The organism is Haloferax sp. S2CR25, from assembly GCF_031624535.1.
GTDB lineage: Archaea > Halobacteriota > Halobacteria > Halobacteriales > Haloferacaceae > Haloferax > Haloferax massiliensis.
Genome location: NZ_JAMQOO010000002.1, coordinates 273141 through 327763 on the forward strand (window position 1 = coordinate 273141; position 54623 = coordinate 327763).

At 69.5% G+C, this 54623-nt stretch carries 56 protein-coding genes (2 of these 56 cut by a window edge); 36 read left to right on the forward strand and 20 right to left on the reverse strand.

Annotated elements, in window-relative coordinates:
- The 5 genes from NDI65_RS06765 to NDI65_RS06785 all read right to left on the reverse strand — a co-directional run.
- Positions 1-436, reverse strand: partial view of an MFS transporter gene (locus tag NDI65_RS06765; protein WP_089781730.1) — the 5' end (the start) only. The gene continues 758 nt to the left of window position 1, outside the view; 436 of the gene's 1194 nt are visible here — the first part of the coding sequence; it begins with the start codon at positions 434-436; the stop codon falls past the left edge of the window.
- An 84-nt stretch (positions 437-520) separates the two neighbouring features.
- Positions 521-1327: a carboxylating nicotinate-nucleotide diphosphorylase gene (gene nadC / locus NDI65_RS06770; protein ID WP_310893494.1), complete on the reverse strand. Its 807-nt coding sequence runs from the start codon at positions 1325-1327 to the stop codon at positions 521-523.
- Positions 1314-2921: an FAD-dependent oxidoreductase gene (locus tag NDI65_RS06775; RefSeq protein WP_310893495.1), complete on the reverse strand. Its 1608-nt coding sequence runs from the start codon at positions 2919-2921 to the stop codon at positions 1314-1316. The genes nadC and NDI65_RS06775 overlap by 14 nt, the downstream gene beginning before the upstream one ends.
- Positions 2918-4075, reverse strand: a complete 1158-nt coding sequence (gene nadA / locus NDI65_RS06780; RefSeq protein ID WP_089777316.1) for a quinolinate synthase NadA — start codon at positions 4073-4075, stop codon at positions 2918-2920. The genes NDI65_RS06775 and nadA overlap by 4 nt, the downstream gene beginning before the upstream one ends.
- A 210-nt stretch (positions 4076-4285) precedes the next feature.
- The gene (locus tag NDI65_RS06785; protein ID WP_089777317.1) at positions 4286-5950 is read right to left on the reverse strand and encodes an amidohydrolase; all 1665 of its coding nucleotides are present in this window, start codon (positions 5948-5950) and stop codon (positions 4286-4288) included.
- Between the two features lie 152 nt (positions 5951-6102).
- On the opposite strand from NDI65_RS06785, the gene hmgA reads away from it, so the two are divergent.
- A complete protein-coding gene (gene hmgA, locus NDI65_RS06790) occupies positions 6103-7314 on the forward strand; it encodes a hydroxymethylglutaryl-CoA reductase (NADPH) (protein WP_089777318.1) in 1212 nt (403 codons plus the stop codon).
- A gap of 211 nt (positions 7315-7525) precedes the next feature.
- Positions 7526-7675: a hypothetical protein gene (locus tag NDI65_RS06795; protein WP_167344103.1), complete on the forward strand. Its 150-nt coding sequence runs from the start codon at positions 7526-7528 to the stop codon at positions 7673-7675.
- Positions 7676-7703: 28 nt separating this feature from the next.
- Here NDI65_RS06795 and NDI65_RS06800 read toward each other — a convergent pair whose 3' ends face one another.
- Positions 7704-8243: a DUF5817 domain-containing protein gene (locus NDI65_RS06800; RefSeq protein ID WP_089777319.1), complete on the reverse strand. Its 540-nt coding sequence runs from the start codon at positions 8241-8243 to the stop codon at positions 7704-7706.
- Positions 8244-8578: 335 nt separating this feature from the next.
- Between NDI65_RS06800 and NDI65_RS06805 the strand changes: the two genes are divergently transcribed.
- Together NDI65_RS06805 and NDI65_RS06810 are read left to right on the forward strand one after the other, a co-directional pair.
- Positions 8579-9082 carry a hypothetical protein gene (locus tag NDI65_RS06805; protein ID WP_089779817.1) on the forward strand — a complete coding sequence of 168 codons (504 nt, stop codon included), beginning with the start codon at positions 8579-8581 and terminating at the stop codon, positions 9080-9082.
- 189 nt (positions 9083-9271) lie between these two features.
- On the forward strand, positions 9272-9727 hold the full coding sequence (locus tag NDI65_RS06810; RefSeq protein WP_089777320.1) for a hypothetical protein: 456 nt from the start codon (positions 9272-9274) through the stop codon (positions 9725-9727).
- 52 nt (positions 9728-9779) lie between these two features.
- Here NDI65_RS06810 and icd read toward each other — a convergent pair whose 3' ends face one another.
- Positions 9780-11039: an isocitrate dehydrogenase (NADP(+)) gene (gene icd, locus NDI65_RS06815; protein WP_089779818.1), complete on the reverse strand. Its 1260-nt coding sequence runs from the start codon at positions 11037-11039 to the stop codon at positions 9780-9782.
- 119 nt (positions 11040-11158) lie between these two features.
- Between icd and NDI65_RS06820 the strand changes: the two genes are divergently transcribed.
- Positions 11159-12121 (forward strand): isoaspartyl peptidase/L-asparaginase, encoded by a 963-nt coding sequence (locus NDI65_RS06820; protein WP_089777321.1) that lies wholly within the window; start codon positions 11159-11161, stop codon positions 12119-12121.
- Between the two features lie 84 nt (positions 12122-12205).
- Positions 12206-13141, forward strand: coding sequence for an oxidoreductase (locus tag NDI65_RS06825; RefSeq protein ID WP_310893496.1), 936 nt, complete (start codon positions 12206-12208; stop codon positions 13139-13141).
- 75 nt (positions 13142-13216) lie between these two features.
- Here the strand turns inward: NDI65_RS06825 and NDI65_RS06830 are convergent, their stop codons facing one another.
- Complete coding sequence (locus NDI65_RS06830) at positions 13217-14173, reverse strand: hypothetical protein (RefSeq protein WP_310893497.1); 957 nt, start codon at positions 14171-14173, stop codon at positions 13217-13219.
- A 182-nt stretch (positions 14174-14355) separates the two neighbouring features.
- Here NDI65_RS06830 and NDI65_RS06835 point away from each other — a divergent pair, with 182 nt between their 5' ends.
- Together NDI65_RS06835 and NDI65_RS06840 are read left to right on the forward strand one after the other, a co-directional pair.
- Positions 14356-14994 carry a DsbA family oxidoreductase gene (locus NDI65_RS06835; RefSeq protein ID WP_310893498.1) on the forward strand — a complete coding sequence of 213 codons (639 nt, stop codon included), beginning with the start codon at positions 14356-14358 and terminating at the stop codon, positions 14992-14994.
- Positions 14995-15064: 70 nt separating this feature from the next.
- Positions 15065-15220: a hypothetical protein gene (locus NDI65_RS06840; RefSeq protein WP_004969554.1), complete on the forward strand. Its 156-nt coding sequence runs from the start codon at positions 15065-15067 to the stop codon at positions 15218-15220.
- 74 nt (positions 15221-15294) lie between these two features.
- Here NDI65_RS06840 and NDI65_RS06845 read toward each other — a convergent pair whose 3' ends face one another.
- On the reverse strand, positions 15295-15936 hold the full coding sequence (locus NDI65_RS06845) for an alpha/beta hydrolase (RefSeq protein ID WP_310893499.1): 642 nt from the start codon (positions 15934-15936) through the stop codon (positions 15295-15297).
- 166 nt (positions 15937-16102) lie between these two features.
- Between NDI65_RS06845 and NDI65_RS06850 the strand changes: the two genes are divergently transcribed.
- The 3 genes from NDI65_RS06850 to NDI65_RS06860 are packed head-to-tail and all read left to right on the forward strand — an operon-like array spanning position 16103 to position 18481.
- Entirely contained in the window at positions 16103-17137 is a 1035-nt protein-coding gene (locus tag NDI65_RS06850) for a thiamine pyrophosphate-dependent dehydrogenase E1 component subunit alpha (protein WP_310893560.1), read from the forward strand.
- Positions 17137-18177: an alpha-ketoacid dehydrogenase subunit beta gene (locus NDI65_RS06855; protein WP_310893500.1), complete on the forward strand. Its 1041-nt coding sequence runs from the start codon at positions 17137-17139 to the stop codon at positions 18175-18177. The genes NDI65_RS06850 and NDI65_RS06855 overlap by 1 nt, the downstream gene beginning before the upstream one ends.
- A 43-nt stretch (positions 18178-18220) precedes the next feature.
- On the forward strand, positions 18221-18481 hold the full coding sequence (locus tag NDI65_RS06860) for a lipoyl domain-containing protein (RefSeq protein ID WP_089777326.1): 261 nt from the start codon (positions 18221-18223) through the stop codon (positions 18479-18481).
- 14 nt (positions 18482-18495) lie between these two features.
- Here NDI65_RS06860 and ppk1 read toward each other — a convergent pair whose 3' ends face one another.
- The gene (gene ppk1 / locus NDI65_RS06865; RefSeq protein ID WP_310893501.1) at positions 18496-20721 is read right to left on the reverse strand and encodes a polyphosphate kinase 1; all 2226 of its coding nucleotides are present in this window, start codon (positions 20719-20721) and stop codon (positions 18496-18498) included.
- A 78-nt stretch (positions 20722-20799) separates the two neighbouring features.
- Entirely contained in the window at positions 20800-21501 is a 702-nt protein-coding gene (locus tag NDI65_RS06870) for a metallophosphoesterase family protein (protein WP_089777328.1), read from the reverse strand.
- A 183-nt stretch (positions 21502-21684) separates the two neighbouring features.
- On the opposite strand from NDI65_RS06870, the gene map reads away from it, so the two are divergent.
- The 3 genes from map (at position 21685) to NDI65_RS06885 (ending at position 24236) form a co-directional block, all read left to right on the forward strand.
- Positions 21685-22575, forward strand: coding sequence for a type II methionyl aminopeptidase (map, locus tag NDI65_RS06875; protein WP_089777329.1), 891 nt, complete (start codon positions 21685-21687; stop codon positions 22573-22575).
- 83 nt (positions 22576-22658) lie between these two features.
- Complete coding sequence (locus tag NDI65_RS06880; RefSeq protein WP_089777330.1) at positions 22659-23219, forward strand: HIT domain-containing protein; 561 nt, start codon at positions 22659-22661, stop codon at positions 23217-23219.
- Between the two features lie 81 nt (positions 23220-23300).
- Positions 23301-24236 (forward strand): cation diffusion facilitator family transporter, encoded by a 936-nt coding sequence (locus NDI65_RS06885; protein WP_310893502.1) that lies wholly within the window; start codon positions 23301-23303, stop codon positions 24234-24236.
- A gap of 15 nt (positions 24237-24251) precedes the next feature.
- Here NDI65_RS06885 and NDI65_RS06890 read toward each other — a convergent pair whose 3' ends face one another.
- Both NDI65_RS06890 and NDI65_RS06895 read right to left on the reverse strand, forming a co-directional pair.
- Entirely contained in the window at positions 24252-24842 is a 591-nt protein-coding gene (locus NDI65_RS06890) for a S26 family signal peptidase (RefSeq protein ID WP_089777332.1), read from the reverse strand.
- A gap of 96 nt (positions 24843-24938) precedes the next feature.
- A complete protein-coding gene (locus NDI65_RS06895) occupies positions 24939-26228 on the reverse strand; it encodes a tRNA (N(6)-L-threonylcarbamoyladenosine(37)-C(2))-methylthiotransferase (RefSeq protein WP_089777333.1) in 1290 nt (429 codons plus the stop codon).
- 246 nt (positions 26229-26474) lie between these two features.
- On the opposite strand from NDI65_RS06895, the gene NDI65_RS06900 reads away from it, so the two are divergent.
- From NDI65_RS06900 to NDI65_RS06910, 3 genes are all read left to right on the forward strand, one after another.
- On the forward strand, positions 26475-26876 hold the full coding sequence (locus tag NDI65_RS06900) for a DUF5518 domain-containing protein (RefSeq protein WP_089777334.1): 402 nt from the start codon (positions 26475-26477) through the stop codon (positions 26874-26876).
- Between the two features lie 119 nt (positions 26877-26995).
- Positions 26996-28309, forward strand: a complete 1314-nt coding sequence (locus NDI65_RS06905) for a PQQ-binding-like beta-propeller repeat protein (RefSeq protein ID WP_089777335.1) — start codon at positions 26996-26998, stop codon at positions 28307-28309.
- Positions 28306-29532, forward strand: a complete 1227-nt coding sequence (locus NDI65_RS06910) for a PQQ-binding-like beta-propeller repeat protein (RefSeq protein ID WP_089777336.1) — start codon at positions 28306-28308, stop codon at positions 29530-29532. The genes NDI65_RS06905 and NDI65_RS06910 overlap by 4 nt, the downstream gene beginning before the upstream one ends.
- Positions 29533-29581: 49 nt before the next feature.
- Here NDI65_RS06910 and NDI65_RS06915 read toward each other — a convergent pair whose 3' ends face one another.
- Together NDI65_RS06915 and deoC are read right to left on the reverse strand one after the other, a co-directional pair.
- On the reverse strand, positions 29582-30580 hold the full coding sequence (locus tag NDI65_RS06915) for a calcium/sodium antiporter (protein ID WP_089777337.1): 999 nt from the start codon (positions 30578-30580) through the stop codon (positions 29582-29584).
- A 139-nt stretch (positions 30581-30719) separates the two neighbouring features.
- Positions 30720-31358 (reverse strand): deoxyribose-phosphate aldolase, encoded by a 639-nt coding sequence (gene deoC / locus NDI65_RS06920; protein ID WP_310893503.1) that lies wholly within the window; start codon positions 31356-31358, stop codon positions 30720-30722.
- Positions 31359-31424: 66 nt separating this feature from the next.
- Between deoC and NDI65_RS06925 the strand changes: the two genes are divergently transcribed.
- The 5 genes from NDI65_RS06925 to NDI65_RS06945 all read left to right on the forward strand — a co-directional run bounded on the left by NDI65_RS06925 (position 31425) and on the right by NDI65_RS06945 (position 36113).
- Positions 31425-32234 carry a DUF63 family protein gene (locus NDI65_RS06925; RefSeq protein WP_089777339.1) on the forward strand — a complete coding sequence of 270 codons (810 nt, stop codon included), beginning with the start codon at positions 31425-31427 and terminating at the stop codon, positions 32232-32234.
- A gap of 101 nt (positions 32235-32335) precedes the next feature.
- A complete protein-coding gene (locus NDI65_RS06930; RefSeq protein WP_310893504.1) occupies positions 32336-33253 on the forward strand; it encodes a PfkB family carbohydrate kinase in 918 nt (305 codons plus the stop codon).
- A gap of 69 nt (positions 33254-33322) precedes the next feature.
- A complete protein-coding gene (locus NDI65_RS06935) occupies positions 33323-33847 on the forward strand; it encodes a hypothetical protein (RefSeq protein WP_089777341.1) in 525 nt (174 codons plus the stop codon).
- Between the two features lie 103 nt (positions 33848-33950).
- Complete coding sequence (locus NDI65_RS06940; RefSeq protein WP_089777342.1) at positions 33951-34679, forward strand: nucleoside phosphorylase; 729 nt, start codon at positions 33951-33953, stop codon at positions 34677-34679.
- Between the two features lie 9 nt (positions 34680-34688).
- Complete coding sequence (locus NDI65_RS06945) at positions 34689-36113, forward strand: universal stress protein (RefSeq protein ID WP_089777343.1); 1425 nt, start codon at positions 34689-34691, stop codon at positions 36111-36113.
- Positions 36114-36165: 52 nt separating this feature from the next.
- Here NDI65_RS06945 and NDI65_RS06950 read toward each other — a convergent pair whose 3' ends face one another.
- A complete protein-coding gene (locus tag NDI65_RS06950; RefSeq protein ID WP_089777344.1) occupies positions 36166-37386 on the reverse strand; it encodes an NAD-binding protein in 1221 nt (406 codons plus the stop codon).
- Between the two features lie 102 nt (positions 37387-37488).
- Here NDI65_RS06950 and NDI65_RS06955 point away from each other — a divergent pair, with 102 nt between their 5' ends.
- The 3 genes from NDI65_RS06955 to samp1 are packed head-to-tail and all read left to right on the forward strand — an operon-like array spanning position 37489 to position 40483.
- Entirely contained in the window at positions 37489-38700 is a 1212-nt protein-coding gene (locus NDI65_RS06955) for a TrkA C-terminal domain-containing protein (protein WP_089777345.1), read from the forward strand.
- Entirely contained in the window at positions 38700-40193 is a 1494-nt protein-coding gene (locus NDI65_RS06960; RefSeq protein ID WP_089777346.1) for a potassium transporter TrkA, read from the forward strand. The genes NDI65_RS06955 and NDI65_RS06960 overlap by 1 nt, the downstream gene beginning before the upstream one ends.
- 23 nt (positions 40194-40216) lie before the next feature.
- Positions 40217-40483 (forward strand): ubiquitin-like modifier protein SAMP1, encoded by a 267-nt coding sequence (gene samp1, locus NDI65_RS06965; protein ID WP_089777347.1) that lies wholly within the window; start codon positions 40217-40219, stop codon positions 40481-40483.
- A gap of 202 nt (positions 40484-40685) precedes the next feature.
- Here the strand turns inward: samp1 and NDI65_RS06970 are convergent, their stop codons facing one another.
- Positions 40686-41531: a cytochrome B gene (locus NDI65_RS06970; protein WP_089777348.1), complete on the reverse strand. Its 846-nt coding sequence runs from the start codon at positions 41529-41531 to the stop codon at positions 40686-40688.
- 212 nt (positions 41532-41743) lie between these two features.
- Between NDI65_RS06970 and ppc the strand changes: the two genes are divergently transcribed.
- A complete protein-coding gene (gene ppc / locus NDI65_RS06975; RefSeq protein WP_089777349.1) occupies positions 41744-44437 on the forward strand; it encodes a phosphoenolpyruvate carboxylase in 2694 nt (897 codons plus the stop codon).
- A gap of 66 nt (positions 44438-44503) precedes the next feature.
- Here the strand turns inward: ppc and NDI65_RS06980 are convergent, their stop codons facing one another.
- A complete protein-coding gene (locus NDI65_RS06980; RefSeq protein ID WP_167344099.1) occupies positions 44504-44671 on the reverse strand; it encodes a hypothetical protein in 168 nt (55 codons plus the stop codon).
- 173 nt (positions 44672-44844) lie between these two features.
- On the reverse strand, positions 44845-45645 hold the full coding sequence (locus tag NDI65_RS06985; protein ID WP_089777350.1) for an aldo/keto reductase: 801 nt from the start codon (positions 45643-45645) through the stop codon (positions 44845-44847).
- An 88-nt stretch (positions 45646-45733) separates the two neighbouring features.
- Between NDI65_RS06985 and NDI65_RS06990 the strand changes: the two genes are divergently transcribed.
- The 10 genes from NDI65_RS06990 (at position 45734) to NDI65_RS07035 (ending at position 54153) form a co-directional block, all read left to right on the forward strand.
- Entirely contained in the window at positions 45734-46291 is a 558-nt protein-coding gene (locus NDI65_RS06990; RefSeq protein WP_089777351.1) for a sugar O-acetyltransferase, read from the forward strand.
- 135 nt (positions 46292-46426) lie between these two features.
- Positions 46427-48076, forward strand: a complete 1650-nt coding sequence (pyrG, locus tag NDI65_RS06995) for a CTP synthase (glutamine hydrolyzing) (RefSeq protein ID WP_089777352.1) — start codon at positions 46427-46429, stop codon at positions 48074-48076.
- Positions 48076-48993, forward strand: coding sequence for a glutamine-hydrolyzing GMP synthase (gene guaA / locus NDI65_RS07000; RefSeq protein ID WP_058569114.1), 918 nt, complete (start codon positions 48076-48078; stop codon positions 48991-48993). Before pyrG ends, guaA begins: the two co-directional genes overlap by 1 nt.
- On the forward strand, positions 48990-49310 hold the full coding sequence (locus NDI65_RS07005; protein WP_089777353.1) for an NAD-binding protein: 321 nt from the start codon (positions 48990-48992) through the stop codon (positions 49308-49310). Before guaA ends, NDI65_RS07005 begins: the two co-directional genes overlap by 4 nt.
- A gap of 124 nt (positions 49311-49434) precedes the next feature.
- A complete protein-coding gene (locus tag NDI65_RS07010) occupies positions 49435-50163 on the forward strand; it encodes a DUF4397 domain-containing protein (RefSeq protein ID WP_089779821.1) in 729 nt (242 codons plus the stop codon).
- Between the two features lie 111 nt (positions 50164-50274).
- On the forward strand, positions 50275-51237 hold the full coding sequence (locus NDI65_RS07015; protein ID WP_089777354.1) for a beta-ribofuranosylaminobenzene 5'-phosphate synthase family protein: 963 nt from the start codon (positions 50275-50277) through the stop codon (positions 51235-51237).
- Between the two features lie 115 nt (positions 51238-51352).
- Entirely contained in the window at positions 51353-52189 is an 837-nt protein-coding gene (locus NDI65_RS07020) for an HTR-like protein (protein ID WP_089777355.1), read from the forward strand.
- Between the two features lie 81 nt (positions 52190-52270).
- A complete protein-coding gene (locus NDI65_RS07025; RefSeq protein WP_089777356.1) occupies positions 52271-53212 on the forward strand; it encodes a hypothetical protein in 942 nt (313 codons plus the stop codon).
- Positions 53213-53227: 15 nt separating this feature from the next.
- A complete protein-coding gene (locus NDI65_RS07030; protein ID WP_089777357.1) occupies positions 53228-53776 on the forward strand; it encodes a hypothetical protein in 549 nt (182 codons plus the stop codon).
- A 47-nt stretch (positions 53777-53823) separates the two neighbouring features.
- A complete protein-coding gene (locus NDI65_RS07035) occupies positions 53824-54153 on the forward strand; it encodes a transcription factor S (protein ID WP_004042747.1) in 330 nt (109 codons plus the stop codon).
- A gap of 54 nt (positions 54154-54207) precedes the next feature.
- Here the strand turns inward: NDI65_RS07035 and NDI65_RS07040 are convergent, their stop codons facing one another.
- On the reverse strand, positions 54208-54623 hold the 3' end of the coding sequence (locus tag NDI65_RS07040) for a hypothetical protein (protein WP_089779823.1). It continues 670 nt past the right edge of the window; only the last 416 of its 1086 coding nucleotides appear in the window; the start codon falls outside the window, past its right edge; it ends in the stop codon at positions 54208-54210.

Below are 54623 nucleotides of genomic sequence, written 5' to 3' on the forward strand. Positions count from 1 at the left end.
CGACGCCGGTGGCGCGCCCGCGGACGGCGGCGAACTCGTGGGTCTCGTCGGTCTCGGCCAGGAGGTCGTAGAGCCACGCGTCGTCGCTTCCGGACCGGAACGTCTGGCCGACGGCCCACGTCCCGTAGACGACCGCGAGTTGGAGAAACGTCTCCGACAGGCCCATCGCCGCCGTCGAGACGGCGATGACGGCCGTCCCGAGGGCCATCGCGCTCCGGCGACCCAGCCGGTCGCCGAGGTAGCCGGTCGGTATCTCGGCCGCGACGAGCGCGAGCCACCAGACGCTGTTGAGCGCGCCCACCTCGGCGAACGAGAGGTCGCGCGAGCGGACGAACAGAATCCAGATGGCCGTCGTAAAGGAGACGAACTCGGTCGTCTTGTAGGCGTAGTACTTCGCGACCGGGGAGCGCAGGCGGGCGGCGGGCCACGAAGTCATCGTTCCACCGTCTCGACACGGGCCAAAGAACGTGTGGATTCGACCGCCTGCGACGGCATCCGAGTCGGAAAGAACGCCCGCCGCTCACCCGGTCCGGAAGGAGAAGTCGGCACTCGGGGCGCTGTGGGTGAGCCAGCCCATCGACACCACGTCGACGCCGGTGTCGGCGTAGGCGGGGAGCGCCTCCGGGGTGATACCCCCGCTGGCCTCCGAGATGACGCCCTCGGGGAGTCGGGAGACGCCCTCGCGGACCGCCTCGGGCGCGAGGTTGTCGAACAGGACGATGTCGGCCCCGGCGGCCGCGGCGCGCTCGCCCATCTCGGGCGTCTCGACTTCGACTTCGAGCTTCGTCGCGAACGACTTGCGCTCGGCGAAGCGGCGGACCGCCTCCTCCAGACCGAGTTCGGCGACGTGGTTGTCCTTGACCATCACCATCCCCGAGAGCGTGAGGCGGTGGGTGTCGCCGCCGCCGGCGACGACGGCCCGCTTCTCGACGCCGCGGAGGCCGGGCGTGGTCTTGCGAGTCGCGGCGACCCGAACCGAGTCGGAGACCTCGCGGGCGGCGGCGACCGCCTCGCGGGTCGTCGTGGCGACCCCGGAGGCGTGGCCGACGACGTTGGCGGCGACGCGCTCGCCGCGGAGGACGTTCCGGGCGTCGCCCTCGACGCGGAGGACTTCGTCGCCCGCTTCGACCGCGTCGCCGACGTCGACCGCGTTCTCGGCCTCGACGCCGAGGTAGTCGAAGACGGCGACGGCGGCGTCGAGGCCTGCGGCGACCGCCGGCTCCTTGGCAACGAGTCGCCCGGTGGTGTCGCCGGGCACGTCGTTCGTCACGTCGCGGTGGCCCACGTCCTCGGCCAGCCAGCGCTCGACGGTCTCAGTCGTCAGCACTCGGGGTCACTCCCTGTCCGGCGTCGTCGCTTTCCTCGCCTCCTTCGCCTCCCTCGCGTCCGTCCGGGTCGACGAGGGAGTGACAGCCGGCCGACGGCGCGTCGGCGGCCGCGCGGGCGACGAGGAGCGACGAGACGCAGGCGTTCCGGAGTTCGTAGACGGACCGCGAGACGCGGGTGCGGGCGTAGGCGTCGACCTCGCCCTTCAGGCGGCGGAGCCGCGCCCGCGCGGTTTCGAGGCCGTCGGGGGTGCGTTCGATGCCGACGAACTCGTCCATCGTCCGCCCGAGGCGGTCGAACTTCGTCTCTGCGAAGGCGTCGGGGAGCGCCGGGTCGGAGTCGCGCGGCGGCGCGTACTCGACGGTCTCGCCCTCGCCGCGGCCCCGCTCGGCCGCGGTCTCGCCGGCGCGGACGCCCCAGACGAGCCCTTCGAGCAGGCTGGTCGAGGCGAGCCGGTTCGCGCCGTGGACGCCGGTGCGGGCGCACTCGCCGGCGGCGAACAGGCGGGACAGCGAGGTCCTGCCGCGGTCGTCGACGGCGACGCCGCCGCAGAGGAAGTGCTCGCTCGGCGCGACGGGGATGCCGGCGTCGAGGTCGACGCCGCGGTCGTCACAGAGCGCCGCGAGGTCGGGGAACTCCCCGCGGAAGTCGAGGTCGGACACGTCGAGGACGACGCGGCCGGTCCGGTCGCGGGCGCGGGAGACGGCGCGGGCGACCACGTCTCGGGGGGCGAGTTCGGCGTCTTCGTGCACGTCAGGCATGAAGCGGCGGCCGTCGGCGTCGCGCAGGACCGCGCCCTCGCCGCGAACGGCTTCGCTGACGAGGAACGGTCGCGCGTCGTCGTCGGCCCGTGGGTCAGTCCGGGGGTCGTACGCGGTCGGGTGAAACTGCACGTACTGCATGTCCGAGACGGTCGCGCCGGCGAGGGCGGCCATCGCCACGCCGTCGCCGGTCGCGCCCGCCGGGTTGGTCGAGCGGGCGTAGCAGTCGCCGATGCCGCCGGTGGCGAGGATAGTCGCCCCGGCGAACACCGGTTCGACCTCGCCGTCGGCGAGGACGGTCGCGCCGCGGACGGTCCCCTCCTCAGTCAGGAGGTCGAGGGCCATCGCGTCGTCGATTATGCGCACGCCGTCGCGGGCCGAGAGGTGCTTCAGGAACGGCCGGAGGACGTGCGCGCCGGTGCTGGCGTCGACGTGGAGGATGCGGCGGCTGGAGTGGCCCGCCTCGCGGGCGAGGTCGAAGTCGGCGGCGTCGCCGGCGTCGGGGTCGCCGACGCTCGGACTGTCACCCACCGCGTCGAACTCGACTCCGAGCGTGTCCAACAGCACGTCCTCGACGACGGCGCGGGACTCGGAGACGAGCGTGTCGACCGCCTCGGGGTCGGCGGTGCCGTCGCTCGCCCGGCGGATGTCGGCGGCGAACTCCGCGGGCGCGGACTGGGTGACGGCGATGCCGCCCTGCGCCCAGTCGGACGCGGCGTCCTCGGGTTCGGTCGCCTTCGTGACGACGAGCACGTCGGCCCCCTCGCGGGCGGCGGCGAGGGCCGCGGCGCAGCCGGCGATGCCGGAGCCGACGACGAGTACGTCGGCCTTCATAGTTCGAGCATGCGGTCGAGCGCGACCGCGGCGAGTTCCTTCTCCTCGGGCGCGACCTCGACGACGTTGGGTTCGCGGCCCGCGGCGAGTTCTTCGAGCACCCACGTCAGGTAGTTGGGGTCGACCTGCCGCATGGCGTTGCAGTCCATGCAGGCGTCGCCGCAGAGGGGCCGAACGTCGACCTCGGGGTGCCAGCGCGCGAGGTGTCGCGCGAGGTGGACCTCGGTGCCGATGGCCCACGTCTCGCCGGGGTCGGCGTTCTCGACGACGTCGCAGATGTGGCTCGTGGAGCCGACCTCGTCGGCGGCCGCGACGACGCTCGGGCGGCACTCGGGGTGGGCGACGACCTTCGCGCCGTCGGCCTGCGCCTCCTCGACGTGGTCGACGCGGAAGCGCTCGTGAACCTGACAGTAGCCGTCCCAGAGGATGACTTCTGCGTCGCCGAGGTCCGGAATGTCGGGTTCCGCGTCGGCGTCAGCGCCCGCGGCTTCGGCCACGTCGCCGGCCCACGGGTCCCACTCGACCACGCCGTCGATGCCGAGTTCGTCGGCCGTGTTGCGCCCGAGGTGCTTGTCGGGCAGGAACAGCACGGCGTCGCCGCGCTCGAACGCCCACTCGAAGGCGTCGGCGGCGTTCGAGGAGGTGCAGATGAGCCCGCCGTGGGAGGCGCAAAAGGCCTTCAGGTCGGCGTAGGAGTTCATGTACGTCACGGGGACGATGTCCTTGCCGCCGCTCTCTTCGACGAGCGTCTCCCACGCGGAGTCGACCTGCACGGCCTCGGCCATCCCGGCCATCGGACACGACGCCTCCATCGACGGGAGAATCACCGTCTGGTCGTCGTCGGTGATGATGTCCGCGCTCTCGGCCATGAACGTCACGCCGGCGAAGACGACGTAGTCGGCGTCCGACTCGGCGGCGCGCTTCGAGAGTTCGTAGGAGTCGCCGATGAAGTCCGCGTGCTCGACGATTTCGCGTCGCTGGTAGTTGTGTCCGAGGACGACGACGCGGTCGCCGAGCGCGTCGCGGGCGGCGGCGATTCGCCGGGAGCGGGCGGCCTCGTCGAGGTCGCGGTGGCTCTCCGGAAGCTGTTCGAGCGTGTCGTATTTGAACAGGCTGAGCTCCGACTCGAACCCGACCGACTGTAATTCAACCACGATTGGTCACCACGGTGGAAGTCCAATCATCGGGCCTTATTGAAAAATATTTTTCTTCAATACTCGGCACTCACCCGTATATATTCTCTTCACGATTGATTAGCCAGTGGTATCTGCGTTCGATTGGCTGTTAGAAGTCGATAGAAGTCACTACTCGGTTAGAGAATAATCTCATTCAAAAGAGTGGCCTCGTCGGAGACGATAACTCGTTCAGTCGCGTTCGAAGACGACGCGACCGTCCACGACGGTCATCGAGACGGCGATATCGCGAATCGAGTCGGCTTCCCACGGCGACTCGTCGAGGACGACGAGGTCCGCGGCGGTGCCGACCGCCACGGTTCCCAGTCGGTCCTCGTCGAAGCCGGCGTGGGCCGCACCCGACGTGTACGCCCGGAGCGCCTCGGTGACGGTGAGCGACTGGTCGGGGTTCGGGTGGTCGGTGGCGAGGTCGACGCCGAGAAGCGGCCCGAGGGGCATGCAGTCGCTCCCGAACGCGAGGTCGACCCCGGCGTCGAGCAGGTCGCGGTAGCGGTTGGTCCGCAGGCGTCGCTCGCCGAGGCGGGCGTCGTAGAGGCCGCCCTCGTCGGCCCACTTCAGGAAGTTCGGCTGGACCGAGGCGACGACGCCCGACTCGGCGAACCGCTCGATGGCCTCGTCGGAGGCGAGTTCGACGTGTTCGACCCGGTGGCGGGCCGCGCCGGGGTCGTCGGTCTCCTCGTACGCGTCGAGCACCGCGTCGACGGCCGCGTCGCCGATGGCGTGCGCGGTGAACTGATAGCCCGACTCGTCGGCGTCGGCGACGAGGCCGCGGAGTTCCTCGGGGTCGACGACCCACTGGCCCGTCTCGTCGTCGGCCGCGTCGGGGTCCGCCGCGGCGTCGGCGTAGGGTTCTGTGAGTTTCGCGGTCCGCCCGCCGAAGCTCCCGTCGGTGAACGTCTTTATCGCGCCGACGGTGACGAGGCCGCCGCGGCTCCCGCCCCCGTGGTTCGTCCGCAGGCCGACCTCGCGGAGCGCGTCGAGGTGGTCCGACCAGTAGTTGATTCGGACGCGGAGGGCCAGCTCGCCGGCCTCGGCGAGGTCGCGGTAGACCTCGGGCGCGCGGGAGCCGCGGACCATGTCGTGGACGCCGGTGACGCCGCGGGCGGTCGCGTACGACTGCGCCGCGCGGACGAGTTCGGTCATCTCCTCGCGGCCCGGCTCGGTCGCCTCCCGGAGCACGTCGACCGCGCCCTCGACCACGACGCCGGTCGGCTCGACGGCGACGTCGCCATCGCCGTCGCCCTCGGAGGGACCGTCGTCTCCGGCGGTCTGCACGCCCTCGTCGGGCATCTCGTCGGCGTAGCGGTCGAGGACGACCGAGTTGACGCCGGCGGTGTGGAGGTCCTCGCGGAAGGCGACCACGGGGAGCGACTCGGAGACGGCGTCGAGGTCGTCGCGGGTGAGGTATCGAGAGTCGTCCCACGTGCTCTCGTCGTAGCCGTAGCCGAACACCCAGTCGGTCCCGCCGTCGCCGCCGGTCTCGTTGTCGTCGGCCCCGTCGCCATCAGCCCCGTTTTCGCGTTCGACCTCGGCGGCCCGCTCGCGGAGCAGTTCGACCGCCTCCGCCGGGGAGTCGGCGGCAGAGAGGTCTGCGTGGACGAGCGACCGCCCGACCATCGGGAGGTGCGTGTGGGCGTCGATGAAGCCGGGAAGGACGACTCGCCCCTCGCAGTCGACGACCCGCGTCTCGACGCCGGCGAGCAGTTCCACGTCGAACGCGCGGCCGACGCGGACGACCTCGCCGTCGCGGACGGCGACGGCTTCGTGCGTCTCGTCGGGCGAGCCGAGCGTGTGTACCTCCGCGTTCGTCAGTACGAGGTCCGCTGACGCGGTCATACGTTCGACCCCGACGCGGGAGGGCAAAACGGTTCGGGAGGCGGCGGAGCGGTCGGGCGGTGGTCGGACGACGGGGCGGCCTTGAACGGGGACGGACCGCGGTCGTTGGAAGAACCGGAACGCGTTAGGGCCGGCGCGGGAAACGTCGGGGCATGACAGACGCCGCGTCCCTCGCAGACCGCGTTCGGGAGGGCGAACTCCGCCTCCACGAACTCGAAGCGCACGCCGACGCCGACACCGCCGCCGAGGCGCGCCGCTCGCTCGTCGAAGAGCAGTCCGGCGCGTCGCTCGACGCGGTCGGGAACTACGGCTTCCCCGCCGAGGCCGCCGAGTCGGCAATCGAGAACATGGTCGGCGCGATTCAGGTGCCGATGGGCGTCGCCGGCCCCGTCAGCGTCGACGGCGGCTCCGTCTCCGGCGAGAAGTACCTCCCGCTCGCGACCACCGAGGGCGCGCTCCTCGCGTCGGTCAACCGCGGCTGCTCGGTCATCAACAGCGCCGGCGGCGCGACCGCTCGGGTCCTCAAGTCCGGGATGACCCGCGCGCCGGTGTTCCGCGTCGCCGACGTGGCCGAGGCCGAGGCGCTCGTCTCGTGGACCCGCGACAACTTCGCGGCGCTGAAGGAGGCCGCGGAGGAGACGACGAACCACGGCGAACTCCTCGACGTGACGCCGTACGTCGTCGGCAACTCCGTGTACCTGCGGTTCCGCTACGACACCAAGGACGCGATGGGGATGAACATGGCGACCATCGCCACCGAGGCGGCCTGCGGCGTCGTCGAAGAGGAGACGACCGCCTCGCTCGTCGCCCTCTCGGGCAACCTCTGTTCCGACAAGAAGCCCGCCGCCATCAACGCCGTCGAGGGCCGCGGCCGGAGCGTCACCGCCGACGTTCGAATCCCGCGCGAGGTGGTCGAAGAGCGCCTGCACACCACGCCCGAAGCGGTCGCCGAACTCAACACCCGCAAGAACCTCGTCGGCTCCGCGAAGGCCGCGAGCCTCGGCTTCAACGCCCACGTCGCCAACGTCGTCGCCGCGATGTTCCTCGCCACCGGGCAGGACGAGGCGCAGGTCGTCGAGGGGTCGAACGCCATCACGACCGCCGAGGTGCAGGACGGCGACCTCTACGTCTCGGTCTCCATCGCCTCCCTCGAAGTCGGCACCGTCGGCGGCGGCACGAAGCTCCCGACGCAGTCCGAGGGCCTCGACGTCCTCGGCGTCAGCGGCGGCGGCGACCCCGCCGGCTCCAACGCCGACGCCCTCGCCGAGTGCATCGCCGTCGGCTCCCTCGCGGGCGAACTCTCGCTTCTCTCCGCGCTCGCCTCGCGGCACCTCTCCAGCGCCCACGCCGAACTCGGTCGATAACGCGAACCGGGTTTCAGTTTCACCGCCGTCGGGGACGACTCATCGGCTTTTCTTCGCGTCCCTTCGGCTTGTACCTCCGAAATCACCACCACCCGTCCACTTTCACTTTCACTCCGCACCCGTGGCTCGCGTTTATTCCGTTTCCGCGGAAACGATGAAAATGCGTCCGTCGGGGAGCACCCGCGGGCGTGTCCACAACCCATCCCCTCCCATGCCACTCCTCACACGCGGTACCGACCCCGAATCGCCCGACGAGTACGACGACGCGCGGCGGGTGGCGCTCGCGCTCAGGCTGGTGAAGTTAGCCCTCGGCGTCGTCGCCTCCGCGCTGACGGTGGCGAAGTTGCTCGGCGCGCTCTGAACCGCGCCCGCGAGGGCGACCCCGGCGCTCAGACCAGCCGGTGTCGACCCCGGGACTCCGACACCTCGCCGCGCCGCCGGAGCTTATCGAGCAGGTCGCGGGCGCGGTCCTCGGGAACGCCCCGCTCGACCGCCGCCGCGACGATTTCCGCCTCGGTCGGCCGGTCACCGTCCCGAACCGCCTCGCGGACGACCGTCAGGCGGTCGGGCGACCCCGACGACGAGTTCCGACCGCGAGAGGCGGCCTCGCCCGCCTCGAACACCTCGTCGGCGTCGAGCCCCGAGCCTTCGAGGTACTCGCGGTCGTCGACGCCCGACTCCTCGACCCGCCGGTCGAGTTCCGAGACGTGTTCGACCTGCGCGAACGCCTCGCTGTCGCCGTGTTTCTTCGCCAACAGCGCCGAGCGCGCCTGCCGCGCGGCGTCCCTGTCGTCGGACTCGAAGAAGCGCCGGAGCTTCTTCGTCTGGTGTCGCCTGCCGCACCGCGGACACGTCGCCGTCTTCGACCCGTCGGGGTCCGAAAGCAACCACATGTTCGCGCAGTCCGTACACCCCACGACCGCGTACATACGCCGTTGTTCCGCGGCGTCGGATTTGAACGTTCGGGAGCGCGAGCCGCCGCGGGACCGCGGGCCCCCGCAACTCGGCGTGGCTGGACCGCCGTCGGGCGCGAACCGCCGTGCGTTAGAGCCACCGTTACGGCGGTTCCGGCGGGTTGGGGCCCCTCTCGAACGAGGCCGTGATACGTTTCAGTCGAAACATATGAGGAGAAAGCATTTATCAACCCGGTGTCACAATCCGATAGACGGTAGTCCCTAACTATGCCCTCCCCCCGCGTACTTCCTCCATGGACAACGCCCGGCGCGCCGAACACCCCGGTCACCGCGACGAGCGACGGGCGACGATGAGTCACTCGAAGCTCGCGCGCGAGCCGTGGCTGTGGGCGTTCGTCGGCGTCTGGTCGGCGGTCGTCACCGCGCTCCACTTCGGCGGGCTCGCGTACGACGTCTACACGCGCATCTGGTGGTGGGACGTGCTCACCCACTCGCTTTCGGGCTTCGGCGTCGCTGGCGTGCTGTTCCTCGTGTTCCCGCGGACGTTCCGGGGCGCTCGCGCCCCCGTGGTCGTCGCCGGCATCGTCCTCGCCATCGGCGCGGGCTTCGAGGTGTACGAGTACCTGTTCAAGGACTTCTGGTGGGGCTGGTCGATGGCCTACTACGCCGAGGACACCGCGATAGACCTCGTGGTCGACGTGGCGGGTGGCCTCGGCTTTTTCGCCTTCGTCGAGGGTCTCGTCCGGTCTCGGACGCCGACCGACGCGACGTCCGGCGGGTCGTCGCCCCGCGTTGGTCACCTCCGCTCGGACGGCGGCGAGAAAACGGACGACGACCGCCCGGCGGACCGGTAACGTCGACGTCGGTGCGCCCGCGACGAGGGCGATTTCACCCCAAGGGGGAGTTCACCCCAAACGTGTTGTTTCGTCGGAGAAAAGATACATATCGATGATGATCGATCTCTCGTCCATGCTTCCGCTCGCAGGAGATCACACACCGCGCCCCGCCACCCGAGTCGACGCGTTCCGGCCACCGACCCGCGCATGCTGAGACGAACCTGGAACGAGACGGTGTTGGCCGGGTGGGAAGAGCGACCCCGAGAGATGGCCGTCGTCGCCGTGTTCGGGAGCGTCGTCACCGCGACGCACTTCACGAGCATGGCGCTGTTTCTCTACACGCGCATCTGGTGGTGGGACATCCTCGTCCACGCCGCCTCCGGGTTCGGCGTCGCGGCGATTCTCTACGTCCTCAACCCCCGCCTGCTCCACTCGCGGGTCGCGCTCCTCGTCGTCCTCCCGATGGCCGTCGCCGCAATCGGCACGTGGTTCGAGGTGTACGAGCGCCTGTTCACCGGCTTCTGGGTCGAGTGGCCGCGTTCGGTCTACTTGGAAGACACCGGCGTCGACATCGTCGCCGACACCGCCGGCGCGGTCGTCTTCGGCGTCGTCAGACCGCTGTGGAACCGGATTCGGCGCTGGCGAGACCCGAATCGACTGTAGTCGGCGCGAAAGAGATGCGGCGTCGGTGCCGCGAGAGAAGTGGTGTGTTCGCTTACGCGAGTTCCTGAATGTTCTCGACGACCTTGTCGGCGTACTCGCTCGTCGCGAGCTTGTTGCCGCCCTCGATCTGGCGTTCGAGGTCGTAGGTGACGTCGCCGTCCGAGATGGTCTTCTCGACGGCGTCGCGGATGAGCTTACCGGCGTCCTTCCAGCCCATGTACTCGAACATGAGGCGGCCGGAGAGAATCATCGCGGTCGGGTTGACCTTGTCCTCGCCGGCGTACTTGGGCGCGGAGCCGTGGACGGGCTCTGCGAGACAGAGGCCCTCACCGAAGTTCGCGCCGGGGGCGATGCCGAGACCGCCGATCTGCGCGCCGGCGGCGTCGGACATGTAGTCGCCGTTGAGGTTCATCGTGGCGATGACGTCGTAGTCGGCGGTGCGGGTGAGAAGCTGCTGGAGCATGTTGTCGGCGATGCGGTCCTTGACGACGACCTTGTCCTCGGGCTTCTCGCCGTCGTACTCCTCCCAGAGCTCGTCTTCCGTGATGGTGACGTCGCCGAACTCCTCTTCTGCGAGTTCGTAGCCCCAGTCGCGGAACGCGCCCTCGGTGAACTTCATGATGTTACCCTTGTGGACGAGGGTGACGGAGTCGCGGTCGTTTTCGAGGGCGTACTCGATGGCCTCGCGGACGAGGCGCTTCGTCCCGAACTCGGTGATGGGCTTGATGCCGATGCCGACGGGGCCGTCGTGGATGACGCCCGTGGCGCCCATCTCGTCTTCGACGAACTCCTTGACCTTCTGGACCTCGTCGGTGCCGGCTTCCCACTCGATGCCGGCGTACACGTCTTCGGTGTTCTCGCGGAACGTGACCATGTCCATCGCCGAGGGGTTCTTGACGGGCGACGGGACGCCGTCGAGGTGGTAGGTCGGGCGGACGTTCGCGTAGAGGTCGAGCTTCTTGCGGAGCGCGACGTTGAGCGAGCGGAAGCCGGCACCGACGGGCGTTGTGAGCGGGCCCTTGATCGCGACGCGGTGGTTGCGGATGGCGCTTACCGTGTCCTCCGGCAGGTTCTCGTCGTACTTGTCGCGGGCGGACGCGCCGGCGTAGACGCGCATCCAAGAGACAGAGCGGCCGGTCGCCTCGGCGGCGGCGTTGAGGACCTTCTGCGCGGCGGGGCCGACGTCCGTTCCGATTCCGTCGCCGTGGATGATCGGAATAATCGGGTTGTCGGGGACGGAAAGCTCGCCCGTCTCCTCGTCGACCGTGATTTTCTCGCCGTCGTCCGGAACCTCAATCTGGTCGTAACTCATGAACATTCAGAGCTTTCTAGTGCGGTGTAAAAGTCCTGCCGTTATCGACGGAGAGGTGCAAATCCCGCGCCATTCCGCGGTCGATACGTTTACACCCGCGCTCGGAGGACAACCCGCGTATGCGAGTTATCCTCCACGGCGGTGCGGGCGGCATCCCCGGCGAACCGGAGCCCAGACAGGCCGTCATGGACGACGCGGCCGACGCGGGCGCGAGCGAGTCGGACCCGCTTTCGGCGGTCGAGACCGCGGTTCGCGTCCTCGAATCGGACCGGCGGTTCAACGCCGGCGTCGGCGGCGCGGTCCAGTCTGACGGCGTCGTCCGCACCGACGCGGGCGTCATGCTGAGCGACCGACGCGCCGGCGCGGCCTCGGGCATGGCGGGCGTCGAACACGCCGTCTCCGTCGCGCGCGCTGTCCTCGAAGACACCCCGCACGTCCTCCTGACGGGCGAGCCGGCGGTCGAGTTCGCCGCCGACGCGGGCGTCGAGACCGGCGTCGACCTCTTCACCGACGAGACCCGCGAGCGCTGGGCGAACGCGGACGCTCCCGAGGGGTCGCCGACGGAACACCTCGCGTGGCTCGCCGACCGCTTCGGCGAGAGCACGAGCGACCCGACGGCCGAGGCGGGAGACGGCTACCTGCCGGCGAACGACAATTCTGAGGGAACCTCAGCAGGCAGTGACCGCTCGGCTCACGACGTTCGCCTTCCCGGTCACGACACGGTCGGGGCGGTCGCCACCGACGGCGAGACGTTCGCCTCCGCGACATCGACCGGCGGCCGCTGGTTCGCCCTCGCCGGCCGCGTCGGCGACGTGCCGCAGATCGGGTCGGGCTTCTACGCCTCCCCCGCGGGCGGCGCGTCAACCACGGGAGCGGGCGAAGACATCGCCCGCGTGACGCTCGCCCGACGCGCCGTCGGCCACCTCGAACGCGGCTGCGACGCCCAGACCGCGGCCGACCTCGCCATCGAGGAGTTCGGCGAACTCACCGGGTCGTCGGCGGGCATCATCCTCCTCGACGACGACGGCTTCGGCTCGGCGTACAACTCCGACGGGATGCAGACCAGCACCGCATCGAACTGAGGTCGTCGCGGCCGGCGGAGAGCGCGTTTCGGTCGCGCCGACCTCGCCGCCACGGTTTACTCGGTTCGGGCCGTTGAATCCCCCATGAGCGACTGGACCGCGGCCGACGTTCCCGACCTCTCGGGGAAGACTGTCGTCGTCACCGGCGCGAACAGCGGCCTCGGCTTCGAGGCGACGCGCATGTTCGCCGAGAAGGGCGCGCACGTCGTCATGGCCTGCCGGAGCCTCGACCGCGGCGCGGACGCGATGGCCGACGTCCGCGACGCGGTGCCGGCGGCCTCGCTGACGCTCTCGGAGCTCGACCTCGCCGACCTCGACTCGGTTCGGCACTTTGCCGACGAGTTCGCCGCCGAACACGGGTCGCTGCACGTCCTCTGCAACAACGCCGGCGTGATGGCGATTCCCCGGCGGGAGACCGCACAGGGCTTCGAGACGCAGTTCGGCGTGAACCACCTCGGCCACTTCGCCCTGAGCGCCCGCCTGTTCCCGACGCTCCGCGACACGCCCGGCGAGACGCGACTCGTCACGATGTCGAGCGGCCTCCACGAGCGCGGTCGGATGGCGTTCGACGACCTGCAGGGCGAACGCGACTACGACGAGTGGGACGCCTACGCCCAGAGCAAGCTCTCGAACCTGCTTTTCGCGTTCGAACTCGACCGCCGGCTGACCGCCGCGGGCATCGACGACGTGCTGAGCGTTGGCGCACACCCCGGTTACGCCGCCACCAACCTCCAGTTCCGCGGGCCCGAGGCGTCCGGGTCGACGCTCCGGTACTGGATGAGCAAACTCGGCAACGCGCTGTTCGCCCAGTCGGCCGAGATGGGCACGCTCCCGCTCCTGTACGCCGCCACGTCGCCGGCCGTCGAAAGCGGGGAGTACGTCGGCCCGCAGGGGCTGTTCGGCATGCGCGGCACCCCCGGCATCGCGGAGCCGAGCGACCGCGCCAGAGACCCCGAGACCGCCGCACGGCTCTGGGAGGTCTCGGAGGAACTCACCGACACGCGGTTCCGACTGGCCTGAGTCCCGAACCGTCCCGTGCGGGCGGCGACGGCGGCCCGCTGGTCGAACTCGCGGCGACGAATCACCGCGGCCCCGTCACCGATAGCCGAGCGCTTCGAGCCGCCGTTCGACCGACTCGTCTTCGTACTCGCGCCCTTCAGTCTCGCGGTCGCCGCGGGTGATGTCGCGGCGCTCGTCCGCCGGGAGTTCGAGCCACGGGACGTCGACCAGCGCCGGGATGTGCAGGTAGTCGTCGTGGCCGTAGACCCTGGTCGGGAACGGGCCGGACCGCTCGCCGAGGGCGTTCCCGTGGTCCGCCGTGACGACGTGCTTCCCCGGGACGTCTTCGACGAGTTCCCGAACGTTGTCGAGCGCGAGGGCGAGGTTGTCCCTGTACGCGCGCCAGACGTCCGCCTCGTCGACGTCGCCCTCGCGGAGGCGCTCCCAGACGAGTTTCACGTCCGGAACGTCCTCGTCGAGCGACTTGGCGACCGCGCCGAGATACCCCCGGTCGCCGTCGAGGCGGTACTCGCCGACGAACGGGTAGTGCGGTTGCATGAAGTGGACGATGAGGCGTTTGTCGGGGAACCGCTCGTGGGCCTCCTTCGCGTGTTCGACCATCGTCTCCGGTCGGACGGTTTCGAGTTCGTCGTCCCAGTCGTCCATCCAGACGTGGTCGACGTGGTGGAACGGGTCGCCGGGAATCTGGTAGACGAACGGGTTCGCCGTCACGTAGACGGTGTCTTTCAACTCGCGCCCGTGGAAGTTCTCTTCGAGGAACTCGGTCGAGGCGCTCCCCCGCGACGTGACCCGTTCGAGCGTGCCGCCGAGGTCCCCCCGATACGACCCGCGGTACACCTCCTCGAACAGGTCGAACCGACAGCCGTCCAAGATAAACAGGTTGTCCCAGTCCCGTTCGACCACGTGCGCGCCGTCGTTGGACTTCACCTCCTGGTAGTAGTACCGCGGAACGTACCTGTTGAACACGTCCGCGTACCAGTATCGGTCGTCCCAGTTCCGCCTGAGGCCGTCGGCGATTTTTTGTAACTTCATTGTTAGCGTCCCCCGGATGCGACCGCCGGTCGGTTTCGAAGACCGACCACAGTAATATCAAAACTTTGCTACTTGATGGCTGAAAAGAACGATATTCGAGACTGTTCGCGTCGGAGGGCGCTCGCCCCGACCGCACGCGACAGAGCAATCCGCTTTTGTAACCGGAAGGGATACGAGTGCGTATGAGCGAACCCGACGCGGAGCCGGACCACATCACCGTCTACTCGGACTACGTCTGTCCGTTCTGTTATCTCGGCCGCGAGTCGCTGCGGCAGTATCAGGCGACCCGCGACGAGGAACTCGACATCGACTGGCACCCCTTCGACCTGCGAAGCCACAAGCGCCGCCCCGACGGGAGCATCGACTTCTCCGTCGACGACGGGAAAGACGACGACTACTACGAGCAGGCCAAGGAGGGCGTTCGCCGTCTGCAAGACAAGTACGGCGTCGAGATGGACCTCGACATCGCGACCGACATCGACTCCCTGCCGGCGCAGGTCGCCTCGTTCTACGTGAAAGGGCAGTACGACAACGACACGTGGCTCGGATTCGACGTGGCGATCTTCGACGCGCTCTGGCAGGAGGGCAAAGATATCGGCGATGAGGACCTGCTTGTCGAACTCGCCGAGGACGCCGGCGTCGAGGGCGACGAAGTCCGCTCGGCGCTGTCGGACGACGCGCTGTTCGCGGAGGTGCGCGAGCAGTTCGCCGAGGCACAGCGCCACGGCGTGACCGGCGTTCCCACCTTCGCCTACGACGGCTACGCGGCCCGCGGCGCGGTCCCGCCGGAACAGCTCGAACGCCTCGTCGACGGGGTCTGAACCCGCGTCCGCCCGCCGGGCGACACTCCCGCGAGCTACATTCATTTTGTAAGCGGTCGTAGCTATGCGCATGGCCAACAGACACCACCGTTGCAACCTCTGCGGTCGCGATTTCGACAGCGGCGAGCGACTCGACGAACACGTCGAGCGCCGACACCCCAAGGAGGACGTCCGCTGGTGGGTCGTCGTCGAAGACCCCGCGAAGGACCTCAAGTTTTCGCGCTGAGCCACCCGACCCATCCCGGTCGACCCGCACTCGGCTCCGCGGTCGCCCTGCGGTCGGTTCCCCGAGCGACGCCCTCAGCCGAGGTGCGTCTCGAACCAGTCGGCGGCGAGGTCGGCCACGTCGTCCAACTCGCCCGGTCCCTCGAACAAGTGACCCGCGCCGGCGACGACCTCCAGCGACTTCTCGCAGTCGAGTTCCGCGAACGCGTCGCGGTTCAGGCTCAAGACCGGTTCGTCGGCACCGCCGACGACGAACAGCGTCGGTGCCGTCACGTCGCCGAGCCGCGACTCCGCGAGGTCGACGCGCCCGCCCCGAGAGACGACCGCGCCCGCGTCGTCGCCGAGGTCGGCCGCCGCGAGGACCGCCGCCGCCGCGCCGGTGCTCGACCCGAAGTAGCCGTAGTCGAGGCCGGCGGTGTCGTCGCGGCCCCGGAGCCACTCGGTCGCGCCGAGCAGTCGCTCTGTCAGAAGCGGGATGTCGAACCGCGTCTCGTACCGCTCGTCTTCCTCCTCCGTGAGCAGGTCGAAAAGGAGCGTCCCGACCCCGCGGTCGCGGATGACCTCGGCGACGAAGTTGTTTCGCGGGCTCTTTCGACTGCTGCCGCTGCCGTGGGCGAACACCACGAGCCCCGACGCGCCCGCCGGAATCCGGAGGTCGCCCTCCAGCACCGCGTCGCCGACGGGTATCGAGACGAGGTTCGGCGTCGTGTCGTTCATACGAGACGATACGACGGACTGGGGCTTAGGCCTGTCTCGACCCGTCGATTCGCGTGAATTCGCAGTCCGCTCGTTCTGATGGTCATGACTTACACAATTAATGTTAATATACAATCGGGAGTACACCCGTACGCCAACCATGGTGAGTGTTACCGACCTACGGACGATGTACGAGCAGATGGTGACCGCTCGACAGTACGAGGAGCGACTGGTGGACGAGTACCTCGTCGGGAAGCAGCCGGCGTTCGACATCTCGGCGGGACCGATTCCCGGTGAACTCCACCTCGCGGCGGGCCACGAGGCCTCCGGCGCGGGCGTCTGCATCCACCTCCGCGACGACGACACGGTGACCGCGCCGCACCGGCCGCACCACATCGCCATCGCGAAGGGCGTCGACCTCAAGCGCATGACGGCCGAGATTTTCGGCCGGAAGACGGGGCTGTGCCGCGGGAAGGGCGGCCACATGCACCTGTTCGACCCCGACGTGAACTTCGCGTGTTCGGGCATCATCGCGCAGGGCTGCCCGCCGGCGGTCGGCGCGGCGATGGCCGCGAAAAAGCGGAACACCGACGCCGTGGCCGTCGCCTTCCTCGGCGAGGGCGCTATCGACCAGGGCGGCTTCCTCGAATCGCTGAACCTCGCGGCGGTCCACGACCTCCCGGTCGTCTTCGTCGTCGAGGACAACGACTGGGCCATCAGCATGCCGAAGGACCGCGTGACCGACGTACAGAACGGCGCACAGCGCGCCGACGGCTTCGACCTGCCGGGCGTCCGCGTCGACTCCGACGACGCGATGGCGGTGTACGAGGCGGCGGGCGAGGCCGTGATGCGCGCCCGCGACGGCAACGGGCCGACGCTCATCGAGGTGCAGGTCCACCGCCGGATGGGCCACTTCATGGGCGACGCGGAGGGGTATCGCCCCGAGGCCGACATCGACCGCGCGAAACAGCGCGACTCCATCGAGCGCCTCGCCGAGGACCTCCGCTCGCACGGCGTGACCGACGACGACATCGACGAGATTCGAGAGCGCGCCCACGAGCGGGTCGAGGAGGCGATTTCGTGGGCGAAAGAACAGCCCGAGCCCGACCCGGAAGAGGCGTACGAGAACGTGTTCACGAACCCGCCGGCGCAGGCGGCGACGGACGGCGGGGCCGCGGCAGACGCACCGGGCGACGACGGCGAGACGGGAGGTGACAACTGATGGCGACCGAATCGCGAGACTACACCGAAGCGACCGAGACGGACCGCGAACTGACCATGAGCCGGGCGATGGTCGAGGCCATCGCGTGGGAGATGCGCGAGAACGAGGAGGTGTTCTACATGGGCGAGGACGTCGCCGACTACGGCGGCATCTTCTCCAGTACGACCGGCCTCTTGGACGAGTTCGGCCGCGACCGCGTGATGGACGTGCCAATCAGCGAGACGGCCTACCTCGGCGCGGCCGTCGGTGCCGCACAGGCCGGGATGCGCCCGATTGCCGAACTGATGTTCGTCGACTTCTTCGGCGTCGCCATGGACCAGATCTACAACAACATGGCGAAGAACACCTACATGAGCGGGGGGTCATTTTCGGTCCCGATGGTGCTGACCACGGCCGTCGGCGGCACGTACAACGACGCCGGCCAGCACTCCCAGACGCTCTACGGGACCTTCGCCCACCTGCCGGGGATGAAAGTCGTCGTCCCCTCGACGGCCTACGACGCCAAGGGGCTGATGCACAGCGCCATCCGCGACGACGACCCGGTCGTCTACATGTTCCACAAGCGCCTCATGGGCCTCGGCTGGATGCCGTCGCCCTCGGGCCCGAAGACCGGCGTCCCCGAGGAGGACTACGCGATTCCGTTCGGCGAGGCCGACGTGAAGCGCCCCGGCGACGACGTGACCGTCGTCACCCTCGGCCTGCACGTCCACCGGGCGATGGAGGCCGCGGAACAGCTCGACGACGACGGCATCGACGCCGAGGTCATCGACCTCCGGACGCTCGTGCCGCTCGACACCGAGACGGTGCTCGATTCGGTTCGGAAGACCGGCAAACTCCTCGTCGTCGACGAGGACTACCAGTCGTTCGGCGTGACGGGCGAAATCATCGCCCGGGCGGCGGAAGGCGCGCTGGACGACCTCTCGGCCGTCAAGCGCCTCGCCATCCCGGACGTGCCGATTCCCTACGCCCGCTCGCTGGAAGACGAAGTCAACCCCGGCACCGACGACATCGCGGCGGCCGTCCGCGAACTCCACGAATGAGACGAGCGCCCGAAACAGACGGAGACGGAAGCGAGGCCGGACGATGAGCGACGCCGTCGACGTGAACTCGGCCGACTCGTGGCCCGACGACGCCGACGACGTGACCGAGGGCTACCTCGCCAACTGGTTCGTCCGCGAGGGGTCGGCGGTCGACGAGGGCGAGACGCTCTGCGAGATACAGGTCGAAAAGGTGAGCATCGACGTGGCCGCGCCGACGACGGGGACGGTCGCGGAGATACTCGTCGCCGAGGGCGACGACTTCGCTCGCGGCGACGTGCTCGCGCGGGTGCAACCGAGCGCCTGAACCGGTCTTTTTCTTCAGTCGTCGCTCGCCCGGTACGCCGCGCCGAGCGCTCGGTCCATCAGCTCTCGGTGGGCCTCTCGGACCCGCTCGTCGTCGCCGGGGCGACGCTGTTCGTACCGACCGTCGGCGTCCATCACCCAGCGCCGGCGGTTATCCGACAGGAGCGCGTCGAGCACGGCGTCGAGTTCGGCGCGGTGTTCGGGGTCCTCGACGGGCGCGACGGCCTCGACCCGGCGGTCGAGGTTGCGGGTCATCCAGTCGGCGGAGCCGACGTAGTAGTCGGGGTCGCCCGCGTTCTCGAAGTAGAAGATACGCGAGTGTTCGAGGAACCGACCGACGACGCTCGATACGGAGATGTTCTCCGACAGCCCCTCGATACCGGGTCGGAGCCGACAGATGCCGCGGACCACGAGGTCGATGTCGACGCCGGCCACCGACGCCTCGTACAGTTCGCGGACCATCGCGGGGTCTTCGAGCGCGTTCATCTTGGCGACGATGCGGGCCTCGCGGCCGGCGCGGGCGTGGTCGGCCTCTCGGCGGACGAATCGCGTCATCTCCTCGCGGAGGTTCGTCGGCGCGACCAGCAGTTTCCGGTACGTCTCGGCCCGCGAGTGGCCGGTGAAGAAGTTGAACAGGCGCACGAGGTCGTGGCCGATGTCCGGGTCGGCGGTGAACAGCCCGAGGTCGGTGTAGAGCTTCGCGGTCTGGGAGTGGTAGTTGCCGGTGGCGACGTGGGAGTACAGCCGCACCTCGTTGCCCTCCTCGCGGACGACGAGCGCCGTCTTCGAGTGGGTCTTGAGGCCGATGGTGCCGTAGGCGACGTGGATGCCCTCCTCTTCGAGCCGGCGGACCCACCGGAGGTTGTTCTCCTCGTCGAACCGCGCTTTGAGCTCGACCATCACCGCGACCTGTTTGCCGTTGTTGGCGGCCTCGATGAGCGTCTCGATGACCTCGGAGTCGGGGGCGGTGCGGTAGATGGTGGCCTTGATTGCCAGCACGTCGGGGTCGGCCGCAGCGGCCGCGAGGAACGTGCCGACGGTGCCCGTAAACGAGTGGTACGGATGGTGGACGAGCACGTCTTTCCGGGCGATTTCGGCGAACACCGACTCGGGGTCGTCGGCGGAGCGGCCGGCGAACCGCGGGTGGGGCTGGGGCGTCCACGGCGCGATTTCGAGTTCCGGGCGGTCGAGGTCGAAAAGCGACGCGAGCGCCCCGTAGTCCAGCGGTAGGTCGCGCTCGAACACCTCGGGGTCGTCCACGTCGAGCTGTTCCGCGAGCAGGTCGCGGACCGCCTCGGGCGTGCCCGACTCGACCTCCAAGCGGACCACCGTGGCGAACCGACGCTGGCGGAGCACGTCCTCTATCGTGGCGATGAGGCCCTCTGCGACCTCCTCGTTGCGGCGGACCTCGGCGTTCCGCGTCACCCTGAACGCCGAGGTGTCGACGACCTCGACGTTCGGGAACAGCAGGTCGATGTTGCGCTCGATGACGGCCACGAGCGGGACGAATCTGACGGGGGCGGCGTCGGTCGGTCCGTCCGCGTCGCCGACGCGCTCGTCCACGTTGACGAGTCGCGGGCGGTTGCCGGGGACTTTGACCCGCGAGAACTTCGTCGGCTCCTCTGCGCCCTCGGTCGTGCGGACCGCGAGCGACAGCGAGAGGTTCGAGATGAACGGGAACGGATGGGCCGGCTCGAACGTCAGGGGCGTGAGCGTCGGCAGGACCGACGCCTCGAAGTAGTCGCGGAGGGCCGCCCGCTCGTCGGGCGCGAGGTCGTCGTAGCCGACGATTTCGATGCCGGCGTCGGCGAGCGCGGGCCGAACGAGGTCGTGAAAGCAGTCGGACTGCCGGTCGAGCAGGTCGCGGGCGCGGTCGAGAACGAGCGACCACTGCTGGTTCGGGGTCCGACCGTCGGGTGAGAGTTCGCTCACGCCCGCGGCCATCTGCTGTTTCAGGCCGCCGACGCGCTTCATGAAGAACTCGTCGAGGTTCGAGGTGAGAATCGAGAGGAAGTTGACGCGCTCGAAAAGCGGGTTGCGGTCGTCTCTCGCCTCGTGGAGGACGCGCTCGTGGAAGGCGAGTTCGCTGAGTTCGCGGTTGAGATACAGCGCGGGGTCTGCGAGGTCGGCGTCGGCCGGCTCCGTCGCGTCTCCGTCGCGCTCGCGGGCGCGGACCGGCGCGGTCGACTGACCGGCGCGCCGGCCCCGCGAGTCGCCGCCGCGAGGCTCGTCGTCGGACATATGCTGAGAGAAGATGGTTCGGCGGCGACCTTTAGTTCGCCGCCTCGGCCGTCGCTCCCACCTTCGCCACGGCGGCGGTCAGACCAGCGCGGGCTGGCGGGGTTCGAGAATCTTCGAGTCCTTGCGGGACTCGTGGGTGACCTCGGCCTCGACGGCGACGAGTTCGTCGGCGTGGAGGTCGTAGGCCGTGAGCGCGCCGCCGTAGACCGCGCCCGTGTCGAGGCCCATCGCGTGCTCGAACACGGCGGGGTGGGCCATGACGGTGTGGCCGAAGAAGACGCGCTCGGGACCCTCGTAGTACTCGAACCAGAAGGGGCCGTCGTAGCTGTCGCCGGGGTTCATCGCCCGGGTGTTTTCGAGTTCGTCCACGTCGTGTTCGGAAAGCGGCTTTTCGGGGTGGACGCCGCCGTGGACGACGATGGCCCCGTCCCACGTGATGGCGACCGGGAGGTTCGACATCCAGTCGAGGTCGTCGTCGGTCAGCGCGTCTATCTCCTTCGTGCCGCGGATGAGCTTTTCTTCGTTGTTGCCGCGGACGGTCAGGAAGTTGTCGCGCTCGCGGACGAAGTCCACGACGCCCTTGCTGTCGGGGCCCTTCCGCACGAGGTCGCCGACGAAGACGACGAGGTCGTCCTCGGAGGGGTCGAGCCGGTCGACGAGGCGTTCGAGCGCCGGTAGACAGCCGTGTACGTCGCCGACGACGTACACGTCGTCCCAGTCGTCGATGTCGACTCGAAGGTGTTGCTCGGCGACGTCGGGGTGGAAGGATGGGACACTCATTGGAAACGTTCTCTCCTCTCTCTGAGCACGTCTACCTAAGAAAGGGTTGCTAGTTTCGGACTGTTGTGCTATATAGACACGAGAGAGAATAGCACGCACGCGAGGGCAGTCGACGGCGGCGGCCCGCCTCCGACCGCCGGCCATCCCGCAATCGCTTTCCGGCGCGGCCGCGAAGTCGCGGCCATGAGCATCGGACCCCTCGACGACGAGACGGTCGAGAAGTATCGAGAGGCGGGGGAGGTCCTCCGAACGGTGTTGGACGAGTCGGCCGAGATGGTCGAACCCGGCGTCACCCACCTCGAAGTCGCCGAACACGCCGAAGCGCGCATCCGCGAGCTCGCCGACGGCTGTGCCTTCCCGGTCAACATCAGCGTCAACGAGGAGGCATCGCACGCCAGCCCCGGCCGCGACGACGACACCGTGTTCGGCGAGGACATGGTGTGTCTCGACGTCGGCGTCCACGTCGACGGCTACATCGCCGACTCCGCCGTGACCGTCGACCTCTCGGGCAACGACGAACTCGTCGAGTCCGCCGAGGAGGCGCTCGACGCCGCCCTCGACATGGTCGAAGCGGGCGCGCACACCGGGAAAATCGGCGCGGAAATCGAGGACGTGATTCGCGGCTACGGCTACACGCCCGTCCTCAACCTCTCGGGCCACGGCGTCGAACAGTGGGACGCCCACACCGACCCGACCATCCCGAACCGCGGCGCGGACCGCGGCGTCGAACTCGAAGTCGGCGACGTGGTCGCCATCGAACCGTTCGCCACCGACGGCACCGGCAAGGTCAGCGAGGGGTCGAAAAACGAGATTTACAGCCTCGTCAACGACCGCTCGGTCCGCGACCGGATGTCGCGAAAACTGCTCGACGAGGTGCGCGAGAAGTACAAACTGCTCCCCTTCGCGGCCCGCTGGTTCGAGGGCGGCCGCTCCGAGATGGCCATCCGCCGGCTCGAACAGCAGGGCATCCTCCGCGGCTACCCCGTCCTGAAAGAGGAAGACGGCGCGCTGGTCGGACAGGCCGAAGACACCATCATCGTCACCGAAGACGGCTACGAGAACCTGACGCGGTAATCGGACGAAATCGGGTTCGGGTGGAGCGATACCGACCGCCCCGAGACCGAAACGGCTTGCCCGTCCGGTTCCATTGAGCCGTCATGGACCAACTGTTCGCCCCGTGGCGCATCGAGTGGGTCGCCCGCGACGACGACCAAGACGCCGACGACCCGGATGACGACCGCTGTCCCTTCTGTGCGCTCCCCGACCGCGACGACGACAGGGAGAGCAAAATCGTCGCCCGGTCGCCGCACTCGTTCGTCATCCTGAACAACTACCCCTACGCGCCGGGCCACGTCATGGTCATCCCGTACCGCCACACCGGCGAGTTCGCCGCCCTCTCGGACGCGGAACTCCTCGACCACGCGCGGCTCAAATCGAAGACGCTCGCCGCGTTGGACGCCGCCTTCGACCCCGACGGCTGCAACGCGGGCGAGAACCTCGGCGGGTCGGCCGCCGGCGGCTCCATCGACGACCACCTCCACACCCACGTCGTCCCGCGGTGGAACGGCGACACGAACTTCATGCCGGTCATCTCCGACACGAAGGTGCTCGTGCAGGCGCTCGACGACTCCTACGACCAACTTCACGAGGCGTTCGCCGGACTCGGCGGGGCGGCCGTCGACGGCTCCGACGACGCTGTTTACTTCGAATTAGACTGACTCTAAAACTCACGTGAAGTGCGTCTAATAGCCCGCTCCGGCCCGAAGCGCATTTGAACCCCACTCCCGAAAGCCACGGTAATGGAGCGAAAGCGGGCCATCCGTCGAGTCGGATTCGTCGTCCTCGCGGCGAACGTGCTTCTCGTCGTCGGGAAGGGCGGCGTGTGGTGGACGAGCGGGAGCCTGGCCCTCGGGTCCGAGGCGGTCAACAGCCTCGCGGACGCGGTCTACAGCACCATCATCCTCGGCGGCCTCTACCTGACGACGAAGCCGCCGGACTGGGAACACCCCCACGGCCACGAGCGCATCGAGCCGTTCATCTCGCTTTTCGTCGCGGTCGGCATCTTCGCCGCCGGCGGGGCGATTCTCTGGCGGAGCACGTCCAGTATCCTCGCGGGGACCTACGGCGGGTCCGCGGGGACGCTCGGCGTCGTCGTCCTCGTCGTCGCGGCGGTGTTCAAGTACGTCCTCTACCGCTACTGCTACTCGGTCGGCCGCGAGCAGAACTCGCCCGCGCTCGTCGCCGCCGGCGTCGACAACCGAAACGACATCCTCACCGCGGGCGCGGCGCTCGTCGGCGTGGTCGGCGGCCAGTTCGGCTACCCCATCTTGGACCCGCTGGCCGCGATGGTCGTCTCCATCGGCATCGTCTACACCGGCTACGAAATCGTCCGCGACAACGTGAACTACCTCGTCGGGGCCGCCCCGCCGGAGTACCTCCGGGCGCTCATCGTCCAGACGGCGCTGTCGCACCCCGACGTCTACGGCGCACACGACGTGGTCGCCCACTACGTCGGCCCCGAAATCGACGTGAGCCTCCACATCGAGGTCGAAGGCGACATGACGATTACCGAGGCCCACGACATCGAGACGTGGGTCGTGCAGGCGATTCGGAACATCGACGAGGTCGACGACGTGTTCGTCCACATCGACCCGCGGGAGCTCGGCGAGTGGAAGGAAGACGACGAGACCGAGCGCTACACCATGTTCTCGCCCGACGGCGGCGACGGTCGCTGACGCGCCGGGAGGGGGTCAAAGCAGTTTCTGCGCCTCTAACCGCAGTTCACCGAGGTACGGCACGTGGAACTGGCCTTTCGAACGCACCCAGTCGGGGCGGACGGGCGAGGCGATACCCCGCGCTTGGTCGTAGTAGTCGTTGTTGTCGCCGCGGGTGACGTAGCCGGCGTGCGGCGCGGGGCAGTTCAGGAGTTCGGCACAGGAGTCCGCGCCGTCCACGTACGAGTCGTCGGCCCGCTCGTACCAGTTCTCGCCGTCCTCGACCCGGAAGACCGCGCGGTGGATGATGGGTGAGCCGTCGCGCGACGGCGCGTCGTAGACGACGACGTCGCCCGGGCCGCCGAGTCGCCCGTAGCCCTCGCTCGCGTTCGCCGTGACGACGCCGTGCTCGTCGGCCGCGGGGCCGCCGTAGCGACCCTCGGCGGTCACGACGACGAGGTCGCCGCGTTCGAGGGTCGGTTGCATGCTCCCGCTCTCGACGGCGACCATCGGGGGCCACACGCCGCTCACCGCGAACAGCACCGCGCCGACCGCGATGACGACGGCGACCGTCTCCAGCGCGTCTCTGGCGAGCGTTCGGGCCTCCGATTGACTGTCGTCGGACACGGGTGCTGTCAGCCGTCGAGTCGCTATCAATCTTGTTGCCGGCGTCGGCGAAAAAACAGGGACGCAAACCGGGTGAACCGGCGCTGAGCCGGCCAGTCAGGCGACGGTCGGCTCCCGCGGTTCGGGCTGTGCGTCGACGGGTTCGGCGAAGGCGTAGACGGTCTGGTGGGCGGTCACCTTCACGCGGGCGAAGTCGCCGGGTTCGAGGCCGTGGTCGGTGGCGTTCTGGACGATAATCTGGCGGTAGGCCTCGTCGCGGCACTTCACGGAGTCGCCGGTTCCCTCCTCGACGACGAGCACCTCGCGCTCCGTGCCGACCATCTCGTCGTAGGCGGCGGCGACGATGTCCATCTTCGCCTCGGACATCTCCTTGGAGCGCTCCTTTTTGAGCGTCCCGCCGAGGCCCTTCAGGTCCGCGGCGTCGGTGCCGGGGCGCTTCGAGAAGCGCGTGACGTTGACCTTCTCGGGGCGAATCTCGCGGAGCAGTTCCATCGACCGCTCGTGGTCCTCGTCGGTCTCGGTCGGGTAGCCGACGATGAAATCCGTCGAGAGCGTCCAGTACGCCAGCTCCCGGTCGAACGTCTCGACGATGTCGCGGAACTTGTCGACGCGGTGCTGGCGGCGCATGTGTTCGAGCACCTCGTCGGAGCCGGACTGCACCGGCGCGTGGATGAAGTTGTAGAGCTTGTCGTGTCGGGCGAACACGTCGGCGAGTTCCTCGCGGATGCCGTGGACGCCGCCGGGGTTGGCCATGCCGACGCGGACGCGGAACTCGCCGTCGATTTCGGTGCAGATGCGGTCCAGTAGCTCGGGGAGCTTCCGGTCGCCCTTGTCCCAGCCGTAGACGCCGGTGTCCTGTCCCGTGATGCGGAGCTCCTTCGCGCCGGCGTGGACGAGCGCCCGCGCCTTCTCGACGTTCTCGTCGACCGAGGGCGAATCGACCCGGCCGGTGGCGAACTTCGTGATGCAGTACGAGCAGTTCGACATACAGCCGCGGGCGATGGGCAGGATGCCGACGACGCCGTCCAAGACGGGTTCGACGCCGGGACCGGGGGTCGGACACTCGCCGTTGGTGACGGCGGTCGGCACGTCGTCCCAGTGGAGAATCTGGGCGTCGATACCCTCCTCGCGGAAGTCGTTGCCCTGCGCGAGCGCCATACAGCCCGTGATGATGAGGTCCGCCGTCTCCGCCTCCAGCTCTTTGGCCCGACGGAGCATGTTCCGCTCCGTCTTCTCCACGACCGTACAGGTGTTCATGATGGCGACATCGGCCTCCTCGGGCCCGTCGACGCGGTAATGTCCGGCGTCGCGGAGCGCGCTCTCGATGGCGCGGCTCTCGCCGCGGTTCGAGGTGCAGCCGTATGTCTCGATGTGGTATCGGGCCATTCGGTTACCCCACGTACCGGGTCAGCGGGCAAAAACGCCGCGGTCTCCCCCGAGCCTGCCGGCGTCTGCGGTCCGTGCTATCGTCTCACGAACGCCACCGCCCACTCGACGTGGATGCCGACGAACACGGCCGACGGAGCATCGCGCCGGACGGACGCTCCGCCCCCGAGGAGTCTCGCATCCTCCGTATTATCCGCCGAAATGCGAATATAATTCATTATCTCGTGGGTTGTATTTAGACTCGCTATGAAGTTCAACATGCGCGCTATCGCCTACGGGTTCATCGCGACCGTAGTCGTCGGCATCCTCAGCGGTTTCGCGGTCCCATTCACGAACGTCACCCTCCCCACGGTCGGCTACGTCCTCACGGGTATCATCGGCGGCCTCGTCGCCGGCTACCTCGTCACGACCGGCATGGTCGACGGGGCGCTCAACGGCCTCGTCGGCACGACGCTCGGCGCGATTATCGTCGCCATCGGCCTCGTCATCATGAACGTCCTGTTCGCGGGCGTGTTCTTCGGCCTGACCGTGTTCTCGGCGGCCGTCGTCATCATCGCCCTCGCGGGCATCCCCGGCGCTATCGGCGGCGCGCTCGGAAGCATGCTGCACGACCGCTCGGCCGCCCGCCGCACCAGACCCGCGGCCTGAGCCGGCGAGTTCGGCCCCGATTGCCGTTCTCGTCGTCCGTTTTTCAGCCGTCCCGCGTTCGCGCCTCGCTACCGCACCGGCGAAAAGGTACTTATTACGGTGTTGTGCAGTTGTGGTCGATGCGTTCTCGCAGGACACCACCGGACTCGTCCTCCGCCCGCGACTCGGCCGCGACCGACAGCGCCGCTTCGTCGGCCGTCCGCAGTTCCTCCGCCGTCGCTTTGAGCAGCCGCCGCGACGCGCTTCGCCTGCTCGGGGCGGGGGCGGTCGCGGGCCTCGCGGGCTGTCTCGGCGGCGACGGACAGATGGACGACGACTTCCCCGAGGGTGTCCGCTTCGACCGCGGCTGGCGGACCTACGCGCACGACGACGCCAACACCGCGTTCCTCCCCGAGGGGGTCGCCGTCGCCGAACCGACCGTCGAGTACGAATCCGACTTCGGGATGGACTCCATGGAACCCGTCGCGGTCGACGGGGTGGGCTACACGTCCGGTGACCCGATGCGGGCGTTCGACTCGGCCGCCGGCGAGGTGTTGTGGTCCGCACAGGGAAAGAACTGGACCGCGCCGGTCGTCCTCGACGGCGTCGTCTACTCGCTCGGCGTGACGGCCCACGGGCCGAACCGGCTCGTACTCTACCGCGCGCGGACCGGCCGGGAGTTCCGAACTATCGAACTCCCCGGTCGCCCGCGGACGCCGCCGGCGCTCTCCAACGACCGCGAGACGCTGTTTCTCGGCCTCGGTGGCGAGCGCGTCTGCGCCGTCGACATCGACGCCGGCGAGGTCAGGTGGACGCGGTCGCTGTTCGGCGCGGTCCGGCTCCCCCTCGCGGTCAACCTCGGCTCGGTCTTCGTCGTCACCGAGGGCCAGCGGCTCTACTGCCTCGGCGCGGACGGCAGCGCCTACTGGCAGGCCCCGACCGAGACGGTCGAGGCCGTCGCTCCCGTCGTCGGCGAGGAGCGGGTGTACATCGCCGGTTGGGACCGAATCGCCGCGCTCGAACGACAGAACGGCGACGTGGTCTGGGAGGACGACGGCGGCGTCCACAGGCGGCTCGCGTTCGACGGCGAGCGCCTCTACGCCGCGCGCGGGTCGCTCCGGGCGCTCGACAGCGCGACCGGCGAGGAGCGGTGGCGCTACGACCCCCGCGAGAACGTCTCCGCGGCGAGCCTCGTCGCCGACACGGTCTACGTCGGCACCGGACAGGGCGAACTGGTCGCCCTGAACCGGACCGACGGCGGCGGCCCCCTCGGCGACCGCGAGCGCTGGTCGCTCCCGCTCGGACGCTACGTCGGACACTCGCTCGCCGCGACCGACCGGCGGGTGTACTGCCCGGTCGTCCGCGACGACGGTCAGGCCCAACTGGTCGTCGTCGGCGACGCCGACGCATCCGGTGCGGGCACGACCGCGACCGCGGGGGGGTCGGAGTCGTGACGCGGTCCGGCCCCGACGCGGGGCTGTCGAGACGGAGCTTCGTCGGTGCCCTCGGAACCGGCGCGGCAGTCGGTCTCGCGGGCTGTCTCGGCGGCGACGAGGGTTCGACGGGCGACGGCCGCGCCGACTGGCCGCACCCGTACTTCTCGCCCGAGGGGACCGGCTACAACCCCCGCGCGACCGGGCCGGCGTCGATGCCGAGCGAGTCGTGGGGCGTTGAGGTGGACGGTCTCGAACTGGCCCGCCCGGTCGTGTTCGGGGAGACGGTGTACCTCGCGACCAGCGAGCGCCTCAGAGCGTTTTCCGTCGCCGACGGGACCGAGCGATGGTCGGTCGAAAGCGACTCCCAGAGCGGATTCCGCTCGTCGGTGACGGTCGACTCGGAGCGCGTCTACGTCGGCCACGTCGGGGCCAGAACCGGCGTGCTCGCGTTCACCCACGGCGGCGAGGAAGCGTGGCACGCGCCGAGCGAATCGAGCGTCTGGGCACCCGTCGTCCGACCCGAACCGGACCGCGACCGACTCTACGTCTCCGACACCGCGGGGAACCTCTACCGCGTCCGCGCCAGCGACGGGACCGTCGAATGGCGCGAGGAGGTGTTCGGTCCGGTGCGTTCCCTCGCGGCCCGGTACGACACCGTCGTCGCGGGCACGGAGGGCGGCGAAGTGGTCACGCTCCGCGACGAGGGCGGCGAGCGCGGCGCGACCGGGGAGTGGCGAACCAAACACCCCGGCGGCGTGCAGTCGCTCGCAGTCGCCCAGTCGGGCGACGTGTTCGCGGGCTTCTTCGGCGCGGGCGTCGCCCGACTCAGAGGCGACCTCCGCGCCGGTGCCGTGGGCTGGCACCGCGAGGAGCCCTCGCCGCACGGCTCGCTCGTCGTCGGTCCCCGTCGCGTCTTTTCGACCGACGGGACCGGCCTCGACGCCTTCGACAAGCGTACCGGCACCCCCTCGTGGGCGGCCGGTGACGACTTCTTCGCGCCGCCCGCCGGGGCCGGCGACACCGTCTTCGTCTCGGACACGAGCGACGACGGCGGCGTCGTCGCCTACGACGCGGGGGGCGGCGTCGGCCTCGACGACACCCGCATCGGTGCGGTGCGCTGGCGATACGACCTCGCGGGGCGCGCGCTAACTGGCCCGACGCCGGCGGGCGACGCGCTGTTCGTCGTCGAATCCGGCGGCGACGACGGGCCGCGACGGCTCGTCGCGCTGCGGGCCGAGTAAGAGAGCGGTTTCGGAGGTTCGACAGGGCCGCCTCGGGAGACTGCGACCCTCAGAGAAGGCCCAGTATCCACCGCGTGACCTCGGAGGTCGCGAAGAAGGCCCCCTCCAAGCGGGAGAGGGCTCTCCCGGTCCAGAGCGCGGCGACTAGCAGGAGGGTGACCGCGACCAGCCACGCGAGCGTCCCGAGCGCCGAGGCGCTCACCGCGAGCGGGCTGGCGACGGCCGCGACGCCGACGATGCCCGTGATGTTGAGGATGTTGCTCCCGACGACGTTGCCCACCGAGACCCCGAGACTCCGCTGTCGGAGCGCGACGAGCGAGACGGCGAACTCCGGCGTCGACGTTCCCGCCGCGACGATTGTCCCGCCGATGACCCACTCGGAGACGCCGGCACCGCGGGCCAACTCCGAGGCGGCGAGCACCATGTAGTCGCCGCTCACCAACACCAGCCCCAACCCGCCCAAGAGGAACACGGCGTCCCGTCCGGGGAACTCGATTCGGTCGGTTATCGGGCGGGTCACCCCGCCGTCGCCGAGCGACTGGTCGGTCGGTTGCGCAGTCGGTTGCTCGGTCGCTCCGTCGACCTCAGTCTGGGTCCCCCGGAGCAGGAACGTCGTGTAGGCGACGAACGCCCCGACTAAGACCGCGCCTTCGAGCCTCGTGACCCGGAGGTCGAACAGGACGACGCCGCCGAGGAGCGTACTCGCCAGCAGCGCGACGCCGTCGCGGGAGACGAGCGACTCCGCGACCGGAATCACCCGGACCAGCGAGATGACGCCCAGCACGAACGCCAGGTTGTAGATGTTCGAGCCGAGGACGTTGGCGACCGCGATGTCGCCCAGCCCCTTGTACGCGGCGTCGACCGCGACCGAGAGTTCCGGCGTCGACGTCCCGATTGCGACGATTGTCAGCCCGATGGTGAGCTCCGAGAGCCCGAATCTCCGAGCCCCCCGGACGGCGGCGTCGACCAACAGCCGCGCCCCGATCCAGAGCCCCAGTACTGACACGAGAATGACGCCGATTTGAACGGCGGGTCCGCCTCGGAGCATGGTACTGGGTTCTCGCGAGTCGAACAATCAATGTTGGGCCCGCGACGGTCGCGAGAGCGAGAGAGCGAGAGAGCGAGCGAACGAGCGAGCGAACGACACCGGACGCGGCCCGCGTGATACTGACCGCTTGACTGCGGACCTACTCCTCTGGCGCGCCCGAGACGATGTCGACGCCGGACGACGCGCCGATGCGCTCCGCGCCGGCTTCGAACATGGCGACCGCCTCGTCGTAGGAGCCGACGCCGCCGGAGGCCTTGACGGGCAGGTACTCGGCCATGAGCGCCACGTCTTCGACGGTCGCGCCGCCGTCTGCGAAGCCCGTGGAGGTCTTGACGAAGGCGGCGTCGGCCTCGGCCGCGGCCTCGCAGGCGCGGTGTTTCTCTTCTTCGGTGAGAAGCGCCGTCTCGATGATGACTTTCACCGGGACGGGGACGGCCGCGACGACCTCGGAGATGTCCTCGGTCACGAGGTCGTCCTCGCCGGCCTTGAGCCGACCGACGTTGATGACCATGTCCAGTTCGTCCGCGCCGGCCTGCCACGCGTCGACGGCCTCCTCGCGCTTGGCCGTCGTCGTGTGTTGGCCGTGGGGGAAACCGACGACCGTCGCCAGCAACACGTCCGGGGCGTACTCGCTCGCCTCGGCGACGTAGCACGGCGGGATACAGGCGTTCATCCCCCACTCGTCGGCGTCGTCGAGGACGGCCTCCACGTCGGCCATCGTCGTCTCGGGTCCGAGGACCGTGTGGTCGATTCGGGCGGCGAGGTCGGCTCGGTTCATACCCGGTGGAGGCGACCCGAGGCTAAAGAACGTAAGGCTTTCACGCCGCCCCGCCGCGCCTCCTGCATGGCCATCCTCCCCGAGGGGTTCGCGCTCCCGCCGCTTCCCTACCTCGTCGCCCTCGCCGCGGGGCTCGTCGGCGTCGGCGTCGGACTGACTCGCACGCGCCCGACGGTCACCCCCGCGCACGTCCTCGCGCTCGTCCCGTGGATGGTGTCGGGGTCGGCGCTCCACGTGCTCTACGTCGTCGACGCGCTCCCGCCCGCGGTCGAACCGCTCGCCGGCACGCCCTCCGTCTACCTCACCGTGGCCGTCGTCGCCGGCGCGACGTGGCTCGCGCTCGACGCGACCGACCTCGCCTCGCCGACGGCGCTCGCGGCTCCCGGTGCGCTCGTCGCCGCCGGACTCTCGGGCTTCGCGCTGTTCATCGGGCTCGCCGCCGGGACGCTCTCGGTCGTCTGGCCCGGTTTCGCCCTCGTCGCCGCGCTCGTCGTCACCCCCCTGACGTGGCGGGTCGTGACGCGACTCGCGCCCGAGGCGGCCGCCGCGGGGTCGCTCGGGCTCCTCGCCATCTTCGGGCACGCCCTCGACGCGCTCTCGACCGCCGTCGGCGTCGACGTGCTCGGCTTCGGCGAGCGGACGCCGCTGTCGCGAATCATCCTCGACGCCGCCGCGGCGCTCCCGACCGCGGAGGCCGTCGGCGTCGGCTGGCTGTTCGTCCTCGTGAAACTCGCCGTGGCCGGCTTCGTGGTCGCACTCCTCGCCGACTACGTCCGCGAGGACCCGACCGAGGGGTCGCTCCTCTTGGGCCTCGTCGCCGCCGTCGGCCTCGGCCCCGGCGTCCACAACCTCCTGTTGTTCGCCATCGCCGGCTGAGGCCGCGGTTCTGCTCGGACGCGCCAACACTCCATTTTTCGGCACCGTAGTCGCCCGACCCGAGGGAGTTATGCCACCGGCGGCCCGACCTACGCGGACGCATGTCCCGAGTCATCTGCGCCGGTCACGTGAACTGGGACGTCACCCTCCGCGTGGACGCCCTGCCGGAACCGGACGGCGAGGCGACCGTCGAGTCGCGGGTCGGCGCGGGCGGCGGGAGCGCCGCCAACGTCGCCAGCGGCCTCGTCGGCCTCGACGTGCCCGCCGCGCTCCTCGGGAGCGTCGGCGACGACGAACACGGCCACGCCGCCGTCGCCGAACTCGCCTCGAAGGGCGTCGACTGCCGCCACGTCGTCAGCGTCGAGCGCGGCCCGACCACGGTCAAGTACATCGTCGTCGACGCCGCGGGCGAGGTGTTCGTCCTCGGGTCGCCCGGCGTCAACGAGGCGTTCGAGGCGACCGACCTCCCGGCCGACCCGCTCGCGGCGGCCGACCACCTCCACCTGACGAGCCAGTCGCCCGAGACGGCCGCGACGCTCGCCGGACGGGCCCACGAGGTCGACACGACGGTCAGTTTCGACCCCGGCCGGCGCGTCGGCGACCGGGGCTACGCCGACGCGCTCGGCGAGGTGGACTACGTCTTTCTCAACGACCGCGAGGCCGCCACCGCGCTCGGCGAGGCGGCGGTCGAACGCGGCCGGAGCGCCGGCCCGGAACCCGCCTCCGACGTGGCCGCGGCGCTCGCGCGGACGACGCTCGTCCTCAAACACGGCCCGCGCGGCGCGGAGGTCAGAGACGGCGACGAGCGACACGTCCACCCCGGCTATCCAATCGACGCGGTGGACACGACCGGCGCGGGCGACGCCTTCGCCTCGGGCTTCATCGCGGCCCGCCTCGACGGGGCGACCTACGAGCGGGCGCTGGCGGTCGCCAACGCCTGCGGCGCGCTCACCGCGGCCGAGCCGGGCGCGCGGACGCAACTCAGTTGGCGGCGGCTCGACGACCTCGTCGAGGGCTGAGCCGCCGCCCGCCACGCCGCTCGGCGACGACCCGACCAGTTTTATCCTCACCAGCCATTCGTCGGGACGATGTTCGACCAGCTCCCGGCCGCCGTCGCCGCCTTCGACGCCGCGTCAGGTCTCGGCGCGGTCGCCGGGCGACTGCTCCTCGGCGCGGTCGTCGGCGTCGCGGCCGCGGTCGTGATGGCCATCCCGATGTGGCGACAGGACGAGGGCTTCACCCCGGCGTACGTCGCCGCGGCGGTCGTCCGCCGGACCTCGCCCGACGAGGTGAGTTTCGGCGACGCCAACGCCGTCCACCACGCCGCCGGCGCGCTCGCGGGCGTCCTCTACGCGGTCGCCTACCTCGCGACCGACGCCGTCGCGCCGAACCTCGGGGTCGCCGGCGTCGACCTCCCCTCGCACCTCGTCGCGACCGCGGTCGTCGTGGCGTTCATCTACGTCGCGTTCGCCCGCTTCGTCCTCCCGCGCGCCGGCCGGCGCATCTACGAGGAGCGCGCGACGGCGGTCCGCGGGCAGTGGCTCCGCTCCTCGCTCGTCTTCGGCGCGACGCTGTTGGTCCTCGCGCCGGTGGTCTTCACCGGGGTCGCGTGACGCCGGCGCGGTCGGTCGGCTGGGCAGTCGGCCGCTCGGTCGAGTCGCACCCGCCCCCGGTCGAACCGCGTCGTTTTTGCCCGCGACCCGAGTGGGTCGGTACATGGCGAAACAGCCCCACCTCCTCGTCGAAGAAGGCGACGTGAACGACATCGCGCTCATCCCGGGGGACCCCGGGCGCGTCGACCGCATCGCAACGCAGTGCGACAACGTCGAGGAAGTCGCGCAGAACCGCGAGTACAAGGTCGTCAACGCCGAGTACGAGGGCGTCCCGCTCACCATCTCCTCGACCGGCATCGGCTGTCCCTCGGCCGCCATCGCCATCGAGGAACTCGCCCGCGTCGGCGTGGAGACGTTCATCCGCGTCGGCACCATCGGCGCGCTGCAGGAAGACATCGAAGTCGGCGACATGATCGTCGCCACGGGCGCGGCCAAGGAGGAGGGGACCTCGAAGCGCTACGAGTCCGAGGTCTACCCGGCGGTCCCCGACTACGACGTGCTCACCTCGCTCGTCGACTCGGCCGAGGCCAACGACGAGGACGTCCACGTCGGCCCCATCGTCTCCGACGACGCGTTCTACAACGAGTCCGACGAGTTCGTCGACGACTGGAACGCCGCCGGCCTGCTCGCCATCGAGATGGAGGCCGCGACGGTGTTCTCGCTCGCCCGCCGGAAGAGCCTCCGCGCCGGCGCTATCTGCACGGTCGACGGCAACCTCGTCGCCGGCACCCAGAAGGGTGCCGACTCGGACGAGGAACTCCCCGAGAAGGCGAAGAACAACGTCGAGCGCGCCATCTCCATCACGCTCGACGCGGTCGCCGAACTCGCGTAGACGAACACCGTGGACTTACGCCACCTCGCGGCCCGCGCGGTCGCACGCGTCGGGGCGCTCCGCGCCCGAATCCGCCGGATAGAGCGGCGCGAGAAGGTGGCGTTCGGTCGCTGGATAGAGAACACGAACAACCTGCTTCACCTCTCGATTCTCCTCATTATCCCCGTGCTCATCGCCGGGGTGACGCTCATCTCCAACTCGGTCAGCACGCTGTCGTTCCTGCTTTTCCCGCCGCTCGCGTCGGGGTCGTACACGCTGTTTTCGGACCCCGAGGGGCGGTACGCCTCGCCCGTGAAGTTCGTCGTCGCCCTCACGGTCGGCGCGCTCTGCGGCCTCGTCGCGGTCGGCTTCACCGGGTGGGCCTACGGCCCGACCGGGACCGCGCTCGTCCACCCGTCGGCGGCGGCGCTCGCCATCTTCCTCGCCGGCGTCACGACGTGGGCGCTGGACGTGGAGGTCCCCTCCGCGTTTTCGACGGCGCTTTTGACGCTCGTGACCGGCGACGTGAACCCCGAGGAGTACGTGGTGAGCATCTTCTTCGCCAGCGTCGTCATCGCCATCGCCTTCACCGTCTGGCGCGAGCAGTTCTACGAGCGCCGGGCGGAGTACCTCTACGGGACCGTCCGCGGCGACGACCACGTGCTCGTCCCGATGCGCGGCGAGACGGCGACCCAGACGGCCTTCTTCGCCGCCCGACTCGCCGCCGCCCACAGCGCCGGGAAAGTCGTCCTCCTCGACGTGCTCCCGCCGGAGGCGACCGACGAGAGCGACGCGGACTCGGACGCCGACGCGGACGGCGAACTCGACGCCGACACCGACGCGTCGGTCGACCGCCTCGAATCCTGCGCTCACAAACTGCGGACCCAGTTGGGCGTGCCGGTCGAAATCGCCGTCGCGCGCGGCGACCCGCTGACGGCGACCACCGAGGCCGCGGCGAACACCAACTCAGACCTCGTGGTGACGCCCTACGAGGAGGACCGCGGCCTGCTTTCGGACTACATCCGCGGCCTGTTCGGCGGCTCGTACGACACCGTGGCGTTCCGCTCGACCGGCGAGACCTACCGCTGGCGGCGCATCCTCGTGCTCGTCTCGCGGCCGGGCGACGCCGCCCACGCGATGATAGACTTCGCGACCCGCCTCGCCGGGAAAACGGGGAGCGTGAGCGTCACGACCTGCATCGCCTCGGAGGTCGAACGCCGCCCCGCGGAGTCGAAACTCGCCAACCTCGTCGAGACGGCCGACGGGAACATCGAGACGCGGGTCGCCCGCGCCGACGTGACCGGCTTCATCGCCTCCAACGCCGCCACCTACGACCTCGTGGTCCTCGGCTCCAGCGGCGACCGCTCGCCCGCCTCGCGGTTCATCTCGCCGCCGACGTTCGAGCGCATCCGCGAGATAGACTGCGACGTGGCGGTGTTCGACCGCGGGCACTGAACAGGGTCGCGGGGACGGGAGGCGAACCCGCGCTCGCGGCCGGTTCGCCCCGTCAGTCTTGCCCGTCCGGACCCCGTTCGCCCGCCCCGTCGGCCTCGGTCGTCTCGTCGGCCGGCGGGTCGGTGGGACGTTCGTCGAGCAGTCGCTCCTCGATGGTTTCGAGGCCGCTCCCGCCGACGGCGGACTCGGCGAGGAAGTGGCCGCCGAGCGCCGCCGGGCTGATGACGGTGTTGGCCCCGGCGCGGCGCAGTTTCCGCTCGTTTTCCCGCTGGGTCGCCGACGCGACGATGTGTACGTCCGGGTTGAGCTGTCGCGCCGTCAGGATGGCCAGCGCGTCCTCGGCGTCGTTGTTGGTGGCGACGACGACAGAGCGGGCGCTGTCGACGCGGGTCCGCTGGAGCGCCTCCTCGTCGCTGGGGTCGTCCGTGACCACGTCGTAGCCGCGGTCGGTGAGGCGCTTGGCGCGGCCCTCGTCGGGCGTGACGATGACGACGCGGGCGCGGTCGCCGAGCTCTTCGAGAATCGGTTCGGTCAGTTCCCCGTAGCCGAGAACGAGGACGTGGTTCTCCAGGATGTCGAGTTGTGATTCGGTCATGCGTCCGAGTGCCTTGGTGAGTCGCGCTTCGATTGCGGGGGTGAGCAGGACACCGAGCGCCACGGCGAACGTCGCCACCGTGATGAGGAGCGCCGATATCCCGAACAGTCTGGCGATGGCGGTCTGCGGGTAGATGTCGCCGTAGCCGACCGTGCTGCCGGTGACGACGCCGAAGTAGAAGGCGTCGAACAGCGTGTCGACGCCGTTGAACTGCTCTCTGAGCGCCCACGCGCCGGCGGTCGTGTACGTCTGTGCCCCCGCGATGGCGAGGAGCGCCGACAGCTGCGTCGCCGTCAGGTCGAGGTCCCGGTCGAACGCCCTGTAGTTGAAAACCAAGAGCGCGAGGCTGATAAACGAGAGGCCGACGAGCGGGGCCGCCCGCTCGGGCGACTGCACGAGCCCCTGCGCGGCGGTCACCGGCAGCAGCACCGCGGTCGAGTACCATGCGGCGCGGTAGCGGCGGCGGAGGCCGAAGACGCTCGCGAGGAGCAGAAAGCCCGTCAGCGTCCCGGTGAAGCCGGCTGTGATGCGGACCGCCTCCGGGATGTACGGTGCCAGCACGCCGCCGGTGACCGGGGAGCTGATGTTGAGGACGCCGATGGCGACCGACAGAACGGCGGCGACGAACACCGTCACGATGGTCGCGCGGGCACCGACCCACTCTCGTACCGAAGCCATGTCTCTCGCAGTTGTGGCGTTCGGGGGGCAAAAAGCGGTCGGGTATCGGCTCGTTGCGGGCGCGCCGTCACGCCTTTATCTCGCGGGCGAGTGTACCGGTCCATGGCTTCACTCCCCGTCGAAGTCGTCTACGGGCTGTACTTCGGCATCCTCACGGGGCTCGTGCCGGCCGCCGTCGCGTGGCTCCTCGGCTTCGGGTTCCGCTACGTCACCGGCGTCACCGTTCCGGGGCTCGCCGTCGTCGTCCTCAGCGTCGCCATCGCGGGCGCGAGCGGCGGCCTCATGGCCCTTGCCGACCCGACGATTACGCAGTCGGACAACCAGGTCAGGCTGACGGTCGCGCTGTTGGTCGTGCTGATGGGCTCGCTGTACGCGCACAACCGCGGCGACGCCTTCGCCAACGACATCCCGCGGAAGATGTCGCTGCGAAAGCTCACCGAGCGGTCGCTGTCGACCGACGTGGTCGAACTCGTCGGCGGCCGCGGGCAGGTCAGCGTCACCGTCACCGGCGAGGTCGGCGACATCGAGGGCTACCCGCCGGTCCCGCTGGACATCCGCACCGGAATCCGAAACGGGGAGTGGACGTTCCCCGCCGACATCCCGCTCGTGGAACTCGAATCCCGGTTCGCCGACCGCCTGCAAAACGAGTTCGACCTCGCCGCCGTCGAGGTCAGACTCGACGAGCGGGCCCGCGCCACCGTCACCGCCGCGGCCCCGGTCGGCGGCCTCTCGAAGCGCCTCCCGGCGGGGAAACGCGCGGTGTCGGTGACGGCGCTCGTGCCGACGGGGCTCGCGCAGGGCGACGACGTGGTCGTCGTCGCCGACGGCGGGACCGTCTCGGCGACCGTCGCCGGGGTGGACTCCGTCGCCGAGGTGCCGAACGAACCCGACGACGATGACGACGACGCGGACGCCCCGAAGGCCGCGCCGCGCGCCCCCACGGCCGTCGGCGGCGAGGGCCGCGTCACGCTCGCGGTCGACCGGAGCAAGGTCGAACCGCTCCTCGGGAGCGACGTGGAGCGCTTCGTCGTCACCTCCCGCGGCGTCCGCCGGGAGTTCGAACTCGTCTCCCTGCTCCGCCGCGCCGGCAAGCGCTTCTCGCGGCTCTCGGTTCGGTCCGAGAGCCCGCTCGACGGCGTGACGCTCGGGAAGGCCGGCGTCCGCGACGCCTACGGCGTTGCCGTCCTCGCGGTCCGCCACGGCGGGAACTGGACGATTGCGCCGCGAGGCGACCAAGCGGTCTCCGCCGGCGACACGCTCTACGCGGTCGGGTCGAGAAGCGACCTGACCCGCTTCGAGGAGGCGGTGGCGTGATGTCGGTCGCGCTCACCTCCGCCGCCCCCGCCGCCGACCTGTTCGCGGCGGTCGGGGGGTCGGCGGCCGCCGCCGGGCAGGTGTCGATTCCGCCGGCCGACGACTCGCTCGTCCTGCAGGCGCTCCGGCTCGTCGGCCTCGTCGTCGGCGCGTTCGTCGTCTCGGCGGTCGCCGCGCTGCTCTACCGCTGGTACACCCGCGAGATAATCCCGCGGGCGCTGGCGGTGCTGTTCGGCGGCGCGGTCGTCGCGCTCTATCTGAACACTATCGGCCTGTTCGGCGCGTTCACCACCGGCACCGAGACCGAGGTGTTCCAGTTCGACACCGTGCTTTTCAACGTCGCGTCGCTCCTCGGCGGGGCGCTCATCGCGCCGGTCGGCCGGCTCGCCGGCGACCGACTGGCGACCGACGTGTTCGCCGTCGCGGGCGCGAAGGAACTCGACGCCGACGTGAGCCGACTCGTCCGGACCGTCGGCCGCGTCGCGTCGGTGACGCTCCCCGAGGACATCGGCGACATCGAGGGCTACGACCCGGTCGCAGAGAGCGTCAAGACTCAGCTGAGCGGGAAGACGCTGCTTTTCCCCCGGCGGCTCGGCGAGGCCGAACTCCGCGACCGACTCGCCACGCGCATCAAAGACGACCACGGCGTCGGCCACGTCGACGTGGAGTTCGACGGCGGGAGCGAGGTGTCGTACCTCGCGCTCGGCAGTCGGGCGGCCGGCCTCGGGCCGACGCTCGCGCCCGGCACCGTCGCGGTCGCGATTCGCGGCGACCCCGGCTCCGGCGCGGCCGCCGGCGACCCCGTGCAGGTCTGGTCGGTTCCGAAGCCGGACGCGGGAGACGAGGAGGACGAGGCGGGCGGGCCGTCGGACGGAGGCTCCGCGGGCGAGTCTGACCCGACCGAGGTGAGCGAGTCCGCCGACTCGACCCAGACGCCCGCCGGCGGCCCCGAAACCGGCTCGCTGTCCGACGGCGGCACCGACGCGCCGACTGCGCCGACCGCGCCGACCGAACCGACCCGCGTCGCCTTCGGCGAACTCCGCGGCGTCGCCGACGACGTGGCGACCGTCGCCCTCGACGAGGAGGACGCCGACCGCCTGACGAGCGGCGAAGAGTACCGGCTCGTGACGCTCCCCGCGGACCCCCACGTCGACCGCGAGTTCGCGTCGCTCCTCCGGAACGCCGACGAGACGATGGCGGTCACGACCGTCGCGGCCGGTGCCGACCTCGACGGCGTGCCGGTCTCGGACGTGGATACGACTGTCGTCGCCATCCGGTCTTCGAACCGTCCCGTGGACGCGATTCCCGGCCGGGGACGCGAACTGGCGGCCGGCGATACGCTCTACGTCGTCGGTCGGCCGGAGGTGCTCCGGAAGGTCGAACGCCGGGCGACGACCGACACGGGCCGAACGGACGGCGGCGACGACGACGGAGCCGACACCGGCGGTTCAGACGGCGACGGCTCGCGGTCGTCCGGGGCGCAATCCTCATGAGCGCCGGGCGACGAGACGGGAGTATGGAGTGGAAGCTGTTCGCCGACCTCGCGGAAGTCACGGGCGCGCGAACCGTCCGAGTCGACGTCGACGGCGACGACGCGACCGTCGGCGACGCGCTCGACGCCCTCGTCGGGGCGCACCCGGCGCTCGAATCGCGGGTGTTCGGCGACGACGGCGAACTGTACGACCACATCAACGTCCTCCGGAACGGCGAGGCGGCCGCGCTCGGCGAGGCGGCGGCCGCCGGCGACGAACTCGCGCTCTTCCCGCCGGTCAGCGGGGGCTAGCGCGTCGGCACGGCGAGAGGCCGATTCTCACGACCGAATCCGGCACCCGCGAGCGGCGGCGCTGGCGGCGCGCGGCAACGTTGGCGGGCCCGAAACGGGACGTCCGTCGCAGGCGAAAACGGCCCGTTCTGAGGTGAGAGAAAACGGAGAGCGGGAACGCGTCGCGGTCGGACTCGAAGCGGGAGGGCGGCTTCGAGGGTCGTTACTCGCTCGGGCGCGGCAGCGCCGTAAAGAGCGTCTCGACGATGGTGAAGGGGTCGTAGGTGGACTGGTGGCACTGGCAGTAGACGCCGTCTTCGCCGCCGAACGTGGCGGAGCTGGCCGACTGCTTGTAGCCGGGGACACAGCAGAAGTGCGTACACTTGTTGAGCCACGCGATGACGCCCTGATCCGTCGAGGCGGCGAGCCACTCGTTGTCCTGTGCCGCCTCCTCGATGCGCGTCGAGCGGACCACCTGAATCGGCATCGTGTCCTCGGTGTCCTGCGAGCGCCACGTGCCGGTCGCGGGCATCCCGAGACCGGCCTGTCCGATGCCGTTGCCCCACGTCTCGTACTCGTCGAAGTCGTTGACGTTCAGGCGGTCGCCGGCGCTGTAGGTCTCGGACTGCCAGTCGTAGGCCCCGTTGTCGGAGCGGAAGTAGTTGTCCGACTCGAACGTCGGGTTCAGCCCGTCGTAGGTCTGGACGCCGCAGTACTGGAACCAGTCCTGCGAGTAGGTGACGCCCGTGCCCTTGTAGTCCTCGGTGATGGCGAGTTCGACGTCCACACCGTTCTGGGTGACGGTCTGGACCTCGGGCCAGACGCCTCTGATGTAGCCCTCGTCGTCGATCTCGATCGGAATCTGCGGCATGCCGCGCGGTGCGGGTCCGCCGGTGTTCTCGATGGCGTACGCCTGCGTCGGACCGCCGCCGGAACCGGTGGACGACGTCGTCGTGTTGATGGCGGCCGCGCCTGTCGTTCCCACGCCCGCGAGCGCCGCTCCCCCGACGACGCCCTTGACGAACCGACGGCGACCCGAATCGGCGGGGTACTTGTCGCTATCGCTCATACTTCCACCTTCGACCCGGTCAGTAAAAGCGTGACGAATCAGCCGTGTTAGTACGACCCACGAAACGGCCGCCCGCGGGGGGTTCGACCCGCCGACCCCGCGGCCGGAGAAACTGGACGAATCATTAGAAACGTTCGTTTAGGTCTCATCTCCGGGCAAATTTTCGGCGTTACTCGTGGCCTTTTAGAATGTGGTACTCGTATTCGAGTAGGATGCGATTGCACACCAGAGACGTGCGGCAAGATGTCCGCGAGCTGGGGGCGCTGCTCGGGGACGTGCTCGAAGCGCAGACGTCGACGGCGTCGTTCGAGACGGTCGAAGAGCTTCGACAGGCGGCCATCGCCTACCGGAAAGGCGAGTCGGGGTCGCGCGAGCGGCTCTACGACGTGGTCGGCGACCTCGAACCGGAGCGCGAGAGCGTCGTCGCCCGCGCGTTCACGACCTACTTCGAACTCATCAACCTCGCCGAGGAGCGCGAGCGCGTTCGCGTCATCCGCGAGGCGTCCCAAGAGGGGACGCTCGAAGACGGCATCCTCGACACGCTCGACGCGCTGGACGACGAGGAGGTCGACGAGGAGCTTCTGGGGCGGGTCCTCGAAGACGTGCTCATCGAGCCGACCTTTACGGCCCACCCGACCGAGGCCCGCCGGAAGACGGTGAAATCGAAGCTCCGCTCCATCGCCAACCGGCTGGAGACGCTCGACGAGCGCCGCCTCACCGACCTCGAACACGACCAGGAGTGGCGGCACGTCGTCGCCGAGGTGACGAGCCTCTGGCAGACCTCGCAGGTCCGCGACCGCCGCCCGGAGCCGACCGACGAGGCCCGAAACGTCCAGTGGTACCTCGAAAACACGCTGTTCGACGTGGTCGGCGAGGTGTACGAGGAGCTCGAAGAGGAGCTCCGCGCCGAGTACCCCGGCCTCGACGTGCCGAAGCTGTTCGAGTTCCGCTCGTGGGCCGGCTCCGACCGCGACGGCAACCCCTTCGTCACGCCCGAGGTGACGGAGGACACGCTCGAACGCCAGCGTAGCGTCGCCCTCGAAAAGTACAGCGACTCGCTCAAGCGTCTCTCCGGTGTGCTGAGTCAGGACGCGACGCGAATCGACCCGGGCCACGAGCTCGAACGCTCCCTGAAGGCGGACCGCGAGCTCCTCCCCGTCGTCGCCGAGGAGGCCGACGAGCGCTACCCCAACGAGCCGTACCGCCAGAAGCTCAAGCTGATGCGCGAGCGGCTCCGCCGCGTCGAGGACGTCCGCCCGAACGGCTACGCCGACGCGAGCGAACTCATGGCCGACCTCGAAGTCATCGACACCAGCCTCCGCCGGACCGGCGCGGCGCAGGTCGCCGACGTGTACGTCGAGCCCCTGATGCGACAGGTCGACACGTTCGGCTTCACCCTCGCCAGCCTCGACCTCCGCGACCACCAGGAGAACCACACCGAGGCCGTCCACGAGGCGCTGGCCCACGAGGGTCTCGACTACTACGGCAGCTCCGAAGAGGAGCGCGTCGAACTCCTCACCGACGCGATTCTGCAGGAGGAGCCGGTCGTCGACCTCGAAGAACCCGGCGACGTGTCCGAGACGGCCCAGCGCGTCCTCCGCCGCTTCCGCAGGCTCGGCGAGTGGCAGCGCGAGTACGGCGTCGGCGCTATCGACACCTACTGCATCTCGATGACCGAGGAGCCGTCGCACGTCCTCGAAGTGCTGTTCCTCGCCGACCAGGCGGGCGTCGTCTCCCTGCCCGACCACTGCGGCATCGACGTGGTCCCGCTCCTCGAAACCGAGTCGGCGCTCAACGGCGCGCGCCGCATCATGGGCACGCTGTTCGAAAACGAGGCCTACGGGACGGCGCTCGCCGCCCGGAACGACGTGCAGGAGATCATGCTGGGCTACTCCGACTCCAACAAGGAAAACGGCTTCCTCGCGGCCAACTGGGACCTCTACAAGAACCAGCGCCGCCTCGCCGACATCTGCGACGACTTCGACGTGACGATGCGGCTGTTCCACGGCCGCGGCGGCTCCATCTCCCGCGGCGGCGGCCCGATGAACGAGGCCATGCTCGCGCTCCCGAACGAGACCGTCACCGGGCAGATTAAGTTCACCGAGCAGGGCGAGGCCATCGCCGAGAAGTACGCCAACCCGCGCATCGCGGAGCGGAACCTCGAACAGATGCTCAACGCCCAGATTCGCGCCCGCCTGCAGGCGATTCGGACGCCCGAGGAGGAGGTCCCCGACCGCTGGGTCGACGCCATGGACACCATGGCGGCCGCCGCGCGCGAGGAGTACCGGAACCTCCTCGAATCGGACGGCTTCGTCTCCTACTTCGAGCAGGCGACGCCCATCACCGTCATCGAGGAACTCAACCTCGGCTCTCGTCCGGCCTCCCGGTCCGACGAGCGGAGCGTCGAGGACCTCCGCGCCATCCCGTGGGTGTTCTCGTGGACCCAGTCGCGGTGTATCCTCCCCGGCTGGTACTCGCTTGCCGCCGGCGTCAACGCCTTCCTCGAAGACGGCGGCGACATGGACGACCTCCGCGAGATGTACGACGAGTGGGCGTTCTTCCGGAGCACGTTCGACAACGCCGCGATGGCGCTGGCGCGCACCGACCTCGAAATCGCCACGGAGTACGCGAACCTCGCCGACGAGGAGCTCCGCGAGGAGTTCTTCACCCGCCTCACCGACGAGTACGAGGACGCCGCGGACCTCATGCTCGACATCAGCGAGCGCAGCAGCCTCCTGAAGCGCGAGTGGCTCGAAGAGAGCCTCCGCCGCCGCAACCCCTACGTCGACCCGCTGAACCTGCTGCAGACGCACCTGCTGTCGCAGACCCACCGGACCGACGAGGAAGAACAGACCCTGCGGCTCACCGTCAAAGGCATCGCCGCCGGGATGAAGAACACGGGGTAACGCGAACGCGACGCCGACGCCCTCGGCCACCCGCCGAGGATGCCGTCGCCGCGCCGCCGGGACCGCTCAGGCCCGACGGAGGTCGTACGGGTTCGAGCAGACCGGACAGGTCTGCCGCGCGACGCGGTACTCGCTTTTCAGCCGCTGTCTGACGCCGTCGAAGTCGGCGTCGCCCTCGTATCTCGATTCCACGTGCTGTCCGCAGTGTGGGCACACCACCACCACCGTTGCCATGTTCGACGGTACGGGCGAGTCCATCATATATGTTCACCCCGTTTGCGGCGGGGTCGCACGTCTCACTCTGTCGGGGCGTCGGTGACGACGAATACGAGACACAGGCCGGTCGTACGCGACGAAAATGAGCGTTTCAGCGTCGCCGCCGACGGCCGGGGACAGGTCGGCTCAACTCAGGCGCGGTTCCACGGCGCTTCGTCGAAGTCGACGATGCGGTGGGTCGAATCGAGGCCGTCGATGGCGGCCACGTCCTCGTCGTCGAGGTCGAGGTCGAGCGCGGCGAAGTTGTCGCGGATGTGGTCGGGCGAGGCGGCCTTCGGGATGGGCGTCGCGCCCTTTTCCATCAGCCACGCGAGGGCGACCTGCGCGGGCGACGCGTCGTGCTTCTCGGCGATATCGACGATGACCTCCTCGTCGGCGACCCGATTGCGCGCGATGGGCGAGTAGGCGACCAGTCGGTGGTCGCGGTCCGCGGCGAACTCGCGGAGTTCGGTCTGCTGGAGCATCGGGTGCATCTCGACCTGGTGGGCGAACACCGGCGCGTCGAGCGTCTCGATGGCCGATTCGAGCTGGTCGGGTCGGAAGTTGCTCAGGCCGACGCGGCCGATGACGCCCGCCTCGACGAGTTCGTCGAGGGCCGCGAGCGTCTCGTCCTCGTCGTAGCTGTCGAGCGGCCAGTGGACGTACAGCAGGTCGATGGTGTCGACGCCGAGTTTCTCGGCGGACTCGCGGGCCGTCTCCAGCACGTCGTCGTAGCCGAGGTTGTCGGTGTCGAGCTTCGTCGCCACGAACACGTCGTCGACGTCCACGTCGGACTCGGCGAGCCCCTCGCCGACGAACTCCTCGTTGTGGTACATCTGGGCCGTGTCGACGTGGCGGTAGCCGGCGTCGAGGGCGGTCTTCACGGCCTCGACGCACTCGTCGCGGTCTTCGAGTTTGTACGTCCCGAAGCCGAGTCGCGGGAAGTCCTTCATACACGGACGGTTGCGACCGGGCGAGTCAAACCCTGCGGTTGCGGAAGCCGTGGATACACTTACCACCCACCCGCCAGTTATCGCCGGTATGCCCTCCGAGAAGGAGAAGATGCTCGCCGGCGACCCGTACGACGCGAGCGACCCGGAACTCGTCGCCGAGCGCGAGCGCGCGCGTCGACTCACGCGCCAGTTCAACGAGACCGACGAGACGCAGACCGAGCGCCGCGAGGAACTGATTCGTGAGCTGTTCGGGGAGGTCGGCGAGTCGTTCGGAATCGAACCGCCGTTCCGCTGTGACTACGGCTACAACGTCCGCGTCGGCGAGAACTTCTTCGCCAACTTCGACTGCGTCTTCCTCGACGTCTGTCCCATCACTATCGGCGACAACTGCCAGCTCGGGCCGGGGGTGCACGTCTACACGGCGACCCACCCGCTCGACGCCGCGGAGCGAATCAAAGGCCCCGAGTCGGGCGAGCCGGTGACAATCGGCGACAACGCGTGGCTCGGCGGGCGGGCGGTCGTCAACCCCGGCGTCACCATCGGCGACGACGCGGTGGTCGCCTCGGGCGCGGTCGTCACGAGGGACGTTCCCGACTCGGTGGTCGTCGGCGGCAACCCGGCGCGAGTCATTAAAAGGCTGGACTGACCGGGCACGCGCCGTCGAGTCGGCGTCGTCGCCGCGTCGCCGTCGCGCGATTCTCGCGGATTCGGGAGCGTGCGGTGCTCTGGCACACGATGTTCCCTCCGAAATGGTTTTGAAGTACGCTCGCACACGGTCAGTATGCCGACGGACGAATACGACCCAGAGATGGGGCGCAAGTTCATTTTCGTAACCGGGGGTGTCATGTCCGGCCTCGGGAAGGGTATCACGGCCGCGAGCACCGGCCGACTCCTGAAGAACGCCGGGTTCGACGTCACCGCGGTCAAGATAGACCCGTACCTGAACGTCGACGCCGGGACGATGAACCCCTACGAGCACGGGGAGGTGTACGTCCTGAAAGACGGCGCGGAAGTCGACCTCGACCTCGGGAACTACGAGCGGTTCCTCGGCGTCGATATGACCGCCGACCACAACATCACGACGGGTAAGACCTACCAGCACGTCATCCAGAAGGAGCGCGACGGCGACTACCTCGGGAAGACGGTCCAGATCATCCCGCACGTCACGGAGGACATCAAGCGCCGCATCCGCGAGGCGGCCGAGGGAACCGACGTGTGTATCGTCGAGGTCGGCGGCACCGTCGGCGACATCGAGTCGATGCCGTTCCTCGAATCGCTCCGCCAGTTCGCCTCCGAGGAGGAGGAAGGCGACGTGCTCTTTACGCACGTCACGCTCGTCCCCTACTCGAAGAACGGCGAGCAGAAGACGAAGCCCACCCAGCACTCCGTCAAGGAGCTTCGGAGCATCGGCCTCCAGCCCGACATCCTCGTCGGCCGCGCCGACGACAAGCTCGAACCGGCGACGAAGACCAAAATCGCGCAGTTCTGCGACGTGCCGGACGCCGCCGTGTTCTCCAACCCCGACGTGCCGGACATCTACCACGTCCCGCTGATGGTCGAAGAGGAGGGCCTCGACGAGTACGTCATGGAGCGCCTCGGCATCGCCGACGAGGCGCTGCCGAAGGCAGAGCGCGACAACCGCTGGCGCGAGCTCGTCACGGCCGACCGAACCGGCTCGGTCGACATCGCGCTCGTCGGCAAGTACGCCCTCGAAGACGCCTACATGTCCATCCACGAGGCGCTCAAGCACGCGGGCATCGAGTGCGGCGTCGACGTGAACATCCTCTGGGTCGACTCCGACGAGATGCTCGACAAGCACGAAGAGCGCCTGAAGGACGCCGACGGCGTCGTCGTCCCCGGCGGCTTCGGCTCCCGCGGAACCGGGGGCAAAATCGAGGCCATCCGCTACGCCCGAGAGAACGACGTCCCCTTCCTCGGTCTCTGTCTGGGCTTCCAGATGGCCGTCGTCGAGCAGGCCCGGAACGTCCTCGGCCACGACGAGGCCCACTCGGCCGAACTCGACCCCGACACGCCCTACCCGGTCATCGACCTCCTGCCCGAGCAGTACGAGGTCGACGAGATGGGCGGCACGATGCGCCTCGGCGCGCACGACACCGACATCGACGCCGGCACGCTCGCGGAGGCGGTGTACGGCGACACCTCCTGTACGGAGCGCCACCGCCACCGCTACGAGGTGAACCCCGAACTCATCGACGAGCTCGAATCCGAGGGGCTCCGCTTCTCCGGCCGCGCCGAAAACCGCATGGAGATTCTCGAACTGACCGACCACCCGTTCTTCTTCGGGACGCAGTTCCACCCCGAGTTCCGCTCCCGACCCGACCGCGCGAGCCCGCCGTTCCTCGGCTTCCTCCGCGCGGTCCTCGGCGAACTCGACGCGCGCGAACTCGGCAACGAAGAGGTGACAGCATAATGGTAAACGTAGACGAATTCATCGAAGACGCGACCGAATCGATTCGCGACCAAATCGGCGACGAACACGCCATCATCGCCCTCTCGGGCGGCGTGGACTCCTCCGTCGCCGCGACGCTCGCCTACGAGGCCGTCGGCGAGCAGCTCACCCCGGTCTACGTCGACACCGGCCTGATGCGCAAAGGCGAGACCGAGCAGATTGCGGACACCTTCTCCTTCATGGAGAGCCTCCGCGTCGTCGACGCCCGCGACCGCTTTTTCGACGCCCTCGAAGGCGTCGTCGACCCCGAGGAAAAGCGCAAGGTCATCGGCGAGCAGTTCATCCGCGAGTTCGAGCGCGAGGCCAAGGAGACCGACGCCCAGTACCTCGTGCAGGGGACCATCTACCCCGACCGCATCGAGTCCGAGGGCAACATCAAGTCCCACCACAACGTCGGCGGCCTGCCGGACGTGGTGGACTTCGAGGGCATCGTCGAACCCGTCCGCGACCTCTACAAGGACGAGGTCCGCGAGGTCGCCCGCGCGCTCGGCCTCGAATCCATCATCGCCGAGCGGATGCCGTTCCCGGGGCCGGGCCTCGCGGTCCGCGTCCTCGGCGAAGTCACGCCCGAGAAGGTGCAGGTCGCCCGCGACGCGTGTCACGTCGTCGAAGACGAGACCGAAAAGCACGACCCGTGGCAGGCGTTCGCCGCCGTCATCGGCAAGGGCACCGGCGTCAAGGGTGACAACCGCGTCCACGGCTGGATCGTCTCCGTGCGCTCCGTGGAGTCGCGCGACGGCATGACCGCCCGCGCGCAGGAACTGCCGTGGGACACCCTCCAGCGCATCCAGTCGCGCATCACCGGGACGAACGAGAACGTCGCCCGCGTCGTCTACGACGTGACCCACAAACCGCCGGCGACCATCGAGTACGAATGACGACTGCAGTCGTCGCGGGGACCGACCCCGACGGACTCGGAGAAGCGTTAGAAGACGAGGGCGCGACGGTCGTCCGCGTCACGGGCATCGCCTCCGCCGACTCGCTCGGCGAGGCCGGCATCGAGGACGCCGACCTGCTCGTGCTCACCGACATGGACGACGCGACGGCCATCGCGGTGGCGAAAGAGCTGAACCCCGACGTGCGCGTCGTGACCTACGCCTACGACACCCTTCCGGAGTTCGCCAAGGGGCAGGCCGACCTCGCAATCGACCCGAACCTGCTCGCGGTCGACGTGGTCGCCGAAGAACTCGTCTGAGACGGTCAGGAAACCCCGACCGTCTCGATACGCCGACTTTCTTGCAATATTTTAGTTGTGCAAATATTGATATCATCACGGTCCTTCATGACGGTTGCAGATGTCGTCCTTCTCCCGACGAACGATGCTGAAGAGCCTCGGCGCGACCGGTCTCCTGCTCGCAGGCGGCGCGACCACCGCGGCGGCACGCCCCGGCGGCGTCGCCGCGGGTGACGCGCGGTTCCGAGTCGGCCACTTCTCGCCCGACGCGCCCCCCGTAGACGTGTACGTGAACGGCGACCCGTTCCCCGGCCTGCAGGGCGTCCCGTTCGGCGTTCTCTCCGACTACTTCACCGTCCCGGCGGGGACGTATCAGGTCGAGGTCACGCCCGCGGGCGACGCCTCGACGGTCGTCATCGACACCGAGGTCACGCTCCGTCGCAACCGCGATTACACCGTCGCGGCGACGGGCGTGCTCGACGACATTGCGGCCGTCGCGCTCACGGACACGAACCGCCCGGCCCCGTACGGCAAGGCCAGCGTCCGCGTCGCGCACTTCTCGCCCGACGCGCCGGAGGTCGATATCGTCGTCGCGGGCGGCCCGACGCTGTTTCCGGGACTGGCGTTCGGCGACGTCTCGGACTACGAGACGGTCACCGCCGGGACGTACGACCTGCAGGTCGTCCTCTCGTCTGACGGGACGGTCGTGCTCGACCTCCCCGGAACGACGCTCGCCGGCGGCCGAACCTACTCGGTGTTCGCAATCGGCTTCGCCACCGGCGGGTCGCCCGGATTCAGCGTCCTCCCCGTCGTCGACGCCGTCTCGCCCGCCCGCGACCCGCCGACCAACGGGGATGTCTGTCGCGTGCGCTGAGTCGATACCGCCCGCCGCGAGAGTCGAAACCGCCCGACAGCGGCGGGTGACTCCGGCCCGCGTTGCCATGGTCGAAACCCCCTTTTGGCGTCCCCGCCGATAGCCGGTGACATGGTTCGGGTCTCGACCGGCGCGCGCATCCACTTCGGCTTCCTCAATCTGAGCCTCGCCCGCGACCGCCTCTACGGCGGCGTCGGCGTCGCGCTCGACGAGCCGCGGGTGGTCGTCGCCGCCGAGCCCGCGGCCGACGTTCGGTGTCGGCATCCCGCCGCCCGCGAGTACGCCGAGCGCGCGGTCGAACTCCTCGGCGTCGAGGGCGTCGACGTGTCGGTCGAGCGCTCCCTGCCGCGACACGCCGGCCTCGGGAGCGGGACACAGCTCGCGCTCGCGGTGTTGCGGGCGGTCGCGGCCGCCACCGACCGCGAGGCCGACGTGCGCCGCCTCGCCCCCGAGATGGGTCGCGGCGGCCGCTCCGGCGTCGGGGTCGCCACGTTCGAAGCCGGCGGGGCCGTCCTCGACGCGGGCCACCCGACCGCGCGCTTCACCACCGACCGCCCGGAAGACGGCTCGTGGTCGGTGCCGGCGGTCGCCGCCCGACACGAGATACCCGACCGCTGGCGGTTCCTGCTCGTCGTGCCCGACGCCGACCCCGGCCGCAACGGCGCGGCCGAGGAGTCGAGCATGCGCTCCGTCGTCGAGCGCGCGGACGCGCAGACCGGCGACCGAATCGCCGGTATCGTCACGCGCCGGCTCCTCCCGGCGCTCGCCGAGGGGTCCGCCGAGCGCTTCGGCGAGGCCGTCGAGTCCGTCGGCCGGCTCAACGGGACGTGGTACGCCGACGAGCAGGGCGGCGTCTACCGGCCGCCGGTCGGCGCGCTCGTCTCGTCGCTGTCGGAGTCGCCCGTCGTCTACGGCGCGGGCCAGTCGTCGTGGGGGCCGACCGTCTACGGCGTGACCGACGCCGACCACGTCGACGAAGCGGTCGAGGCGGGCCGGGCGGCGCTGGCCGCCGCCGATATCGACGGCACCGTCTCCGTCGCCCGCGGGCGGAACCGCGGCGCGCGCGTCGAGTGAATGCGGGTGTGAGCGAACGGGTGTGAGCGTCGCGGGGCGGGTGGGAGATGGCGACCGCGACGGCCCCACCGCGCTCCCCGAAACGCCTAACCGACGCGGCCGAGTCGGATGCGGTATGTCTCAGATCCCCTTCGGCGTCCCCCGCCTCGACAGCATCATCGGCGGCGGCGCACCCCCGGGGAACGTCGTGCTCCTCGCGGGCGAGTCCGGCGCGGGCGCTCGGGAGTTCCTCTACACGAGCGCGACGATGAACGCCCTCTCGCACACCGACGAGGAGCTGTTCGACCTCCACTACGGCTCGCTCGCGGACACCGCGACGCCGCCGCCGGAGATTCACTACGTCTCGTTTACCGGCGGCGAGGAGTACCTGCGCCGCGAGATGGGCTACACGATGGACGACGAGGTCGTCGAGTCCGCGGTCGAACACATCGAGTTCCACGACCTCTCGCCGGAGTACTTCCAGCTCAGCCCGATTCCGCGCGAGTGGTACCTCGGCCAGCCGACGAGGTTAGAGGACCTCGGCCACCGACACAACCGCGACTCCGTGTTGGGCGCGCTGGGAAGCACCCTGAGCGAACACGCCTCCGGTAACCTCGTCCTCATCGACTCCCTGACCGACCTCGTGGCCAGCCAGTCCGACGAGGTGACGTGGTCGGACATCGCGATGGTCATCAAGGGGCTGGAGAAGGCCTCCTACCAGTGGGGCGGGCTCATCCTCGTGCTCGCGAGCACCGAGGCGCTCTCGAAGACCGAACTCGGCGTCCTCAAGGGCGCGACCGGCGGAACGCTGCTTTTCGAGTGGGAGTCCGGCGGGTCGAAGCGCGCGCGGACGATGGTCGTCCAGGAGTTCCGCGGCGTGCTCGCCCGACTGGAGAGCGAGAACATCGTGCAGTTCGAGACCGAAATCAACGAGAGCGGCCTCGACGTGAGCGACGTGCGGAAGATTCGCTGAGCGAACCGGCTCGGCGGTCGTGCGACGGCGCGTCGGACTCGGGGATAGTTCTTAAGGCCACGCGGACAAACTGGCACGAAGATGCAAGGGGAAGACGGGGCGTCGCTCCCAGACGACCTCCGAACGTGGGTCGAGGCGCGCGCCGACGAGGAGGGCGTCGACCCGGAGACGGTGCTCGCGCGGGCGCTCGGGACCTACAGGCTCGCCGTGAGCGACGCGGGCGAATCGCTCGACGACGCGGACGCGGTACCGGGCCGGCTCGACGGCGTCGAAGAACGCGTCGTGGAACTCGAAGGCGAACTGGACGAGAAGTTAGCCGACGTGCGGACGCGCGTCGTCCAGGTCAAACGCGAGGCCGACGAGAAAGCGCCGCGCGACCACGCACACCCCGAGTTGGACGGCGAACTCGACCGGCTGGCCGACGACGTGCACGCGGTTCGCAACCGCGTGGCCGACCTCGACGACCGACTCGACGCCGGCTTCGAGAACTTCGAGGAGATTCTCAGCTACCTCGACGAGACGACGGCGACGCTCGACGAGAACCTCCGGACGGTCGCGCGGACGCTCCTCCACCTCCGCGGGCGGGTGGCGGACCTCGAAGCCGCCGACCTCGAACGGACGGCGCTCGCCGAACTCCTCCGTTCGGCGAACGCGGCCGGCGAGAAGAAAGCGCGATGTGAGGAGTGCGACGCGACCGTCCACCTCGACCTGCTCGCCGAGCCTCGCTGTCCGTCGTGTCGGACTCCCTTCCGCGAACTGTCGTCGTCGCCCGGGTTCTTCGGGTCGGCGACGCTCCACACCGGCCGGCTCCCCGCGCTGGAGGCGGCCGACTCGTCCGGCGCGACCGACGAGGTCGAAGACCTGCTCGACGAGGCCATCGCCGACGAGCGGGACGCCGACGCCGATTCGGACGCGGACGACGATTCCAGCGACGAGCGCGACCAGCCCCCCGCCGCCCGGGAGGAGGAGTCGACCCAGCGGGGTGCCGGTACCGCGGCGGGGAGCGAACACGGCGGCGACTGAGAGCCCACGAAGACGATGACCGACGACAACGACCCCACGGACGACGCGGCGAGAGACGACCCGTATACCTTCGGCGACCGCGGTGAACGGCCCGAGCGCGACGACCCGACGGACGGCGCGTCCGACGCCGAAAACACCCCGGAAGCGGACCGCGGCGGACGCAACGGCGACGCCGATTCGGCCCCGCTTTCGGACCTCGCGGGGCGCGTGGCCGAGCGCCGCAACCGCTCGCGCGTCACCGACCAGCGCGACGACGTGACCGAACTCTTCGAGTCGGTCGAGGTCGGCGACCTCGACCGCGACGACGTGTGGACCTCGCTCGTCGAGGGCGGCGACGACGCGGAGGCCGAGACCGTCGGCGTCGGTGCCGAGGCCACCCCGGTCGACGCCACCGAGAGCGTTTCGGACCACGTCGTCCCCAAAGCCGAGTTCTGCCAGCGCTGCGAGCACTTCGGCGAACCCCCGGAACTCGCGTGCCACCACGAGGGGACGGCCATCGTCGAACTCGAAGACAGCGACCGCTTCCGGGTGCGGAACTGCCCGATGGTCGAGCGAGACGACTGACGCCGCGGAGTGACAGCTTCTTTGCCCTCGGTCCGCTACCGGCGGGTATGCAGTTCTGCGACGAGTGCGGTTCGATGATGGTGAGCCAGAACGGCGCGATGACCTGCACGAACGACGACTGCGGGGGGACCGCCGAGCGCGACGAGGAGCTCGCGGCGGAGTTCGTCTCCACCGAGGCGCAGTCGGGCGACGAACTCATCGAGACCGAAGAGGGCGCGGAGTTCGAGGGCAAGCCGACCGCGAAGGACGTTCACTGCGACGACTGCGGCCACACGAAAGCGTGGTACACCATCAAGCAGACCGGGTCGGCCGACGAACCACCGACGCGGTTCTTTAAATGTCAGGAATGTGGGTATCGGTGGCGAGAGTACAACTGAAAGACTGACTGTCCCTCTGTCTTAACGCTCACGCACCAAGTCCCGAGAGCCGAATCACCCCTCACCCAACTCCGCGGCCGTCACCGCCCCCGGCCCGTCCTCAACTTCCTCTTCGGCATCGCTCGCGAGCGCGTAGCCGTAGGGAACGAGCAACAGGCTCCCGAACCAGCCGACGACGAGGCCGAGCGCGCCGAAAATCGTCCCGACGAGGCCGATTGCGACGGCGTCGGCCGCGACGACGACCGCGACGAGCGCGACGCTCCAGCCGACGAGCGACTTCCACGACCCGCGGCGGATGCAGAAGCCGGCGAACAGGCCGAAGGCGGTCACGACGCCGATACCGGGGATGAGGACGTAGCGCATGCCGAGCGACCCGGTGTTGGTGAGCGTCGTCGCCAGCCACATGGCGACGAGCGTGCCGGGAACGACCAGTACGGCGGTTCGGCGGTCCAGCGGGCGGGCGCGTCGGT

What these genes read in the sequence shown, in the direction of transcription:
- NDI65_RS06775 (WP_310893495.1), bottom strand. Translation starts at nt 2,921, where the DNA reads ATGAAGGCCGACGTACTCGTCGTCGGCTCCGGCATCGCCGGCTGCGCC.
- NDI65_RS06785 (WP_089777317.1), bottom strand. Translation starts at nt 5,950, where the DNA reads ATGACCGCGTCAGCGGACCTCGTACTGACGAACGCGGAGGTACACACG.
- hmgA (WP_089777318.1), top strand. Translation starts at nt 6,103, where the DNA reads ATGACAGACGCCGCGTCCCTCGCAGACCGCGTTCGGGAGGGCGAACTC.
- NDI65_RS06795 (WP_167344103.1), top strand. Translation starts at nt 7,526, where the DNA reads ATGCCACTCCTCACACGCGGTACCGACCCCGAATCGCCCGACGAGTAC.
- NDI65_RS06800 (WP_089777319.1), bottom strand. Translation starts at nt 8,243, where the DNA reads ATGTACGCGGTCGTGGGGTGTACGGACTGCGCGAACATGTGGTTGCTT.
- NDI65_RS06805 (WP_089779817.1), top strand. Translation starts at nt 8,579, where the DNA reads ATGAGTCACTCGAAGCTCGCGCGCGAGCCGTGGCTGTGGGCGTTCGTC.
- NDI65_RS06810 (WP_089777320.1), top strand. Translation starts at nt 9,272, where the DNA reads ATGCTGAGACGAACCTGGAACGAGACGGTGTTGGCCGGGTGGGAAGAG.
- icd (WP_089779818.1), bottom strand. Translation starts at nt 11,039, where the DNA reads ATGAGTTACGACCAGATTGAGGTTCCGGACGACGGCGAGAAAATCACG.
- NDI65_RS06820 (WP_089777321.1), top strand. Translation starts at nt 11,159, where the DNA reads ATGCGAGTTATCCTCCACGGCGGTGCGGGCGGCATCCCCGGCGAACCG.
- NDI65_RS06825 (WP_310893496.1), top strand. Translation starts at nt 12,206, where the DNA reads ATGAGCGACTGGACCGCGGCCGACGTTCCCGACCTCTCGGGGAAGACT.
- NDI65_RS06830 (WP_310893497.1), bottom strand. Translation starts at nt 14,173, where the DNA reads ATGAAGTTACAAAAAATCGCCGACGGCCTCAGGCGGAACTGGGACGAC.
- NDI65_RS06835 (WP_310893498.1), top strand. Translation starts at nt 14,356, where the DNA reads ATGAGCGAACCCGACGCGGAGCCGGACCACATCACCGTCTACTCGGAC.
- NDI65_RS06840 (WP_004969554.1), top strand. Translation starts at nt 15,065, where the DNA reads ATGGCCAACAGACACCACCGTTGCAACCTCTGCGGTCGCGATTTCGAC.
- NDI65_RS06845 (WP_310893499.1), bottom strand. Translation starts at nt 15,936, where the DNA reads ATGAACGACACGACGCCGAACCTCGTCTCGATACCCGTCGGCGACGCG.
- NDI65_RS06850 (WP_310893560.1), top strand. Translation starts at nt 16,103, where the DNA reads ATGTACGAGCAGATGGTGACCGCTCGACAGTACGAGGAGCGACTGGTG.
- NDI65_RS06855 (WP_310893500.1), top strand. Translation starts at nt 17,137, where the DNA reads ATGGCGACCGAATCGCGAGACTACACCGAAGCGACCGAGACGGACCGC.
- NDI65_RS06860 (WP_089777326.1), top strand. Translation starts at nt 18,221, where the DNA reads ATGAGCGACGCCGTCGACGTGAACTCGGCCGACTCGTGGCCCGACGAC.
- ppk1 (WP_310893501.1), bottom strand. Translation starts at nt 20,721, where the DNA reads ATGTCCGACGACGAGCCTCGCGGCGGCGACTCGCGGGGCCGGCGCGCC.
- NDI65_RS06870 (WP_089777328.1), bottom strand. Translation starts at nt 21,501, where the DNA reads ATGAGTGTCCCATCCTTCCACCCCGACGTCGCCGAGCAACACCTTCGA.
- map (WP_089777329.1), top strand. Translation starts at nt 21,685, where the DNA reads ATGAGCATCGGACCCCTCGACGACGAGACGGTCGAGAAGTATCGAGAG.
- NDI65_RS06880 (WP_089777330.1), top strand. Translation starts at nt 22,659, where the DNA reads ATGGACCAACTGTTCGCCCCGTGGCGCATCGAGTGGGTCGCCCGCGAC.
- NDI65_RS06885 (WP_310893502.1), top strand. Translation starts at nt 23,301, where the DNA reads ATGGAGCGAAAGCGGGCCATCCGTCGAGTCGGATTCGTCGTCCTCGCG.
- NDI65_RS06895 (WP_089777333.1), bottom strand. Translation starts at nt 26,228, where the DNA reads ATGGCCCGATACCACATCGAGACATACGGCTGCACCTCGAACCGCGGC.
- NDI65_RS06900 (WP_089777334.1), top strand. Translation starts at nt 26,475, where the DNA reads ATGAAGTTCAACATGCGCGCTATCGCCTACGGGTTCATCGCGACCGTA.
- NDI65_RS06905 (WP_089777335.1), top strand. Translation starts at nt 26,996, where the DNA reads ATGCGTTCTCGCAGGACACCACCGGACTCGTCCTCCGCCCGCGACTCG.
- NDI65_RS06915 (WP_089777337.1), bottom strand. Translation starts at nt 30,580, where the DNA reads ATGCTCCGAGGCGGACCCGCCGTTCAAATCGGCGTCATTCTCGTGTCA.
- deoC (WP_310893503.1), bottom strand. Translation starts at nt 31,358, where the DNA reads ATGAACCGAGCCGACCTCGCCGCCCGAATCGACCACACGGTCCTCGGA.
- NDI65_RS06925 (WP_089777339.1), top strand. Translation starts at nt 31,425, where the DNA reads ATGGCCATCCTCCCCGAGGGGTTCGCGCTCCCGCCGCTTCCCTACCTC.
- NDI65_RS06930 (WP_310893504.1), top strand. Translation starts at nt 32,336, where the DNA reads ATGTCCCGAGTCATCTGCGCCGGTCACGTGAACTGGGACGTCACCCTC.
- NDI65_RS06935 (WP_089777341.1), top strand. Translation starts at nt 33,323, where the DNA reads ATGTTCGACCAGCTCCCGGCCGCCGTCGCCGCCTTCGACGCCGCGTCA.
- NDI65_RS06940 (WP_089777342.1), top strand. Translation starts at nt 33,951, where the DNA reads ATGGCGAAACAGCCCCACCTCCTCGTCGAAGAAGGCGACGTGAACGAC.
- NDI65_RS06950 (WP_089777344.1), bottom strand. Translation starts at nt 37,386, where the DNA reads ATGGCTTCGGTACGAGAGTGGGTCGGTGCCCGCGCGACCATCGTGACG.
- NDI65_RS06955 (WP_089777345.1), top strand. Translation starts at nt 37,489, where the DNA reads ATGGCTTCACTCCCCGTCGAAGTCGTCTACGGGCTGTACTTCGGCATC.
- NDI65_RS06960 (WP_089777346.1), top strand. Translation starts at nt 38,700, where the DNA reads ATGTCGGTCGCGCTCACCTCCGCCGCCCCCGCCGCCGACCTGTTCGCG.
- samp1 (WP_089777347.1), top strand. Translation starts at nt 40,217, where the DNA reads ATGGAGTGGAAGCTGTTCGCCGACCTCGCGGAAGTCACGGGCGCGCGA.
- NDI65_RS06970 (WP_089777348.1), bottom strand. Translation starts at nt 41,531, where the DNA reads ATGAGCGATAGCGACAAGTACCCCGCCGATTCGGGTCGCCGTCGGTTC.
- ppc (WP_089777349.1), top strand. Translation starts at nt 41,744, where the DNA reads ATGCGATTGCACACCAGAGACGTGCGGCAAGATGTCCGCGAGCTGGGG.
- NDI65_RS06980 (WP_167344099.1), bottom strand. Translation starts at nt 44,671, where the DNA reads ATGGCAACGGTGGTGGTGGTGTGCCCACACTGCGGACAGCACGTGGAA.
- NDI65_RS06985 (WP_089777350.1), bottom strand. Translation starts at nt 45,645, where the DNA reads ATGAAGGACTTCCCGCGACTCGGCTTCGGGACGTACAAACTCGAAGAC.
- NDI65_RS06990 (WP_089777351.1), top strand. Translation starts at nt 45,734, where the DNA reads ATGCCCTCCGAGAAGGAGAAGATGCTCGCCGGCGACCCGTACGACGCG.
- pyrG (WP_089777352.1), top strand. Translation starts at nt 46,427, where the DNA reads ATGCCGACGGACGAATACGACCCAGAGATGGGGCGCAAGTTCATTTTC.
- guaA (WP_058569114.1), top strand. Translation starts at nt 48,076, where the DNA reads ATGGTAAACGTAGACGAATTCATCGAAGACGCGACCGAATCGATTCGC.
- NDI65_RS07005 (WP_089777353.1), top strand. Translation starts at nt 48,990, where the DNA reads ATGACGACTGCAGTCGTCGCGGGGACCGACCCCGACGGACTCGGAGAA.
- NDI65_RS07010 (WP_089779821.1), top strand. Translation starts at nt 49,435, where the DNA reads ATGCTGAAGAGCCTCGGCGCGACCGGTCTCCTGCTCGCAGGCGGCGCG.
- NDI65_RS07015 (WP_089777354.1), top strand. Translation starts at nt 50,275, where the DNA reads ATGGTTCGGGTCTCGACCGGCGCGCGCATCCACTTCGGCTTCCTCAAT.
- NDI65_RS07020 (WP_089777355.1), top strand. Translation starts at nt 51,353, where the DNA reads ATGTCTCAGATCCCCTTCGGCGTCCCCCGCCTCGACAGCATCATCGGC.
- NDI65_RS07025 (WP_089777356.1), top strand. Translation starts at nt 52,271, where the DNA reads ATGCAAGGGGAAGACGGGGCGTCGCTCCCAGACGACCTCCGAACGTGG.
- NDI65_RS07030 (WP_089777357.1), top strand. Translation starts at nt 53,228, where the DNA reads ATGACCGACGACAACGACCCCACGGACGACGCGGCGAGAGACGACCCG.
- NDI65_RS07035 (WP_004042747.1), top strand. Translation starts at nt 53,824, where the DNA reads ATGCAGTTCTGCGACGAGTGCGGTTCGATGATGGTGAGCCAGAACGGC.